This is a genomic window from Actinoplanes sp. NPDC051343, from assembly GCF_044455125.1.
In the GTDB taxonomy this organism is placed as follows: domain Bacteria; phylum Actinomycetota; class Actinomycetes; order Mycobacteriales; family Micromonosporaceae; genus Actinoplanes.
This window is the reverse complement of record NZ_JBITEL010000002.1, coordinates 122,753-178,795: the sequence shown is the minus strand read 5'-3', so window position 1 is coordinate 178,795 and position 56,043 is coordinate 122,753. Positions and strand designations below refer to the sequence as shown.

Here is a 56,043-nt window from a genome sequence, read left to right as displayed (position 1 = left end):
TTCGCTCAGGGGCGTCGAGCAGGCACCTGCTCCGGGCCGGGCCTACCTGGTAGAGATCGGGCAGCACGGTGGCGCATTCGTCGAAGCGGACCGGGCAGCGCGGCTGGAACCGGCAGCCGGCCGGGAGCCGGGCCAGGTCGGGCGGACTGCCCGGGATGCCGGTGAGCTCAACCCGTGGCCCGCGGATGGACGGGAACGCGTCGAGCAGGCCCTGGCTGTACGGGTGGGCGGGCGAGTCGAAGACCGCGCGGGTCGGGCCGGTCTCGATGACCTGACCGGCGTACATCACCAGGAGCTGGTCGGAGAAGTGGCTGACCAGCGACATGTCGTGGGTCACGAAGATGACCGCGAAGCCGAGCCGCTGCTGGAGCTCCTTGATCTGCACCATCAGCGAGCGCTGCGCGACCACGTCGAGGGCCGAGGTCGGCTCGTCCATGATGACCAGGTCGGGGGTGAACAGCAGCGCCATCGCGATCATCGCGCGCTGGCGCATGCCGCCGCTGAGCTGGTGCGGATAGCTCTTCAGGTGGATGTCGTCGATGCCGACCAGCTTGAGCACCTCGACCGAGCGGTCCCGGATCTCCTGGCGGCTGTACCGGCCGTGCGCCTTCATGGTGTCGGCGAACTGGGCGCCGATCGAGGCGACCGGGTTGAGCGCGTTCATCGCGCTCTGCATGACGACCGAGTAGTCCCGCCAGCGCAGGACGTTGAGCTCCTTCTCGGTCATCGTGACCAGGTTCTTGCCGGCGAACCGGACGGAGCCGCCGGCGATCTCGGCCGGTGGGCTGAGCAGCCGGGCGATCGCGAACAGCATCGTCGACTTGCCGCAGCCGGACTCGCCGACGACGCCGACGAACTCGCCCTCGTTGAGTTCGAAGCTGACGCCGTCGACCGCCTTGACCGGCTGATCGCCGGTGGCGTACTCGACCCGCAGATCATCAACGCTGAGCAGGGGCACGGCGCCTCCTCTTGACGGGCCGGAGAGCGGGGTTGCTGATCTCGTCGAACGCGTAGTTGAGCAGCGCGAACGAGACACCGAGAAGGGCGACGCAAAGACCGGGCGCGATCGACCAGAGCGGCATGCCGCTCTGCAGCGCCTGCTGGTTCTGCGACCAGTAGAGCATCGTGCCCCAGCTGATCGAGTTGGGATCACCGAGGCCGAGGAACTGCAGGCCGGCCGCGGTGAGTACGGAGTAGAGCGCCGCGCCGAGGAAGTTGGCCACGATGAGCGAGGTCATCGTCGGCAGCACCTCGAAGACGATGATGTAGGACCGGCGTTCGCCGCGGACCCGGGCCGACTCGAGGAAGTCGCGGTTGCGCAGCGACAGCGCCTGGGCCCGCAACTGGTTGGCCCCGTAGGACCAACCGGTCAGCACGAGCACCACCAGGATGACGGTCAGCGTTCCCTTCCCGGCGTAGGTGGCCAGGATGATGATCAGCGGGAACGTCGGCAGGATCAGGAAGATGTTGGTGAGCATCGACAGGATCTCGTCGGCCACCCCGCCCAGATAGGCGGCGGAGACCCCGACCAGCACCGACAGGACGGTCGCGCACAGGCCGGCCACGACCGCGATCACCAGCGACTGCCGGGTGCCGTAGACGAGCTGGGCCCAGATGTCCTGTCCGAGCGCGGTGGTGCCGAGCAGGTGACCGTCCTGGCCGGGCGGGATCGACGGCGCGAAGGCCAGCCGGTTGGGGTCGCGCACCGAGGTGAACAGCTGCGGCACGATCGCGAGGACCAGAAAGATCACGAAGATGATCAGCCCGGTCAGCGCCTTGGGGTTGCGCCGGAGGTTACGCAGCGCGCCGCCCTTTTTCCGCCGGGTCGGTGCCGGCTCGGCGGTCGCCGCCGTGGTCAGCAATGCGGTCATCGGTTGATCACCCCTTGGCCCGGGCGCGCGGGTCCAGCCAGGCCGTCGCCAGGTCGCAGATCAGCACCGAGACCAGTACGGCGACCGTGAACAGCATGAACAGCACCTGCATGAGCGGGTAGTCGGTGTTGGAGACGGCGTTGTAGAGCAGGTAGCCCAGGCCCGGATAGTTGAAGACGTATTCGACCAGGATCGCGCCGGAGATGACGAAGCCGAGCGACATGGCGAAGCCGGACAGGTTGGGCAGGAACGCGTTGCGGGCCGCGTACTGGTACATGATCTTCCGGTTCGGCAGGCCCTTGGCCCGGCCCATCCGGACGTAGTCCTCGGCCAGCGTGGTGATCATGTTGTTCCGCATGGTCAGCACCCAGCCGCCGACCGCCGTGACCACGATCGTCACACCCGGCAGGATCGCGTGCTGGAGCACGTTGAGGATGAACGTGCCGTTGAGGCCCGGCGTCAGGTCGCTGTCGTAGTTGAAGTCGGCCGGCAGGAACCCGTTGGTCCACACCGAGAAGACCAGGATCAGCAGCAGGCCGACCCAGAAGTACGGCAGGGCCGAGGTCACCACGAACACCGACGGCAGGATCGAGTCGATCGCACCGCCGCGCCGCCAGCCGGCCACGATCCCGACCAGGGAGCCGATGATGAAGGCGAGGATCGTCGCGACGCCGACCAGGCCGAGCGTCCACGGCAGAGCCTGGGTGACGATCTTGCCGACCGGCTCACCGAGGTTGGAGCCGATCGAGACGCCCCACTTGCCGGTGAACATGTGGCCCAGATAGACGAAGTACTGCTTGAAGATGTTCTCGTGCGGCTTGTAGCCGAACGCGGTGAGCATCGACTGCAGGGCGGCCGGCGACAGCCGGGTGCGGCTGCGCGCCTGCAGCGCCTGGATGGGGTCCCCCGGCATGAGCCGGGGGATGAAGAAGTTCACGGTGAGGGCCGCCCACAAGGTGAGCACGAAGAAGCCCAGGCGTCTGAGTACGAACCTCATGGGCGGATCCCCACTACTTCTGTGCCGCTTGCGAATACAGGTGGAGGATCACCTGTTCGGCGTCGATGGAGCGGTAGGCCGAGGGCTCCGCGTACGGGTTGCTCGGGGTGGGCCAGCCGAGGATGTCGGCGGTGTTGTACTGGAACCAGTCGACCGACTCGGTCGTCGGGATCATCGGGACGTCCTTGATCCAGTAGGCCGCGATCTGCTTGATGATCGAGGTCTGGGTCGCGTCGTCGGCCGTCGCGTACTGGTCGAGCAGCTTGTCGACGTCCGGGTTGTTGTAGCGCTCGTAGTTCGACGAGGCCTGCTTGCCCAGCGGCGCCGAGTTCTTCGAGTACATCAGCTGGCGCATCTCGTAGTACGGCGTCGGGCCGCTGTTCGGCTCGGCGTAGTACGCGAGGTCGTAGTTGCCGGTGAAGAGCCGGTTGTCGAACGTCTGCTGGGCCAGGTCGTCCACCGTCAGCTCGATGCCGATCGGGGCCAGCTGCTGCTTGATGACCGCGAGCGAGGCGTCCCAGTCGGTGTAGCCGGTGATCGAGATGACGCTCAGCTTGAGCGGGTTGCTGGTCGAGTAACCCGCGCCCTGCAGCAGCTGCTTCGCCTTGTCGGCGTTCGGCTTGTCGTAACCCGCCGCGGCGAGACCGGCCTGATCGAAGTACTTCTCGAAGGTCGGCGTCACGATGCCGCTCTGGTTGGCGGCCGGCTGCTGGCCGCCCTCACCGATCAGCGCGATCTGGTTGCGGTCGAGCGCGGCCGCGATCGCCTGCCGTACGGCCAGGTTGCTGGTCGCCTTGTGCGACGGGTCGAGGTTGGGGAACAGGCCGACGTTGAGCAGCGGCGGCGACCAGGTGTGGTTGTTCTTCGACTTGTTGAGGTAGAAGGTCTTGATGTTGGGGATGAACTGACTTCCCCACTGCGCCTTGCCCGAGGCCAGGTCGTTGTTGGCCGGGCCGTTGTCGAGGTAGGCCGGGTACTCCAGCTTCTGGATGCTCGGCTTGCCGGGCTGCCAGAAGGCCGGGTTGGCGGTGTACTCGATGTTGTTCGGGCCGCAGGTGCCCATCAGCATCGGACCGCTGCCGATCGGCTTGGCGTCGGCCCACGTGTCGGGGTGGGCGGCCGGGGCACCGGTCGACCAGATGTGCTTCGGCACGATGCCGATCTCGCCGGCCAGCGGGTAGAAGTAGGTCTTGGCGGCCCCGTTGAAGACGAAGGCCACCTTGTTGCCGGTCGCGGTGACGCTGGTCAGCCCGGCGCCGGTCCACAGCGAGTACAGGTCGGTGGCCGGCGTCTTCTTCATGATTTCGAACGTGTACGCGACGTCGTCGGCGGTCAGCGCCTGTCCGTCGCTCCACTTCACGCCGTCCCGGATGGTGAAGGTGACCGTCTTCTGGTCGGCACTCCACTCGTAGGAGCTCGCCAGCATCGGCGTCTCCTTGGCGTTGCCGACCACGTCGACGTGCACCAGCGGCTCGTAGATGAAGCCGAGGGACTGCAGGTTGTTGCTCGGGTTGAACGGGTTGAACTGGCACGGCCAGGTCTGGCCCTGCTCGTTGGAGATGGTGACCGTGCCACCCGGCTTGTGCGGGCCGTCGGTTCCGGCGGCCTTCGCGTCGTCGGCCGGGTTGGACGCGGCCGTGCTCGGCTTGGATCCGCTGCTGCACGCGGTGAGGACCGTGCTCAGCGCGATCAGGGCGATCAGGGCCTTGCTGCGCCTCATGCTCGCCGTCCCTTCTTCATCGCTATCGGGGGCTCGGGACTTCTTCGGAGGGTGAAGCGGCCGGGGTGCCGAAGAGCCGCTCGTGGCCGGCCTCGACACCCAGTGCCAGAGCGCCGATCAGCGGCGCCTCGTAGGGGAACGCGGCGGGGACGAGCTCCGGAGGGAACGGGACGGCCGCGTCGAGCGCCGCCCGCAGCCGGGGACCGATCACGTCCCAGGAGCGCACCATTCCACCGCCCACGGCGATCCGCTGGGGATCGACCGCGTTCGTGAGGTTGATCAGATGAAACGCCAGCTCGGCGAGGAACTCGTCGAGCAGCCTCCCGAGCGCGGGACGCTCGGTCGTCGAGGTGAAGACGGCGCGTACGCCGTCGAGCCCGGGCACGGCGGCCCGGGCGGCGGCGACCAGTGCGCCGCCGCTGACCACGTCCTCCAACATGACCCGGTCGCCCAGCGAGCGGCCGACGTCGGAGAGGTGGCGCAGGTTGTAGCCGATCTCGCCCGAGGCGCCGTTGCGGCCGGCCACCACGCGGCCGCCGACCACCAGGGCGACGGCGAGGCCGGTGCCGAGGTTGAGATAGATGGCGGGGTCGCACCCGGCGAGCGCTCCGCGCCCGGCCTCCACCTGGGCGGCGGCTTTGACGTCGGTCGCGGCCTTGACGGGTACGCCGTCGAAGGCCGCCCCGATCTCGCGCGCCAGTGCGAGGCCGGCCCACCCGGGGATGGCCGGGGCGAGCGCGACGCCGTGCGGACCGGGAATGCCGAAGGTGGACACTCCGATCGAGGCCAGCGGGCGCCCGGGGGCGATCCGCCGGAGCAGGACGCGGCCGGCCTCGACGGCGCCGGCCACGTTGGTGTGCGCGTCGCGCTCGGAGCCGACCGGGACGGACGCGGAGCCGAGCATCGCGCCGTCCGCCTCGCACACGGCCACGGCGGTCTTCGTGCCGCCGAAGTCGATGCCGAGAACGACCGGAGAACTCAACCCGTACTCCCTCTACCTCCGAACACCCTAGCCGTGGTTAGGATTGTTCAGAACCTAGACAATCTCGTGATTGATAGGAAGCTAGACTATCGATCTCGGCCGAGCAAGACTTCAGCTCGTCGAATCGCGTTAAAGATCGGTAACGGAGGAAATGGATGTTGCCAGGCGGCTCGGCGGCACGGCCGCAGCTCATCCGGGTAATGAACGAACAGCTGGTCCTGGCCCACATCCGCGCCGCCGGTGAGCTCTCCCGCGCCGACCTGGCCCGCGTCTCCGGCCTCGCGAAGAACACCGTGTCCCAGGCGCTGACCAACCTCGAGCGGGCCCGGCTGGTGCGCACCTCGGGCGTACGCAAAGGGGTGCCCGGACCGCAAGCGGTCCTCTACGAGGTCAACCCCGAAGCCGGTTTCGTCCTCGGCCTCGACGTGGGCAGCCACTTCCTCCGCGGCGCGCTCGCCGACCTGACCGGCACCGTGCGCGCCCGCACCACGCTGCAGGCGAAGGACCTCGACGGCTCGGCGACCGTGGCCCAGCTGGCCGACCTGGCCGGCATGCTGTGCGCCGAGGCCGGGGTCAAGCTGTCCGAGGTGGGCCAGACCGTGCTCGGCAGCCCCGGCATCTACGACCCCGATCGCGACGCGCTCAAGCTGACCGGCGGGCGCCCCGGCTGGGACGAGCCGACCGTGCTGCGCGAGCTGCGGGCCACGTTCGGCGACACGCTGGTGCTGGAGAACGACATCGACGCCGCCGCGCTGGCCGAGCAGGCCCACGGCCACGGCCGCGAGGTCGAAAGTTTCGCCTTCGTCTCGGTCGGCACCGGCATCGGCATGGGCCTGGTCATCGGCGGCCGCCTCCACCGCGGCGCCCACGGCGCGGCCGGCGAGATCGGCTTCCTCCCGGCTCCGGCCGCCTCCCGCCCTGCCTCCGCCTCCGTCTCCGCCGCCGTAACCGCCTTCCCCGCCGCCTTCCCCGCCGCCTTCCCCGCCGCCACCTCCCCCGCCGGCGCTGACGCCGAAGCGGGCGCTGACGCCGGTGCCGACGCGGAAGCTGAGGACGCCCGCCGCCGCGGGCGCCTCGAAGTGGCAGCGGCCGCGCCGGGCGTGGTCGAGGCGGCTCGCCGGGCCGGCCTCACCGACGCGGTCTCGGCCCGCACGGTCTTCGCCGCGGCGGCCGCGGGCGATCCGCTGGCCGCCGCCGTGGTCTCGGCCGAGGCGGTGCTGGTCGCCGACGCCATCTGCGCGATCGTCGCGGTGGCCGACCCCGACCTGGTCGTGCTGGGCGGCGGCATCGGGCAGGCCGCCGGGTTCCTCGACCGGGTGTCCGACCACGTCCGGGCGCACGCGCCGGTCCTGCCCACGCTGCGGGTGAGCGCCCTCGGCGACGACGCCGTGGTCGACGGCTGCCTGGCCGCCGCGGGCGAGCGGCTCTGGCAGCGCCTCACCGACGAGATGGCCCCCGCCTGACGGCTACGGAAGGGGCAGCGGGCCGCGGCTCTTGACGGTGCGGATCGCGAAGGTGCTCCGGGCGTCGACGACGTGCGGGATGGCGAGCAGCTGGTCGAGCAGGATGCGCTCGTACGCCGCCAGGCTCGGTGCGGCGATCTCGACCAGGAAGTCGGCCTCGCCGGAGATCAGGTAGCACGCCACGACCGCCGGAATGGCGGTCAGCATCTGCTCCATCCGGTCCTTGGTCTCGCTGGCGTGCCGGTTGACCCGCAACTGCACGAAGATCGTGAGCTGCAACCCGAGCTTCTCCCGGTCGAGCTCGGCCCGGTAGCCGGCGATCACGCCGTCCTGCTCCAGCGCCCGCAGCCGCCGCAGGCAGGCCGACGGGGACAGGTTCACCGCGTCCGCCAGGTCGATGTTCGGGATGCGGCCGTCGGTCTGCAGCCGGGTCAGGATCGCCCGGTCGGTGGGGTCGAAGGAGGGCATCGCAACATTATGCGGCCCGGAATCCAGGTCGCCGCACGACGTTGCATGGCCGGCTTTCATACCGGCAATCTTTGCCATCGCATGGCACGTCCGTTTGGCAATCATTGCGTCATGACCACCACCCGCGGCATCGCGCTCTACATCGGCGCACTCCTCGGCCCCGGCCTGCTCGTGCTTCCCGGCCTGGCCGCCGCGAAGGCCGGGCCGGCCTCGGTCCTGGCCTGGGCCGGCCTGCTGCTGCTCTCCGGACTGGTCGCCGTGGTGTTCGCGCGGTTCGGCACGTCGCTGCGCTCGGCCGGCGGCGTCGCCGAATACGTGGCGGCCGGCCTCGGCGAACGCGCCGGCCGGGCCGCCGGCTGGTGCTTCCTGGCCGGCATCATCGCCGGGGCGCCGATCGTCTGCACGATGGGCGCCGGCTACCTGACGACCAGCCACCCCCGGCAGGCCCTCGCCGGCGGCGCCATGCTCGCCCTGCTCATCACTCTCAGCCGGCGCGGGCTGCGCACCTCGACCGGCGTCCAGCTCGCCCTGGTCGCGGTCCTCCTGCTCGTGCTCGTGCCGGCGGTCGGCGGCGCACTGCCCAGCTCCCACGCGGCCAACTTCCGGCCGTTCGCACCGCACGGCTGGTCGTCGATCGGCAGCGCCGCGGTCGTGCTCATGCTGTCCTTCTTCGGCTGGGAAGCGGTGGCCCCACTGACCAGCCAGTTCGCCGACCCGCGCCGGCAACTGCCGCGGGTGATCGGCGCCGCGTTCGCCGTCACCACGGTGATCTACCTGGCGCTGGCCACGGTCACGGTCGCCGCGCTGGGCCCGGCCGCCGGCACCCAGGTGCCGATGACCGCGCTGCTCGCCCTCTCGATCGGCCCGGCCGGCCAGGTCGTCGCGGCGGTCGCGGCGGTGCTGCTCACGCTGGGCACGGTCAACGCCTACCTCACCGGCGGCGCGGCCCTCGCGCGTACGGTCAGCGGCCCGTCACCGGCGACGCCCCGCTGGTTCCCGATCAGCCTGATCGTCTCCGGCGTCGTGATCCTCGGCCTGATCGGCGTCGGCGTCGTGCCGGTCGCCACCGCGGTGACCATCCCGACGTCGTTCATCCTGGTGGTCTACGTCGGCTGCATGCTGTCGGCGGCCCGGACGATGCCGGGCCGCCTGCGGCTCGCAGCGGTGGTCGCGGCCGTCGCCAACCTGCTGCTTCTGGCGTACGCCGGGCGGACCGCTCTCCCCGCGATCCTGGTCGCCGCCTTCGCCGCCGTGATGCCCCGGGCGCGGACTCCGCGGGTCGACGCCCCTCCGGCGGGCGTACTCCCTTCGCGCGACGCGGCTCCCCGGGCCGGCCTTCCGGAGCACGCCGGCCGGCCGGGGACCGTGTGCCCGGGGACCGTGTGTCCGGGGACAGTGCGTCCGGGCTAGTGGCCGCCCGGCGGCGGGACGGTGCTGCCCGCCCCGACCGTGGTGGTGCCGATGTTCCAGCCCGACACCCGCACCGACGGGGCCGAGCCGTGGAGGTCGGCGGTGCGGTAGGTCGCGGTGAGCGTCACCGACTCGCCGGGCCACAGCGTCACCTCGTTGTCGCTCCAGCGGACCGGGAGCACCGGCGTGCCGTTCACGTCCACGATGTGCGCGTCGGTGAACAGGGCCGGTGCGGTGCCGCTGCCGATGTTGCGCAGGACGACGGTGGTCACCGTGTTCGCGCCCTGCTGCACCGAGTACGGCAGCGTCTGGACGGCGCTCGACGACATCGACTGCAGGCCGGTCAGGTCGGCGTAGGAGGTCGTCGGCACGTAGTACCAGTCGTTGTTCGACCAGTCCATGACGTCGGACCTGGTGGACAACCAGTAGACGTTCCGGTCGATCTCGTGGCCGGCGGCGTCGGTCAGGATCAGCCTCGCGAGATAGGTCGAGGGCAGACCGCGTACGGCCGGAAGCGTGAGCGGTGTCGCGTGCGCGCCGTCGCCGCCGACCGTGACCCCCGACTTGCTCGCGCTGTATTTCGGGACGCCTTCGACGTCGAAGAGGTCGACCTTCACGCCGAGGCCGGAAACCGGGTCGTGGTTGCGGTTGACGACCGAGATCTGCTTGTTGTCATAGGAGTACTGGACGTGCAGCGCCTTGTTGGCCTCGTGCGCGCCGAAATAGGAGCCGCCCTGGTCGAGGTAGCGGTCGAACAGCTGCCAGTGCAGCGAGGTCCACGGGCTGTTGTACATCCAGTAGATGACGCCGGTCGCGGACGGGAAGTTGCGGCCGTACGCCTCGTACTGGGCGCGGATGTTCTCGTACTGCGCGAGCTGCGCCTTCTTGTCGAAGTCGGTGAGCGAGGTCGCTTTGCCGTAGCGCGCGGTCAATGCGTCGCCGTACAGCTTCAGATTGCCGAAGGTGTCGGAGTTGGACCGGTGGTATTCGGCGGCCGACGGGTTCGTCCAGAGCGTGTTCAGCTCCGACGGCGTCATCATGCGGTTGAGCGTGTCGAGGGTGGGGATGTCCGGGCCGGCGCTGGTCTCCGAGTTGAAACCCCAGGCGCCGCCGCTGTCGCCGTGCGCGGTGTCGTACCAGTAAGCCGGCGGCACCCAGTCGTAGGGGCCGGTCATCTTCATCCCCGACCTGCCGAGCTGCGGCGAGGACGTGTCGGCGGCCGAGGTGACGATCGGGTCTGGCCAGTCGACCGAGTGCAGGGCTTCGAGATAGTTGGTCTCGGCCTTCGCGGTCGGCGACTCGTCACTGCCGATCAGGAACGAGATGACGCTCGGGTGGTTGCGGAGCCGGGCGCCCTCGGAGACCGCCGACGCCTTGGCGACCGCGTAGTCGGCGTCGGTCCACTTGCTGATGCTCTGCCACTTGTCGCAGCACTCCCAGCCCGGCAGGGTCAGGACGCCCATCTGGTCGGCGAGGTCGAAGAACTCGTTCGGCTCGATGTGGCCCTCGAGGCGGATCGTGTTGAGGCCGAGGTCGAGGGCGTACTGCAGGCGGTCGGCGGCGTACTGGGTATCCCAGCGCAGGAAGAGGTCGGGAGCCCAGCCACCGCCCTTGATGAGCAGTGGCCGCCCGTTGATCGTGTAGGTGCGGGCGCCGGCCGCGTTCAGGGCCGAGGCGACCGAGCGGATACCGAACCGCTCGTGTGCGGTGTCCGAGACCGCCTGATTGACGGTGGCGCTCAGGTCGAGATCGTTCAGGGTCGGCGCGCCCATGCCGGCCGGCCACCACAGCGCCGGGTGGTCGAGGCCGATCGCCGGGAAGGTGACAGTCCTGGTCTGGTTGGCGCCCAGCGTGACCGACGTGCTGATCGCCTTGCCGGCCGCGGTACCGCTGACCGTCGTCGTCACCGCGGCGCCGGTCGTGTTGCGGGCGTCGGCCTTGACGACCACGTCGGCGTGGCTGCGGTCGCTGTTCAGCGTGGTGACGACGTGCGCGTTGCTCAGCGCGACGCTGCCGGTGCGGTGGACCACGACGTCGCGGACGATGCCCATGTTCTGGTCCGGTGGCGTCTCGGCCCAGTCGATCCAGCCCATGGTCAGGTTCTTGTCCGGGTCGTTCGGCTGCACCTTGAAGGCGATGCTGTTGGTGCCCGGCTTGACCAGCGAGGTGACGTCGACGTTCTGCTCGGGATAGACGCCGGCGGTGGTGGCGACCTTGGTGCCGTTCACCCACACGTCGGAGGCCGAGAGGATGCCGCTGAAGTCGAGGCTCGTGTGGTTCCGATCGGCCGGGACCTGGATGTCGGCCCGGTACCACCACGGCACCTTGAACTGGGCTGCCGGCACCGACGCCATGTTCGTGGAATAGAACGGGTCGGCGTAGCGGCCGTTCGCGAGCAGGCCGGCGTACACGGTCGAGCGCGCCTTGACCGGCAGCCAGCCCGCGGTGTCGAAGCCCGGCTGGGAGACGGCCGCGTCGCTGCCGACCTGCGCCGACGTCTGCATCATCCAGCCGGGGATCGCGGTCGTCGCCACGGCGGCGGGTGGGATCTTCGGATGTTCGGGCCCGCCGGGTGCCGGGGCGCCCGCGATGAGTACGGAGGCGAGCCCCGCGAGGCCGATGAGTAGGCGCACTGTCCGCTCCCCAGGATCTGGCAGACTAATTAACAGTTGTCGAAGTCTATGCGCGCCGCCTCGCCGGGTCAATCGATCGCGTTCGATCGGCTGAGCGCGGCGCCGGCGACGATGGGGCCGGCCGCGACCAGCAGCAGCTGAGCGCCGGCCGGCAGATGCGCGGCGAACCCCATGAGGCCGGCACCGAGCGCCGCGGCCGCCACTTTCATTCCGGCGCCGATGGTGAAGACCTGGGTGCGGACCGACTCGGCCGACAACTGGTTGCGGGCGAGGAACAGGGCCGCCACGAACGGCCCGGTGGACACCCCGGCCAGCCCGAACAGGGCCGCGGTCAGGGGCAGCGAGTGCACGCCGGCCGCGACCACGAGGGGTATGCCGAACCCGACCATGGCCCACGCCGTCACCCTCGGCGCGCGGGACGCCGGCAGCGGCCGCCAGGCCCACAGCAGGGATCCGGCGAACGCACCGCCGGCGACCACGCTGAGCAGCAGGCCGGCCCGCTCGGGGGCACGCGCCGCGGCGGCGACCGCGAGACCGCCGGGGCCCAGCTGGCCGAAGGCGGTGGTGAGGGTCAGCGCTCGCAGGGCCGGATCTTTCGCGATGACGCGGGCGCCGTCGAACAGACCGGCAGCCCGCGCCGGCCCGGAGGCGGGCCGGCTTCCGGAAGCGGGCAGGCGGCGGGCGGCGGCCCCGGAAGAGCGCAGACGTCGGGTCGCGCCGCCGGTAGCGCGCAGGCGGTGGGCGGCCCCGGAAGAGGGCCGGCGTCGGGTCGCGCCGCCGGTAGCGCGCAGGCGGTGGGCGTCCCCGGAAGAGGGCAGGCGTCGGGTCGCGGCGGCGGAAGCGGGCAGGCGCAGGGTGGCGACGCCGAGGGCGCCCGTCCCGGCCGCGACGGCGAGCGTGAGGGTGGCGGCGCCCGGGCCGGCGGCCGCCGCGACCAGACCGACCACGGCGGGCCCGGCCATGGCGGCGACGTTGTAGAACAGCGAGTCCAATGCGAAGGCACGAGCCCCGGACAACCGGCTGGTCAGCCCCCCGGTCACCGCCGGCCCGCAGCACCCGGCCAGGGCGAGGGCAACGTAGGTCGTCCACAGCGGCGCGTGACCGAGCAGGGCGACCGGGGCCGCGAGGCCGGCGGCGAGGACGCCGATCGCGCCGGCGAGCACCGCCGCCGGCCGGCGGGCCCGGTCGACGAGGGCGCCGACCACGGGCGCGGCCACGACGTGCGGGATGAGCAGCGTCGCGACCAGCGTGCCCCCGACGGCAGCGCTCCCCGTCCGGTCCAGGGCCAGGATTATCAGCGCGACCCGGGCACCCTCGTCGGCCGTGCGCGCGAGCACGGCGGCGGCCAGGTAGTGGGCCAGCCCGACCGCCGGACCCTCCTCCGTCACCTGCTTGACCGGTGATGACATCGGCCGAGTCTTGCAGGACGCGTCGTCACCGGTCAAGATGGTGACGTGGAGTTCGAGTTCATCGCCGACCGGCCGGTGCTGGATTTTCTTCCCACGCTCACCGAGCGCGGGCACACCGACGGGGAACTGCTGGCGTCCCCCCGTGATCTGGCCGACTGGGCCGTTCAGGCGGGCATCGTGGACCGGCCGCCGAGCGTCGACGACGCCGGCCTGCAGCGCGCCCGAGAGCTCCGGGAAGCCATGTTCCGCCTGGTCCGGGCCCTGCTCGACGGCGGCGGCACGGACCCCGCCGACCGCCGGCTGGTCAACGCGGCGGCCGCCCGCCCGCTGCCCGCGCTGCGACTGGAACCGGACGGGGTCCATCGCACCGGCGACACCGACGCCGTCCTGGCCGTCCTGGCCCGCGACTGCCTCGAACTGCACGCCGGCGACGACCGCCACGCGCTGCGCTGGTGCGCCGACGAGAACTGCACCCGGCCGTTCATCGACCGGTCGCGAGGCATGCGGCGCCGCTGGTGCGGCATGCGCGGGTGCGGCGACCGGGCCAAGGCGGCCGCCTACCGCCGGCGGCAGCGGCAGGCGGCCCCGTGAACGTGCTGGTCGTCCGGGGCGGCTGGGCCGGGCACTCACCGGTCGAGACCACGTCACTCTTCCTCGACCTCTTCGCGGGACACCAGGTCCGCGTCTCGGACACGCTCGAGACGTACGCCGACCAGGCCGCGCTCGCCGCCGCGGACCTGATCGTGCAGTGCTGGACCGAGGGCCGCCTGACCGCCGGACAGGAGCACAACCTGGTGACCCGGGTCGCCGAGGGCGCCGGTTTCGCGGGCTGGCACGGCGGCGTCGTCGCGACGTGCTATGAGGCGTCCCGCTACCAGTACATGGTCGGCGGCCGCTTCCTCTGCCACCCGGGCGACTTCGTCGACTACCGGGTCTCCGTCACCGGCGACCATCCGGTCACGGCCGGCGTCCAGGATTTCGACGTGCACACCGAGCAGTACTTCTGCCACGTCGACCCGGGCCTCGACGTGCTGGCGACGACGACGTTCGAGGGCCTGCACGGCGCCCCGGAGACGGCCGGCGTGACGATGCCGGTCGTGTGGACGCGCACCTTCGGCGCGGGGCGGGTCTTCGTGAACACGCTCGGCCACTCCCCCGCCGACCTGCTGGTCCCCGAGACCCACACCATCATGACCCGCGGCCTGCGGTGGACGGCCGGCCTGCCCGTCCTGGACTGAGTCCCGCGGTGGCCGGTCCCGGTCCGCCGGCTCGCCGCGCGAGGACGCCGAGGAACCGCTGGCCGGCCGCTCCGGTGCGGTCATGGCGTCGAGATGAAGGTCGACGACGTCGCGCACGTCCACGACCTCCAGCCGGCCCACCCGGCCGGCGCGCAAGGTCGGCGACCGCGAATTCGAGGCGGTACCCCGCGCCGATCTCGGTGGCGACGGCCGCGTGGACGCTGTCTTCGCGGGACGCCGACCGCACGGTGGCGCGGACCCGATAACCACGCCGCAGCAGGTGCACGACCGTCCACCCGGCAAGAACCCGGTGTCCCCGCTGGAGAGGTCTCCGTATGTCAAGGAACGGCGGCATCCAGGAGCAGGTAGGCGTTCAGGGCGATGATCAGGGTGACCACGACGCCGGCGGTTGCCGTGGTGAGGCGGTGGTTGACGAAGACGCCCATGATGTCGCGGCGGCGGGTCACCAGCAGGAGCGGAACCAGGGCGAAGGGGATGCCGAACGACAGCACCACCTGCGAGACGACCAGGCTGGCGGTCGGGGGCAGGCCGAGGGCGAGCACGATCAGCGCCGGCGCCATGGTCACGGCGCGGCGCAGGAACAGCGGGATGCGGCGGCGGATGAAGCCCTGCATGACGACCTGGCCGGCGTACGTGCCGACGCTCGACGACGACAGGCCGGACGCCAGCAGGGCCATCGCGAAGGCCAGCGCCGCCCCGCCGCCGACCAGCCGGCCCAGGCCCTCGTGGGCGGCCGAGATCGGATCGCCGTCGAAAGACGCGGCGCCGTGGAAGAGGGCGGCCGCCACCACCAGCATCGACAGGTTGATCAGGCCGGCCGCGCCGAGGCCGATCACCACGTCGAGGCGCTGGAAGCGCAGCAGTTCCTTGCGTTCGGCGTCGTCGCGGCAGGCGATGCGGGACTTGGTCAGCGCCGAATGCAGGTAGACCACGTGCGGCATCACGGTCGCGCCGATGATGCCGCAGACCAGGATCAGGCTGTCGCTGCCCGCGAGACCGGGCATCAGACCGGAGACCACGGCGGGCGCGGACGGGCGTACGGAAACCAGGTCGTACAGGAAACCCAGCAGGACGATGCCGAGAAGCCCGACGATCGCCAGTTCGAAGCGGCGGTAGCCGCGCTGTTCGAGGCCGAGGATGCCGAAGGCGACGACGGCCGTGATCAGCCCGGCGGGGAAGAGCGGGACGTGGAACAGCAGGTTGAGGCCGACCGCCGCACCCAGGAACTCGGCCAGGTCGGTCGCCATCGCCATGATCTCGGCCTGCACCCACAGGCCCCGGGAGGCCGGGCGGGGCAGGAACAGCCGGCAGAGTTCGGGCAGGTCGTGGCCGGTCGCGACGCCGGCCTTGGCGGAGAGGTACTGCACGAGCATGGCGCTGAGGTTGGCGACGACGATGACCCAGAGCAGCGTGTAGCCGAACTTGGCGCCGGCCGTGAAGTTGGTGGCGAAGTTGCCGGGATCCACATAGGCGACCGCGGCGACGAACGCCGGGCCCAGCAGCGCGACCGAGCCTCGCAGGCGGCCGCGCGCCCGCAGCACCGTCAGGGTGTTGCGGGCGTCGACGGCCGTCATCTAGGCGACCGACGGGCCGAGGCCCAGCGACTGCGGCGTGCTCGAGTCGGGTGACGGCTGTTTGAGGCCCTCGTCGAGCGGGCCGAACTCGGTCATCAGGGACGCGCTGCCGCCCCACGGCGTCTGCTCCTCGGCCACCAGGGTGTTGGTGGTGAGCAGCAGGCCGGCGACCGACGCGCCGTTCTGCAGCGCCGAGCGGGCGACCCGCAGCGGGTCGACGATGCCCATGTCGATCATGTTGCCGAAGCGGCCCTCCAGAGCGTCGAAGCCTTCATCCGGTCCCAGGGCGGAGATCCGGGCGACCGTCTCGGCGCCGGAGTAGCCGGCGTTGGTGGCGATCAGGAACGCCGGCTCGGTCAGCGACCGCCGGACGATGTCGACGCCGGTGGCGTAGTCGTCCTTGAGGTCAAGGTCGTCGAGTGCGTCCGCGGCGTGCAGCAGCGCGGCACCGCCGCCGGCCACGACGCCCTCGGCCATCGCGGCCCGGGACGCCGACAGCGCGTCCTCGACCCGGTGCTGCAGTTCCTTGAGCTCGGCCGGGGTCGGCGCACCGACCTGGATCACCGCGACCTTGCCCGACAGCGAGCCGATCCGCTCGGTCAGCACGTCCTCGTCGACGCCGAACGAGGCCCGTTCCAGTTCCGCCCGGAGCTGGGTCAGCCGGAACGCGACATCGTCGGATGATCCACCACCGTCGATGATCGCGGTGTGGTCGGCGTCGACCCGCACCTGACCGGCCCGGCCGAGCTGGTCGATGGTCATCCTCTCCAGGGTGAAGCCGGAGTGCCGGCTGTGCACCGCACCGCCGCAGATCGCGGCGATGTCCTCCAGCTTGTGCAGGCGACGGTCGCCGAACCCGGGTGCGCGCACCGCCACGCACTGGAAGATGCCGTTGACGTGGTTGTGGGTGAGCATCGACAGCGCGGTGCCCTCGACGTTCTCAGCGATGACGATCAGCGGCCGGGGCTCCCGCATGATCTTGTCGAGCAGCGGCATGAGCTGCTGGACCTTGGTGATCTTCTCGGCCGTCATGAGGATGTACGGATCGTCGACGATCGCGATGAGCCGGCCCGGGTCGGTGACCATGTAGGGCGACACGTAGCCGTTGTCGAACTCGAAGCCCTCGACGAAGTCGACGCTCATGCCGTGCCGCGGCGACTCCTCGACCGTCACGATCCCGCCGTCGCCGACGGTGTGCAGCGCCTTCGCGATGACCCCGCCGACCATGTCGTCGTCGTTGGCCGAGATCGCGGCCACCCGGGCCAGGTCCTGCTCGCTGTCGATCGCGCGGGCCACCGTCCGGAGGCGCTCGACGAGGCGGTCGACGGCCAGATCAACACCTCTTTTGACCAGTACGGGGTTGGCCCCCGACCCGATCGCCGACATGCCCTCCCGCACGATCGCCTGAGCCAGCACGGTCGCCGTCGTGGTGCCGTCGCCGACGATGTCGTTCGTCTTGATCGCCGCTTCCTTGACCAGCTGGGCGCCCATGTTCTCGAACTGGTCCTTGAGGTGGATCTCCCGTGCGATGGTCACGCCGTCGTTGGTGACCACCGGCGAACCGGTGATCTTCTCCAGGATGACGTTGCGCCCCTTCGGTCCGAGCGTCGCCTTGACCGCCTCGGCCAGCTTGTCGACACCGTTGAGCAACAGGGTGCGCGCGTCCGCGCCGAATCGAAGTTCCTTGGCCATCAGGGGGTCTCCTTCTATTCCGCGGGGGCTTCTTCGCCCTGGCCGTCGGTGTCGTAGCGGTGCCGCAGCATGCCGCGGCAGATGCCGGTGTTCGCGTCGAGGCTGGTGCGGGTCAGGCGGGCCCGGCGCAGATGAAGCGGCACCTGGTCGGGCTCGACCGCGCTTCCGGTCAACGGGTCGATGAGCAGGGGCGAGGCGTCGTCGGCGGGAAGGCCGAGCTCCGCGCGGCGGCGGCGCAGGCGGTCAAGATCCTTCGAGGGCGGCACTTCACCGAGGGTCAAGGTGCCTGGCATCGAAAGCGGCCGGCACACCACATCGGTGCCGGCCAGAACGGCTTTGCGCAGAAAATCGGCCCGGAGGCTGTCCAGCTCGTCGACCGCTTCCCCTTCGAACGAGTTCATGAACCCGGCCCGGGCCGCCACCCCTTCGTTGATCGCGTCCGAGGCGAAGTGGTCGTCCAGCACCACCTCCGCCCGGCGGACCTCGTCGAGGGCGGCCACCGCGTCGTAGGCGTCGGCCACCATCAGGTACGCGAAGTTGGGCGCGCAGAAGTAGGTCGGCAGGCGGAGATGAACGACAGCCGTGCCGTCGCTGTCGATAACCGCGGACGCCACGAAACCGAGCACCGTCACCGGCTCGTCCAGCTCGGGGTCGCGCACCCCGGCCAGAGCGGCCAGGATGCGCGACCCCACCTGAGTGGCGGTCATGCCGGCGAGACCGCCGGCGACTCGGAACTGACACCGACGGAGTCGTCCCGAGCCGCCGGTGTCCCCTCGCCCGCGTCGAGCTGATATTCCGCGGGCACGTCGATGCCGTACAGGCGAGCGGCGTTCAGCCCGAGGATCTTCTTCTTGGTCGCCGTGGTAACCCGCGGGAAGTCGTCGAACTCTTCACCCGGGTAGTCCCAGTCGACGAAGCCCTCGATCTGCCACTTCGGCTCCCAGATGCCGTAGTCGCTGCCGAAGGTCATCTTGTCCTCGCCGACCCAGAACAGCAGCTCGCCCATCACCTTGGCGAAGAACCGCGGCCGGGCGTGCATGAGCCCGCCGATCACCACCGACAGGCCGGCGTAGACGTTGGGCTCCTGCGTCGCCATGAAGCAGAAATCCTCGATGCGGGGCAGGCCGACGTGCTCGACGATGAAGTTGAGCTCGGGGAAGTCGGTCGCCGCGTGGTCGACGTCGGACACGTCGAAGGCGTCCTTGTCCAGGGGCCAGATCGTCGGCCCCTTGTGTACGTGGACGTTCTTGATGCCGAGTTCCTGGGCCTTCTCCAGGTAGCGGTAGGCGGCCGGGTCCTTGAGCGTCCAGCCGCGGGAGCCGTCTTTCCACTCCGCGGTGTAGAGCTTCACGCCGATGCTGCCGTACCGGGCGACGTTCTCCTCAAGCTTCTTGAGTCCGTCGTCGCCGTCCCGCGGGTCGAAGCGGGTGTTGGCGATGAACTTGCCCGGGTGTTTGGCGCCCAGCGCGGCGTTCTTCTCGGTGGTGTTGAAGCCCTCCTTGTACCACTCGGTCAGGTACGTCGGCTGGAAGATCGCGACGTCCACGTATCCGTCCTGGAAAACGTCCTTCATCAGGTCGTCCTCGGTGTAGGACATGAACTTCTCGATCGGCCAGTGCGTCTCCTTGGGACCGAGCCCCTGGTAGGCGTGGAAGCATTCGATCCAGCCCTTGGCGTAGTGCTCGGCGCCCGGCACCCAGTTGTCCGGGCCGGCGTTCCAGTAGTGCATGTGGCTGTCGACGATGAAGTACTTCTCGCCGTCCTTCTCGTACATACGGTTACCTCGATTCCGCGGTCAGGTCGAAGCCGATGTATTCCGCCGCGTCCTCGGGGTTGGCGAACATGATCGTCCGGTCGTCCTCGTGGATCATCCGGCCGTAGTGGGTCGACATGCTCTCCTCGAACTGGGCGGCGTCGAAGTAGCCGGGCTCCTCGCCGAGCGCCTCCGAGACCTCGTCGTAGACCACGTCCATCCGGTTGAGCGCGTCGACCCGGATCATCGAGGGCAGCGGCGTCACCGTGACGTTCGGCTTGTCCCGCATCACCTCGGCCACCACCACGCCGACCTGGTTGTTCATCAGCGTGAAGCCGCACATGTTGGAGGCTGTGTTATCCGACTTGAACGGGCTCTCGGCCGTCTTGAAACGCTGCTCGGTCACCGTTCCAGCTCCTTCGGGATGTCCAGGCCGAGGTCGGTCACGATGCCGGCGAAGCGGCTCTTGACGCTGTCCAGCGCGTCCTCGAAGCGCAGCGGCTTGGCGTCCGGCTGCGACCAGAGCGGCTGCATGGCGCGGGCGGCCGCGATCGACAGGCCGGTCCAGTCGGCCAGCCACCCGTTGAGCGCCCGCTTGTTGTGTTCGGCGAACTCGCGGTCGTTCGTGAGCAGCTCGTAGATCGCCTTGGTGTAGCGCAGATCCCGCTCCGAGAAGTCGAACTCCTCCGCACCGACGATCGTCGGGGTGACGAAGTCGCCGTTGCGGGGCGCCGCCTGCATCACCAGCCGGCTGCGGAACAGCTCGCCGACGAGCGGCTGGAAAACCACGTTGGCGGCGAAGACCGCCTCACCCCAGTCGCTGGTCGCGGTGAGGCGCTCCGCGGTTTCCCGTACGCCCTGCCAGGCCGGGTCCTCGTTCCACGTCGCCAGATGCACGGTCCCGTCGAAGTCCGGGATCTCCTCGCTCAGTGTCAGCTGATACAGCGCGAGGTCCTGGGCCGCGCGGATCAGGTGCATGCTGTTCACCGCGATGGCCGTGTTGTGCATGTTGGTCGGCCCGCGGCGGTTGGCGTTGGCGAACAGGTAGAGGCCGAGGCCGTGGTCGACGTGCATCCACGCGCCGACGTGCTGCGACACGAACCGGACCCAGTTCGGGTTCCACTGCTCGAACGCCTTGGCCTGCTTGGCCGCGTCGACGTTCGCGTTGACCTGGCGTACGACGTTGGCGTTGTAGCGGTAGAGCGAGAGTTCCCACTCCTCGTTGGGGTCGCGGAACTCATGCCAGCCGTGGGCCGGCCACTCGTAGCCCTGGCCGCCGGTGCCCGGCCCGCGGGTCGGCACCGGCCGGTCGCTCCCCCAGGCCTTCAGCACAGTCCAGTCGAGCGGGTAGCCGCCCTTGCCGTCGGAGAACCCGTACAGCCAGCCCTGGGCGAGGTAGTGCCGCGGGTCGGGCTGCACCTCGACCGTGACGTCCTCGTAGTGGGTCTGCTTGCGCTTCTGCGGGACGAAGTAGTTGAACCGGCGCGCGTTCGAGTCCGGGAACTCTTTGGCGCCGGCCTCGGCGTCGGTGAAGACGGGCTTGGGAACGCTACGTTCCGTCGCGGTCGTCATCAGTCCTCCCCACCTGTGGTTGTGAACTTGTCGTAGTAGATGTGTTTCTCCGGCACCCCGAGCTGGGCCAGCAGCGGCATGGCCGCCTCGACCATCGGCGGCGGGCCGCAGAGGTACGCGTGAGCACGCTTCAGATCGGTCTCATAGCGCTTGACGACCTCGGTGACGAAGCCGACCTCGCCGTCCCAGCTCTCGTCCTCGCCCGGTTCGCCCTCGTTCGGCTCACTCAGCGCGGGTATGAACCTGAAATCCGGCAACTTCTCCTCGAGGGCCCTGATCTCGTCGACGAAGCAGAGGTCCTTGGCGGTCCGGGCGCCGTAGTAGAAGGCGCCGCGCCGGTTGATCCCGCGCTCGGCCATCGAGCGCAGCAGCGCCAGGATCGGGGCCAGGCCGGCCCCGCCACCGACGAAGACGATGTCCTCGTCGGTCGCCTCGCGCAGCGTGAAGACACCGAACGGACCGGTCAGCTCGAGCCGGTCCCCGACCTTCAGCTGCTCGTCGAGGAAGGACGAGAACACGCCGCCCGGATAGACCTTGATGATGAACTCGAGCCGGCCGTTCTCCTTGCTGGACGTGTTGGCCATCGAGAACGACCGGGTGATCTCGGTGCCCGGCACCTTGATGTCGACGTACTGGCCCGGGAAGAAGGTCAGCTCGACCGGCTCGATGAGCCGCAGCACCAGGTGCCGCAGGTCATGCGTCACGTGGTCGATCCCCACGACCTCCGCCACCGCGTTCTGGATCGGCAACCCCGAGCGCAGGATCTCCTCGTCGTAGTTCAGCAGCTCGATGGTCACGTCCTCGTACACGTGGGCCCGGCACAGGAGCGTGAAGCCCTCGTCCTTCTCGAAGTCGGGCAGCGCGAAGGTGGAGTAGCGGTCGAGCTCGATGTCCTCACCGTCGAGGACGAACGACTTGCAGGCCGCGCACTGGCCCTCCTTGCATCCGTGCATGAGCATCAGCCCCTGCTCGGACGCGGAACGCAGCACGGTCTGCTCCTCGTCGACCTCGATCTCGATGCCGACCGGTTCGAACCGGACGCGGTGCTTCTCTCCCATTTCTCTCTTTCTTTCCGGGTTCTCCGCGCCGCAGGCGCCGGCCAATGACGCAGTCAGTCCCGCGCCGGCCGTCCGGCCGGGCCACCCTTGATGTACTGGGCGTGGAACTTCATGCGTTCCTCGGTGCTCATCTCGTTGAGCAGCACGTTCGGGCTCTGCAGGTTGGGCATCCGGCGCAGGTGGTCCAGCGTCCACATCTTCGACGGGTCCAGGTTGAGGTGCGGCTGCGCGACCAGGGTCTTGCCGTCGTCGCGGACGAAACCCATGTCCTTGACCACGTCGGCCCAGTTCCAGCCGTGGTAGAGGGTCTCCCACTCGCGGGCGCCGATCAGCTGGCCCATGTTGGGGGTGCTACGGCCCTGGTAGGTCGGCCGGAACGCCTCGACGTCGGTCCACCGGCAGGCCTCGTGGCAGTACGTGCGCCACTGCCCGTCGACCTCGGCCATCACCATGTCCTCGCGGACCAGGCACGGCACCATGCAGGTCCAGCAGCGGTGCGGGTACTGGTAGTCGACGTCCTCGGCGACGATCGGGTGGTGGCCGTTCGGCGTCGACAGCCGGTTATAGGCCTCCCACCACTTGCCGTAGCGGTCGTACCAGCCCGGGTACTTGTACTCGAACCACTCGAAGTCCTTGTCGGTCATCGGGTCGATCCGCCAGTAGTTGGCCAGCCAGCCGGTGGCGAAGAACTGGGCCACCTCGTGCACGTAACCCTTGTTCCAGATCTGGTTCCACGACTCCTCGATGAGGTCGTGCGGGATGACCAGGCCGTACTTCTCCAGCGGCACCAGGTAACTGCGGTAGTAGTCGTCGTAGATCCAGCGGCGCCACATCTCGGCGTACGATTCGCGGTCCTTGCGGCGGTCCTTGGTGCCGTACTCGATGAACGTGCCGATCGCCGCGTCGACCACCCGGTGGTTGTTCCACCAGGCGTAGCGCAGGTCGCGCTCGAGCAGCTGGTGGTTGCCCTCGTCGGCGAGCGCCATCAGCAGCGTGGCGTAGCCGTTGGAGATGTGCCGCGACTCGTCGGACTGCACCGAGTGGAAGACGGTCGGCAGCAGATAGTCGCCGTTCGCGGCGGCCTCGGCCGGCATCGCGACGAACAGCGTGTTGGTGAACGCGGTCTCGGCCACGATCGTCAGGTAGATGCTGGCCGCGGTGATGGCGTCGCCGGTGATGAAGCCCTCGGCGAACTGCCGGCCGATCGTCCCGCAGTAGTCGTTCTGGAAGTTGCGGAGGCTCGAGTTGAAGCCGGCCGGGTCGATGTAGTTGTTCATGTACAGGCGCTTGAGGTTCTGCTGGATCGTCGAGTGGCGAACCTCGTCGATCATCTGGATCGCCTGGCCGTTGTGCAGTTCCGGGTTGGGGACGTTGCGGAACAGCAGCGGCATCGCCCGGGCGGCCGAGATCTCCGGCAGCGGGATGATCGAGAGGAACAGCTTCTGCCATTCCAGCCAGCGCTCCTGGACCTGGCGGAACATGTTGCCGCGGATCGCGCCGTCCGACGCGCCGTAGACCCGGTTGTCCTTCTCCTCCTGCATCGGGAAGTACGACCGCAGGACCTGCTTGAGCGGGTCCTTCTTCTGTGCCTTACGGAACGTGTAGTCGGTTCCGTAGTGCGAGACGGGCTGGTGGTACATCGGTTCCCAGGACAGTTCCTGGATCTTCTGATGTGCCTTGGCCACGCTCTGCCGACTCATGAGTCAACTCCTCGTCTCAGGTGGCGTCCTTCAGCGTGATCAGACCCCTTATCCCCCGTGGCCGGGGTCTCACAATGAGTCACGGCTCCTGCTCGAAGAACGCCGCGCGGATCTCGGCGAGGTGGTTCTTGACGTTCTCCCGCACCTGCCGGTCGCCTTCCGGAGCCGGCTCGATGCCGAACGCGCGCAGCAACTCGGCCGCCGGGGCGCCCGGATCGGCGCCGCCCAGCGTGGGGTGCAGCCCCTGCTCCGCCAGATGGTGGAAAACGAGGTTGACCACGGTCCACGGGTTGAAGGTTTCGGGAACCGGCTCCATCGCCCGAGTCCATCGCGGAAGCGACAATCTGGGGTCTCAACATGAGACGAGAGTCACCGAGTCGACGCGTACGGTGTAACCAGTCTGAAACCCGAGCGTGCCCGGCGAGGGGGTGTCCCATGCCGCCGAAACGATCCCCCGACAACGCACTCGCCAAGACCCGAGAACAGTTCCTCACCGCCTCGGACGTCGACCCCCACCAGGTCCGCGACGCCATCCTGGCCTCGTGGTGGCGGTCCCGGCGATGGAACGTGGCCGCCGACCGGATCGACCTGTCCTACCAGCGCGACCCCGACCTCGACACCCCGCTCACCCGCAGCGCTCTGCCGGTCTTGCGCCATCTGCGCGAGCACCTCGACGGGCAGCCGATCAGCATCATCCTGACCGACCAGGCCGGCCTGGTGCTCACCCGTCTGGATGCCGGCCGGGACCTCGACTCCCACCTCGACCGGGTGAACCTGGCGCCCGGCTTCAGCTACGCCGAGGAGCACGTCGGCACCAACGGCATCGGCACCGCGCTCGAAGGCGGCCGGCCGATGCAGGTGTTCGGCCACGAGCACTACGCCGAGCACCTGGAGGATCTGGCCTGTGCCGGGGTGCCGATCCACCACCCGATCTCCGGCAAGACCGTCGGCGCGATCGACCTGACCTGCTGGCGCCGCGACGCCGACCCGCTGCTGATGACGCTGGCCCGCTCGACCGCCGGGCAGATCCAGCAGGCGATGCTGGCCGACAGCGGCATCCGGGAACTGGAACTCCTGCAGGAATACCTGCGCACCTGCCGCCGTACGGCCGGGATCGTCTTCGCCCTCAACAACGACGTCGTGATGATGAACGACACCGCCCGGCACGCCCTCGACCCGGCCGAGCAGGCGTTGCTGCTGACCAGGGCGGCCGAGGTGCTCGCCGGCCGCAACCCGACGGCGTCGCTGGTGGTGGAGCTGCCGAGCGGAGCCAAGGCCCGCATGTACTGCCGGCCGGTGCGCGGCGAGGGACGCCTGACCGGCGGCATCGTGCAGGTCAAGATGGCGGAGAAGCCGGGCGCCGCCGCTCTCTCCACGTCGCCGTCGCCCCGGGCCTTCCTGCCTGGGCTGGTCGGCTCGGGCGGCCTGTGGCTGCGCGGATGCCACCAGGTGCGGTCCGTCTACAGTGCCGGCGAGTGGCTGACCCTGGAGGGCGAGGCCGGGGTCGGGAAGCTGGCCGTGATCCGGGCGATCCACCAGCACGACAGCCCGGGCGCCCACTTCGCGGTCGTCGACGCGGCCACGAACGGACGCGGCTGGCTCGCCGACGTACGCCGGGAGATCGACGGCGGCGAGGGCGCGGTGGTCATCCAGCACGCCGACCGGATCGGGCACGCGCCACTGCGCGCCCTGGCCCGGCTGCTGGAGCAGGCCCGCGCCGGCCGGACAGCGCCCTGGGTGGCCATGACGATGAGCCAGCGCCACGACGCGGGCGACCTGGCCGACGTGCTGCGCTTCTTCCCGAGCACGGTCGAGCTGCCGCCGCTGCGCTACCACCTCGAGGACGTGCAGGCGCTGGTGCCGTTCTTCCTGGCCCGGCTGGTGCCGGACGGCCGGCTGACGTGCTCGCCGGAGGCGATGCAGATGCTCTGCCGGTCGAGCTGGCCGGGCAACATCGAGCAGCTGTGGCAGGTGCTCCGCAACATCGTCCAGCGGCGCCGCAGCGGCTCGATCCAGCCCGACGACCTGCCGCCCGAGTGCCGCACGGTCAGCCGGCGACTGCTGAGCCCGCTGGAGGCGATGGAGCGCGATGCGATCGTCCGCAGCCTCCTCGACTGGAACGGCAACAAGATCAAGGCCGCGGCCGCCCTCGGCATGTCCCGGGCCACCATCTACCGCAAGATCCATGAGTACGGCATCGTCGCACCGACCAAATAGGCGACCCGTTGATCAGTATGGTGCGGGCATGGCGAAAAAGGTCCAGGCTCGAGTTTTCGGGGAAGTCGCCGACGTCTATGACCGCGTGCGCAAGCCCTACCCGCCGGAGCTGTTCGACGACGTCCTCGGCTACAGCGGCGCGGTCCGGCGAGCGCTCGAGATCGGCGCGGGAACGGGCCGGGCGACGGCCGCCTTCGCGAGCCGGGGCGTCGAGGTCACGGCGATCGAGCCGGACGCCGGGATGGCGGCTCTCCTGGCCCGCAACGCCCCCGGCGCGCGGATCGAACACCGCACCTTCGAGGAGTTCCGGCCTGCGGAACGATTCGGGCTGGTGTTCAGCGCCGAGGCCTGGCACTGGACCGCGCCGGAAACACGCTGGCCGCTGACGGCGGAGGCACTCGCGGACGGCGGCACCTTGGCGCTGTTCTGGAACAACGAGCGGATCGCCGACGCGCAGTTGCAGAAGGCCTTCGTGAACGTCTTCGCCGAGCTGGCGCCCACGGTCACGATCCGGACTCTGTCGGTGCCGCCGGAACTGGCCTGGTCCCAATGGCCGGGTGACGAGTTGGCCGGCGCGAAGCAGTTCGGCGATCTCGCCAGCCGGCACTACCTCAACCGCCTCGCCGTGCCGGCGGCGGACTTCATCGGGCTCACGCAGACCCGCTCGCAGTTCCGGATGCTGCCGCCCGACGTACAGCAGCGGTTGCTGGAGCGGCTGACGGAGCTGTTCGACGACGAGGTGCTGATGGCAGTCGAGACCACGCTGCTGCTGGCAACGCGCAGATAACTCACAGTTGCTGAGCATCGTGTGCCAGTCTGGTGCCGTGCGCAGCGGCGAGGTGTGGTGGGCGCGGCTGGACGGGCGGACGCCGGTGGTCCTTCTCGGCGATGACCGGGCCATCCGGGTGGTCGAGCCGGCTACCGACGACCAGAGGCGCGGCTTCCTGCTCCTCACCGGGGCCGAGGCCGCGGACGACGAGACGCGCGAACGCATGCTGGCGGCGGCCGGTCCGTCCATCATCGCCACCGGCGCCGAGGTCGGGATCGCCGGGCTGGGGGTCGTCCGGGTTGCCTTCCCCCGGGGCGGCAAGATCTTCTGCACCTGGGAGACGGCGCTGACCGGCGACGACCTGATCGAGCGCATCGCCGTGCTGCCGGCCGATACCCGGCGCCAGTTGGAGATCGTGCTGCGGCTGGCCGGCCCTCAGCCGGGGTGAGACCCACGGCGCCGGCGCTGGGACCACACGGCTCGGCGGCCGCGTGGAGGTGCGGCCGCCGAGCTGGTGCCTGATCGGGGGATCTCGGTCAGGCGGAGGGGGTGTCGGTGGGATCCGTCGTCGGGGCGGACGCCGTCTCGGCGACCGTGACCTGCTGGGTTCCGTCGGTCGTGTCGGTGATCTGGTAGCGGGCGGTGAAGGTCGCCGCCGTGGCGCCGGTCGGGCAGCCGAAGCCGCCGGTCACCTTGATCGGCAGCGAGACGCCGGCCGAGAAGTCCAGCTGCGGCGCGGCGGTTGCGGTGCCGGCGACCCAGGGGCCGGTGATCGCGGCCGGGCCGTCGGGCGCGACCGTGATCGTGCACGTGGCCAGGCCGGAGATCGTGGTGACGACGCCCGCCTGCGGGATCGTCATCGTGCCGGTCGAACCGGCCGCGTCGTACTGCAGGCCGATCGTCCACGAGCCGTTGGTCGAGTTGGTGGCCGTGGTCGCGGTGGTGAACAGGACGTTGGTCGGGCAGGCGCCGCCGTTGTTGGCGAACGTCGGCGGGGTCACCGGGGAGATGACCGGGCCGGCCGCGCTCGAGTTGTCGGGGGCGGCCGGGATGGTGCCGGTGTTGGCCGACTGGTTGCACGTCACCGTCGTCGAGCCGACGACGAAGCCGGCCGTGGTCCCCGGCACCAGGCTCGCCGAGTACGAGTCGCCGGCCGGGGTGACGGTGGTGCCGGTTGCCGCCAGGGCCGGCCCGGCGGTCAGTGCGACCAGACCGACGCCGGCCACCAGGGCGGCCGCGGCGCCGAGCGGCGCGGCACGCAGGACGCGGTTACGGCTCATGCCGTGTCTCCTTCTCGCAGGGGGATGTCAGAAGTTCCCGCAGGGGATGTCAGAAGTTCCCGCTGGGGGATGTCAGGGGTTCCCGCTGGGGGATGTCAGAAGCACTCGTCCTGGCCCCAGTGCAGCTGCATGGACAGGTGCTTGAGGTTGAACTCGCTGGCCATCGTCGACCAGGCGGTCTGCTGCAGGTTGGTGATCGTGACCGAGGTGGCCTGCTGGCCGAAGAAGCCCTGGCGGCGCTGGGCCAGCTCGGCCGGGTCGTTGGTCGGGCCCTTGTCCAGAGTGCTGGCGTCGCGGCCGATCTCGATCGAGTGGAAGTCGGCGTCGCCGTCGAGGCGGGTCATGTCGACGACCATGTCGGTGGCGGTGACCGGCTTGCCGGCGTCGCCCGCGGTGATCACCAGGGTGACCTTGCCGAAGACGCCGAGGTCGGTGACGACGGACTGGCACAGGTTGGTGATCTCGGCGGTTTTCATGGCCGAGACGGCGACCGGCTCCGGCTTCTGCTGGGGCGGGTTGCTGCCCGGGTCGATGGCGGCGTCGACACTGCCGTACTGCACGAAGCCGGTGGCCACGAGCTTGTCGGCGCGCACCTTGAAGTTCTGGCCGGAGACGTTGAAGCCGACCGCGAGCGCTCCGTTGGCGACCAGGCCGACCATGCCCGCGGTGATGCCGCCGGACAGGAGCATGAGGAGGCCGAACCGGCGCCAACGGGTACGGCCGAAACTGGGCTCATCCATTTTCGCGTCTCCCTGAAGGCGAATTCGCTAGGAAAAGAAGGATGAGCCCGAAGTTAGTCCGGCGCTATTTTGATCGTCAAGCGTCAATGTTACTGGAGAGTACATCTTTGTCGGCGAGGCACAAAGGACCGCGCTCCCCTTGTTTGTCGCCGACGATTCAAAAGAGAGTTGGCGACGCCCGTGACTCTCGATAAGCGCGGCGACCACCGAGCGTGTCAGGGCCTCCCGCGCTCGGTCAGCGGCTCGGTCAGCGGCAGGCGGTCGAGCAGATCCAGCACGATGTCGATCGCGGCCGGGACGGCGGCCGACATGGCCGGGCTCAGACCGATGCCCTCACGCGTCGACTCGACCGGACAACCCACGACGACGGTCGGCGGCAGCTTTCCGCCCATGGCGGTCAGACTTCCCAGTACGGCCAGGGGCTGCATGCCGTGCGCGTCGAAGTCACCGGGTTCCAGGTCGCCGGGCCGGATCTCCCGCACGATGACCTGGCCGGGCGGGCCGCTGGTCGCGGGCAGGGCGTCCACCAGGATCAGGGTGTCCCAGCCGTCGAGCAGGTCATAGGCCAGATGCATACCGCGGATGCCGTAGTCGAGGACGCGTACGCCCGGCGGCGGGGAACCGCCCGCCGCGAGTCGCCGCACCACCTCGGGCCCGAAGCCGTCGTCGCCGAGGAAGAGGTTGCCGATCCCCGCGACCAGGACGCGCCCGGTCACATCGAGCGGATCTCGAGGGAGCGGCGGGCGCCGGGTAAGGATCTGTCGGCCACGGCACCGGCGGCGGGCATCGTGGGCACTCCCAGAAACCTCATGTGCGGTCTTCCTCCTCCGATAGCGGTTCGATTGTCATGACGCGTCACCGAGCAGTTTGTCGATGGTCTCGTCCCAGCTCGTGACACCGTGCCGGGCCCGGAATTCGGCCAGCGCGACCAGGGTGTCGGAGCTGAGCCGGAGCCAGCCGGTGTCCGGGAAATAGGACTCGATCATCTGGCGCCAGACGAACACCGGCAGGTCGAAATGGGCCTCGCACGCCCACGGCACCGGTTCGACCGCGAAGCCGGATTCGGCCCGGGTGAAAATGGTGCCGGAGAACAGGAACGTGAGCGGGATGTCGCCGGCGTCCAGCGCATGCAGATAGCGGGTGCCGATGACGTCGAGGTCATAGGTGCAGGGCAGGGCGAGGGCAAACTCGGCGTGCCCGGAAAAGCCGGGGACCGTGGCGTTGCAATGCATCCAGGTGAACGGCTTGAGGGTGTCACTCCACCGGGCCCGCTCGCCGAAGAGGCCGAGCAGCGCGGCCGCCGAGACCTCGTCGTACCGGCGCCGCTGCGGTTCGATGCGCACCTGACAGCGCAGGGCGATCGCGTGCACCTGGACGCCGGTGCTCTCCTCGATCCGCAGCCGGGCGGTCAGTTGCGGGGCCACGGCATAGGGTTCCGAGATGATGTCGCGGACGGCGAAACGGTAGTCGCTCACAGCGCGACCGGATCGCCGTCGCAGCCGACTTCCCCGGTGTCCGCGGAAGGCATGTGACCCGCTCTCCGGGGCAACAGGACCCCCGTCAGAAGATGCGGCCTTACGTGTGATGTGCGTAACAGAGTAGCCCTACAGCGCGTAACGGTGTCAATCCACCGCGTGGGGACTTCATGTCCGAAGGCACGCCCGCCGAGCATTGTCGGCGCGGTCCGCGATCGGGCCGACGGACGCCGCGTGCGGCGGTTGAGTGTCCGAATCAGAGCGGGGGCTCTCTGCCGCGCCTGCGGTCTTGACGTACGCCTCGGCAACCCGATTCTGTTGTGTCCCTACGGCAGCGCCGACGTAGCCGATGGTCTCCATGGAGGTGGCGGAACGATGTACGCGCCGGGTGCGTGCGACGAGGTCGCCTCCGCCGTCCGGGCGCGGCTGGAGGCGCTGGGCGTGCGGGCGGTCAACCTCATGAGCTCCCCCGGGTCGGGCAAGACCACGCTGCTCGAACGGACGATCCAGGACCTGGGCGGCCGGCGGTCGATCGCGGTCGTCGAGGCCGACCAGGAGACCGCGCTGGACGCCGACCGGATCCGGCGCACCGGCGTCGACGTCGTGCAGGTCAACACCGGTGCCGCCGGCCATCTCGACGCGCCGACGCTGGACCGGGCGCTCGACGTTCTCGACCCGGCGCCGAAGTCGCTGCTGTTCGTGGAGAACGTCGGGAACCTGGTCGGCCCGGCCCGGTTCGATCTCGGCGAGGCCGGCCAGGTGGTGCTCATCTCGGTGACCGAGGGGACGGACAAGCCCCTGAAGTACCCGTACATCTTCGCGGCGGCCGACCTGGTCGTGATCAACAAGCTCGACCTGCTGCCCTACGTGGACTTCGACATCGACGCGTGCCGCCTGCACGTGGCGTCGGTCAACCCGGCCGCCACGGTGGTCACGGTGTCGGCGACCCGCGGCGACAACCTCACCGACTGGTACGGCTGGCTGTTCAGTTGAGCCGCGACCGCCCCGGCTACACCGTGAGGAGGGCGAAGAAGCCGCCGACCACCGGGCGGGACTGGAAGCCGCTCTGGCGATCGGTCACCGTGTCGTACCAGTCGGTCATCGGGACGCGCTGGCCGGTCGTGTCGGCGAAGGTGTAGAGGCCGTTGATCAGCAGGTCGCGGATCTCGTGGTGGTCCTTCAGCCACGCCGCTGTCCACATCTCCCAGTCGGCCTTCGTGTAGCCGTGGCGGATGTCCAGGGGTACGCCGTCGGTGGCGGCGCGGGACACGTACCAGGCGGCCTCGGTGCGGGCCACTGACGCCGGCACCAGGCCCAGGCCGAGTACGGCGTCGGCGTAGCCGTTGTACTTCAGGCTCCACGTGCCGTCCTGGTCGTACGCCAGCTTCAGGTGCCTGCCCGAGGAGTCGGTGGCCTTCGCCTGCCACTGGCCGATGTAGGAGCGAGCCGTCGCCAGGTAGGCGGCCGCGTCCGACGCCTGGCCGGCCATGGTGGCGATGTGGCTCATCGCGCCGATGCCGATGATGCCCTTCAGCGCCAGGTTGACGCTGTGGGCGATGAAGCCGGTGAAGTCGTCGGTCTGGTTCTGCAGGTCGGGGTCGAGGGCGTTGGCCACCAGGTAGTCGGCCCACTGCTTGAAGATCTTGTAGTGCTGGGTGGCGAAGGAGGAGTGCGGGGCCCGCTGCAGGTACGCGGCGGCCATGATGAGCATGTTGGCCGACTCCTCGACCGGCATGTCCTCCTCGCCGGTGCCGTTGAGGTGGCCGTCCGCGTTCGGGTACTGCGAGCCGAGGTCGTGCGGGGCGAAGACCTTCGGATAGGCGTGGTTCTCGACGTAGTCGAGGATCGGGGCGAGCAGCAGGCCCAGATATTGCGGGTCGGCGTAGAGGAAGACGGGCATGGCCGGGTAGGTCACGTCGATCGTCTGCATGTTGCCGTCGCTGGAGATCTCCTTGAGGAAGGCCCACGGCTCGCCGTTGCGGCTGACCAGCTCCGTCCCCGCGTACGCCTGCCGGAAAGCCAGGGCGCACAGCGCCGCGTAGGCCTTGCCGCCCGCCTTGGTCGCGTCTTTGTCGATGCGGGCGTCCAGCCGGGCCGACCGGGTGACCGAGGCGGCGAAGTCGCCGAGGAAGGCGGCGACCATCTCCGGCCACGACGGCCAGTAGCTCTTCCACAGCGGCGGCAGAGGCGTGCCGAGGTAGCTGGCCGCCGGTTCGCGGATCTGCCCGAGGCTGATCACGAACGGCCCGGAGGGGTGGCTGCCGACCGCACCCAGGTTCTGGTTGAGCGCGAACACCGGCCACCGGTCGTTGATCGCCCGGGGCTTGGCGGCGTCGGCGGCGTCGGCCAGCGCGCTCTGGGTGGCGAACTGCCTGCGCACGTCGACGTCCGCGCCGATCTGCCAGGTCAGTCCCGGCTTGGCCGGTGCGGAGATCGCGACCGTGCCCCACTCGGCGGTGTCCGCGCTCTCCCGGAGCACCTGCGGCTGCGTCTGGTGGTACGACAGGTTGACCACGCCCGAGGTGGTCTCCTGGTCCCAGGTGATCTGCCGGCCGGAGTCCCCGGAGGCCCACTCGCCGGAGATGTCGAAGTAGACGCTGACCTGGTGGGCCCGGCCGTCGACCGCCCGCGCGCTCACCGATATGTAGCTGAGCGGCTGCGACTGGTGTTTCAGGTCGCCGGGCGTGATCGGCGACAGGAACGTCACGGTCAGCTCGACCCCGGCCTGGGTGAGCACGAACTCCGACTTCGTGGCGGTCACGGTCAGCGAGAGCTGCCGCAGGGTCGGGAACGGGAAGGCGGTGGGCGACGCCGGCGATCCGAGGAACAGGTACGGCGTGCCGTCGATGGTGGCGAGGCCGGTCATCGCGGTGATGCGTCCGGTCCAGAAGCTGGGCCAGGTGCCGGGCAGGTTGTCGGCGGCGAGCCAGGTGCTGAGGTACGGCGAGCGGACGACCAGGGGCACGGCCGGCGGCCGCACGGCCGGGTCCACCGAGGACTCGCCGTGATGCGGTGCCGGGATCAGGGGCGTTGCGGCCGCGATGCCGCCCAGCTGGAACAGGTGCCTGCGCGATGCCATGGCGTGAATCTAGACCGAAGATGTTCGATCGGAGCAAGACCGCGTCTAAAGGTGTGCATCAATGTGCACTTTTATGCCTGCGCGCCGGCCTGACCCAGGAGCGTCTGATACCAGGCGGCGTTCGGGTTGTTGGTCGCCGGGAAGTTGGCGAGCGGGTCGGTGGCGAGCGACGCCGAGTCGAAGTCCCAGCCGCGGGCACTGACGCCGGCCTGCCGGGCCGACACGATGAACGACTTGTCGGAGGCGGTCGCGGCCCAGAACAGCGCGCCGATCCGGAGTTCGGCGCTGTCGCCGGCCTGATATTCGACGAACGCCAGCTGGGGGAACCGGATGCGGCCGGCCGGGGCCCGGTCGGTGGTCGCGGTCAGAGCATCGCCTCCGGCGACCTTGACCGTACGCCCGGACGAGGCGGCCGAGGTCGTCGGGAACCGGGGGTCGCTCGTGGACGCGTGGGTCGTCCAGGTGACGCCGGTGGTCCCGGCGGTGCCCGCCCAGTCCCAGTTCTGGGTGCCGGCCTGGCTCTTGTGGATCTCCCGCACGGCAGTACCGGCCGGGTCGGTGAAGGCGACCGTGGGCAGCGCCCCGGTGTCGTATCCGGCCGGGGCGGACCAGGAGATCTCGCCCGAGGCGTCGAGCCGGCCGGCGTGCGACCAGAGGCTGTTGCCGCTCGGCGCCTGATGCACCTCGACCAGCGTGCCGCTGTCGTTGAGAGCGACGGCCGCGTTCCTGCCGGTGTCGTACTTCCCGTGCCGCAGCCAGGTCAGCCGCCCGTCGGCGCCGTACTGCCCGGTCCAGTACCAGAGCGTGCCGGACCCGTTGTCGTGCACCTCGACGACCTGGCCCTTGCCGTTGATCGCGACGGCCGGGCCGGCGCCGGTGTCCTTGAGGTAGCCGCCGCGCGCCGCGGCACTGCCCGACAACAGCACGATGTCGCGGCCCCGCAGCGAGCCGACCGTGCCGAGCGCACCCTGGCGCACCAGACGAGACCCGAAGACGTCACCGATCTCCTCATTGAGGGCGGCGAAGTTCCCGGCCGCGTACGACGTTCGGGTGGTCAGGTCGTCCTTCAGATCGAGCATGACGGTGACCGGCGCGGCGGCTGGATGCGCGGCCGACCAGGCGCCGACGGTGGTCAGCCAGGCCCGCAGCTGGTTCCCGGCCGGGTTGCCGCCGGTGTGGTCGACCTGGTCGCCGGCCGAGCCGTGCCCGACCTGATAGTCGCCGGGGCTCGCGTAGGACCCGCTCCAGACGTCGAACTCGACGTAGCGGACGCCGGCGTCCAGCTGCTGCCCGATCGACCCGCGCGCCCCGCCGATGTTGCCCGAGTAGGAGTTGTGCGTGGCCCGGAAGACCGCCGACGCGAACGGCAGATCGTCGCCCGTCGCGGCCCGGGCGGCTTGCGGCGCCCAGGCCGGAGCGAGGGCCAGCACGGCCGCGACGGCCATCACTCGTGCGCGAAGGTGGCTCATGCCGCCGACCCTAGGCCACCCATCGCCCATGGTCGATGTATTGCCGCTGGCCGCCAGGTGAATGCTCGCCCGCCGCCGGGCGGACGGGCTCAGTAGCGGAACGCCCCGACCAGGTCGGCCAGCTCCTGGCCGGTGCGGTCCAGGGTGGAGGCGATCACGCCCGCCCGGTCGCTGTGCTCCTTGGTCAGGCGGGTCGCCTCGGCCACGCCGGTGATGTTCTGGGCGATCACGGTCGTGCTGGTCGCCGCCTCGCCGGCCGAGCGGCCCATCTCGTTGGTGGTCGCCGCCTGCTCCTCGACCGCCCCGGCGATCGTCGTCTGGTAGTCGTTGACCGTCGCGATGACGTCGGCGATCTGGTCGATCGCGACCATGGCACCCTCGGTGTCGGACTGGATCTCGGCGACCTGGCGCGCGATGGTCCCGGTCGCCTTCGCCGTCTCCTGCGCCAGGTCCTTGACCTCCCCGGCCACCACGGCGAACCCCTTCCCGGACTCGCCGGCCCGGGCCGCCTCGATGGTGGCGTTGAGAGCGAGCAGGTTGGTCTGCTCGGCGATGCTGGTGATCAGCTTGATCACGCTGCCGATCTCGGCCGACGAGTTGGTCAGTTTCCGCACGGTCACCCGGGCCTCCTCGGCGTTCGTGACGGCGGCCGACACCACCTGGGAGGCACTGGTCGCCGACGTGGCGATCTCGCGGATCGTCGCGCTCATCCCCTCGCCCGAGGCGGCGACGGTGTGCACGCTCTCCGACGCGGCCCCGGCCGCCCGCGAGACCGTGCCGGCCCGGTCGGCCGCCTGCTCGGCCGAGTCGCAGAGCCGGTCGCTCAGGTGCGACAGTTCGGCGGCCGCGGTCGACAGGTTCGAGGCGGTCCCGGCGATCGTGGCAACCGCCGTCCCGGTCGCGGCGAGCATCCGGTTGGTGGCGTCGGCCATCCGCCGGAACTCGACCGCGCCGGTGCCCGGCACCCGTCCGGTGAGGTCGCCGGCGGCGGCCGCCTCCATGACGTCGACCGTCCGGGCCAGCGGCCGGGTGATGAGACGGCTGAGCCCGGCCGCGATCGCCGCCCCGCAGAGCACCACCGCGGCGAGCAGCACCAGCAGCATCCGGTGGGCCCGGGTCGCCGTGGCCGAGGCGGCACGCTGGGCGGCGCCGACGTCGGCGCTCGCGCGCGCATCGGCGTTCGTGATCGACTGCTCGTAGGCCTTGCGGAGGGTGCGGTTGGGTCCGGCGGAGAGCGCGAGCGCGGCGGCCCGGTCGGTGGGATAGGCCTGGAACTCCTGGTCGAGCGCCTGGTCGAACCGGTCCAGCCCGGACCGGATGGCGTCGACCGCGGACCGCTGCGCCGCGCTGGTCGCGTGGGCGTAGGCCCGGTCCAGGCCGGCCTTCTCGGCGGTACGGCGGCCCTGCGCCTCCTTGACGTACTCCGGCGATCCGGTCAGCAGGTACCCGCGCTCGTCGTTGGCGGCCGACTTGGCGGCCAGGGCGGCGTCCGACAGGCCGGTCAGGTAGGGCACCGCCTGCCCGGAGACCTTGTCCTGCGCCGCGCGCAGCTGGCTCACCGCGATCACGGCGTACACCGTGACCGCCGCGGTGATGAGCACCAGGCACCCGAAGGAGGCCGCGAGCTGCGTACGCACCGAGGTGCCTGTGTTGGTCGTCACACCCCACCGATCGGCGCCCGCTGATCACGACTGAGCGAAAGATCGGAGAAGGCGGCAGGATGGCCGGATGGAGCGGCCGACGGTGTGGGACACGACCCTGCGAGAATCCGAGCGTGCGGCGTTGCGGCCCGGCCTTCCCGGCCGGCTCGACCACGCTCCCGACGTGCTCGTGGTCGGCGGCGGGATCGTCGGCCTGGCCGTCGCCACCGCCTGCCGGCAGGCCGGGCTGGGCCGGGTGGTGGTGCTCGAGAAGGAGGACCGGTTGTGCTCCGGGGCCTCGGGTGGCAACGCCGGAGGCATCGCCCCGGACATGCATCTGCTGACCGACGGGCCCGAGTTCGTGGCGTTCGGCCGGGCCAGCCGCGAGATCTACCGGCGGTGGGACGCCGAGTGGGACGGGGCGCTCGGGCTGTGGCCGACCCGGTGGCTCAACCTGTTCCCGGCCGGGGCCGACCCGCTGGTCACCCGGCAGGCACCCGATGTCGCGACGCGCACGGCCCAGCCGCAGCAGTTCACGAGGCTCGACGCGGCGGCCGTGCGGGAGCTGGAACCGGACGTCCGGATGCCCGAGGGCGGGACGGCGCTGCTGGTCGACGGCCAGATGTCGGTGCATCCGCTGCGGTTGGCGGCGGTGCTCGCGACGCGCGGAGGCGCCCAGGTGGCCACCGGCGTACGGCTGGAAAGCGTGACCGTCCGCGGCGACCGCATCGCCGGGGTGACCACCACGGCCGGGGATTTCACCGCGGGCGCGGTGGTGTTCGCGACCGGGCTGGTGCCGCCGCCCTGGCACGAGGGCGTGGAACAGCGCTGGGTCAAGGGGCACATGGTGGCGGTGGCGCCGGGACCGTGGCGGCTCGGGAGTGTGCTCGCGGGTCCGCTCGGCGGCGGGACACCTCTCGCCGACGGGACCGTCGTCTGCGGCGGGACGTTCGACGAGGGCGACCGGTCGCCCGAGGTGCGGCCCGAGATCTCGGATCGGCTGGCGAAAGACCTGGCCACCGTCGTTCCCGCGGCCGAGGGCGCCGCCGTCGCGGCGCGGTGGTGCTGCTTCCGCCCGTACGTCGAGGGCCGGCAACCGGTCGTCGACCGGTTGCCGGGCACGGCCAACGGGTGGTTCGCGGGCGGCCACTTCACCACCGGCGTGATGATGGCCGCCGGCACCGGCGCGGCCGCCGCCGAGTGGATCACGACCGGCCACGCGCCGCACCTGGTCGAGACGTTTGCGCTTTAGCGCAGGCGGGCCTTCTGGACCTTGCCCATCGCGTTGCGGGGCAGGCTGTCGACCAGGTGGATCCGGCGCGGGCGCTTGTGGGCGGCCAGCCGGGCGGCCACGAAGGCGATCAGGTCGGCGGGCGCGACCGGGTCGGCGACGACGAACGCCGTGATCTGCTCGCCCAGGTCGGCGTGCGGCACGCCGATCACGGCCGCTTCCCGTACGGCCGGGTGCAGCAGCAGCGCGTCCTCGACCTCGCCCGCGCCGACCCGGTAGCCGCCCGTCTTGATCAGGTCGGTGGAGGCGCGGCCGACGATGCGGTGCCAGCCGTCCGGGCCGATCGTGGCGACGTCGCCGGTCGGGTACCACCCGTCGGCCAGCGGGGCCGGGTCGACGGCACCGCCGCGCAGGTAGCCGGAGAGCAGCGTCGGGCCGTTCACCTGCAGATGGCCGATCGTCGTGCCGTCGGCCGGGAGAACCGCGCCGGCCTCGTCGACCAGGCGCGTGCCGACGCCGGCCACCGGGAGACCGACGTGGCCGGCCCGGCGTTCGCCGTCGGCGCGGGCGCTGACCGTGATCAGGGTCTCGGTCATGCCGTACCTCTCGACCGGAGCCTGTCCGGTGAGCTGTCGCAGATCGTCGAAGACCGGGGACGGCAGTGGTGCACTTCCGGAGACGAGCAGGCGGGCCCGGGCGAGCGCCCGGGCCGAAGCGGGCGCGGCCGCCACCCGGGACCAGACCGTGGGTACTCCGAAGTACATGGTGCCGGCGCTCCCGGCGTACGCATCGGGGGTCGGCCGCCCGGTGTGCGTGAGTCTCGATCCGAGCCGGAGGGGTCCGAGGACCCCGAGGACCAGGCCGTGCACGTGATAGAGCGGCAGCCCGTGGACCAGATGGTCGTCGGGGGTCCATTGCCAGGCGTCGGCGAGCGCGTCGAGGTCGGCGGCGATCGCCGCCCGCGAGATCACCACGCCCTTCGGCGGGCCGGTCGTGCCGCTCGTGTAGAGCACGAGGGCGGCCTTGTCCGCGCTCACCTCGGCCGGGATGTCGCCGGCCCGCCCGGGCCGGGTGACGGTCATCAGGCTCGCACCCGAGTCGCGCAGGATATGGTCCCGCTCGATGTCGCCCGCGTCCGGCGGGATCGGAACGATCGGCACGCCGGCCAGCAGCGCGGCCGTGACCGCGACGACGGTCTCGGTCGTCGGCGTCGCCCGGACCGCGACGATCGGAGCGCCGGAAAGGCCGGCCGCCACCGCCGCCGACCATCCGAGGAGTTCGTGCCGGGAGAGCGTGCCCTCGGCCGTGGTGAGCACGGCCGGGACGTCTTCGGACTGCAGCAGGGCGTCGAGAAGAGGCACCCCGGCAGTTTAGGAACCTTCAGTAACGGAAGCGCGCGACCAGCCCCTGCAGCTGGGCCGCGGTGGTGGCCAGCTCGTCGGCCGCGTGCCGGGTGTCGCCGACCGTGTCGGTGGTCCGGCGGGTCGCCTCGGAGACCGTGCCGATCGTGGCGGCGATGTTGCCCGCGCCGGCGGCCGCGTCCGACAGCGTGCGGTTCATCTCCTGCGTGGTGGCCGTCTGCTCCTCGACCGCCGAGGCGATCGTCAGCTGGATGCCGTTGATCCGCTCGATGATCGACGAGATCTCCCCGATCGCGGACACCGCGCCGTCGGTGTCGGCCTGGATCGCCTGCACCCGCCGCGAGATGTCCTCGGTGGCCTTCGCCGTCTCCTGGGCCAGGTCCTTGACCTCGCCCGCGACGACCGCGAAACCCTTGCCGGAGTCGCCGGCCCGGGCCGCCTCGATGGTCGCGTTCAGGGCCAGCAGGTTGGTCTGCTCGGCGATGCTGGTGATCACCTTGACCACTGTCGCGATCTCGGACGACGACTCGCCGAGCCGGGCCACGATCGCGTTGGTCTGCGCGGCGACCTGGACCGCCTGGGCGGCCACCTCGGACGCCTCGGTCGTCGAGACGCTGATGTCGCGGATCGACGAGCCCATCTCCTCCGAGCCGGCCGAGACGACCTGCAGGTTGTTGGAGACCACGTCGGCCGCCGAGGCGACCGACCCGGCCTGGGCCGACGCCTGGTTGGCGGCCTCGTCGACCGAACTCGACACCGCGGTCAACTGCCCGGCCGCGCTGTGCAGGGTGGTCGCGTTGCCGGCCAGCTGGACGACGTCCTCGCGCAGGCGGGCGATCGCCCGGTCCAGCGAGGCGGCCATCACGCCGACCTCGTCCCTGGTGGTCACGCCGGAGGTCCGGGTCAGGTCGCCCTCGGCCAGTCCGTCGGCCAGGTGGGAGACGTCCTGAACCGCGCGGCGGACCCGGCCGGCCACCCGGAAGCCGATCAGGAGACTGCCGAGCACGCCGACCGCGAGCAGGGCGCCGATCCACCAGCTGGCCGTACGGGCCTTCGAGCCGGCCGTGGCGAGGCTCGCGTCGGACAGCGTGGTGGCCCGCTTCTGCAGGGCGATCTCGTCCGCGCCGAGCGCGCCGTAGAGCGCGTTGTACTTTTTCAGGATGTCCGCGAACTGGGCGGCCGTGGCGGCCTGCGTGCCGGCCACCGACGGCGCGTTCATGAACGCCAGGAACGCCTGCCAGTCGTTCTGCGCCTTGGCCACCTCGGCCAGGGCGGCCTGATCCGAGCCGAGGCTGGCCTGCAAGGTGTTGAGGGCGCCCGCGATCGCGGCCTCCTCGGCCTTCATGCCTTGGAGCACCGTGTCCTTGATGCTGGGGTAGAGCTTCAGCGCCGAGACGCTGCCGCCGTACCCCTCGATGTTCTTGCTGAACGCGCTGGAGGCCTCCTCGACCGCGATCGTGCGGCGCTGGGCGGCGGCGGAGTCCGAGTTCTGCCGGTGAACAGTAGTCAGCGCGAGCCCGCCGACTGCCAGACCACTGACCACGGCGGTCAGCACCGCCGTTCCGATCTTCGTCCGCAGGGAGCGGTCGTCGAACACCCCACTCAGTCCCATATGAGCCTCTTCCGGTCGCAGTCTTCGCGTCCCTGTTATCGGCACAACGGTTCTGAGCTGAGGATCCGGCCGACGGCCTAAGCGTGCCGCACTGCATCCTTTCGGAGCGGCTGAATCGGAAACTATCTCTCCAAGCTGTCCGAGGTGAGGAAAACTTCGGCCGCCATGGCCAGCAAGGTCGTCGCCAGAACCTTGTGGACCTGCGCCCGCGTCAGCACACCCCGCTGCAGCCACTCCCGGGCGGTCGAGGTGCAGAACCAGACGTACGACCGGGCCATCGCGTGCAGCGCCTCGGTGCGCCGCCCGGCCACCCCGATGCCCTCGAGCACCCCGTCGGCCGCGGCGTCGATCGCCTCGCCGATCACCCGGTCGACGTCGGGGTCGCCGGCCATCCCTCCGGCGCCGATCGCGGCCAGCCAGGACGTCGAGTGCCGCGACACCACGTCGAGGAACCAGGTCACCAGGGCGTCGATCCGGGTCGGCAGGTCACCCTCGGGCAGGCCGGCGACGGCACCGGAGGGCACGGTCAGCATCACCCGGACCACGGCCAGGTAGAGGTCCTTCTTGGTGCCGAAGTAGTGGTTGATCAGGCCCCGCGCGACCCCGGCACCGCGGGCCACATCGGTCGTCGAGACGTCGGCGTAGCCGCGCTCGCCGAACAGCCGGACCGCCACCGAGAGGATCTGCTGGCGGCGCGCGTCGGGCTCGAGACGACGCCGCTGACCTGCCTCGACACTCACGACGGAAACCTTACGACACGACGTTGTTGACAGTGTGCCAATAACGCGCGAGGGTGAGGGCCATGGTCACGCCCGGACTCGACGGGTACCGCCCGTCGTGGCAGCGGCCCGAGCACGACGATCTCGCCGAGCTGGCCCGCGCCTTCTTCACCAAAGAGGTCATCCCCCACGCCCAGCGGCTCGAACAGCAGGGCCACCCCGACCGTTCGCACTACCGGCGGGCGGGCGAGCTCGGCCTGCTCGGGCTGTCGGTCCCGGCGGCGTACGGTGGCGGGGACGGCGACTTCACCCACGAGGCGACCCTGCTGCACGAGCAGGCCCACACCGGCGAGGGCAGTCTCGGCCTGGCCGTGCACAGCGGCATCGTCACCGGCTACCTGGTCGCCTACGGCACCGAGGAGCAGAAGCGGCGCTGGCTGCCCGGGCTCTGCGACGGGTCGCTGGTCGGGGCGATCGGCATGACCGAGCCGGGCGGCGGCTCCGACCTGCAGGCGATCCGCACCCGGGCCGTCCGCGACGGTGACGTCTACATAGTCAACGGCTCCAAGACGTTCATCACCAACGGGGCCGTCGCCGACCTGGTCGTTCTGGCCGTCAAGACGGACACCTCGCGCGGCGCCGACGGGATCAGCCTGCTGCTGGCCTCCGAGTTCACCCGCGGAAGAACGCTGGACAAGATCGGGCTGCACGCCAACGACACCGCCGAACTCTTCTTCGACGACGTCCGGGTGCCCGCCGCCGACCTGCTGGGTCAGGAAGGCGCCGGCTTCTTCCAGATGATGCGGCAGCTGCCTCAGGAACGACTCGTCATCGGAGTAGCCGCCGTCGCGGCCATGCAACGAGCCGTCGAGCTCGCCACCGCGTACGCGAAAGAGCGCACCGCCTTCGGCAAGCCGTTGATCGCCCACCAGAACACCCGCATGGTCCTGGCCGAGTGCGCAACGCGCACCCGGGTCTCCCGGGTCTTCCTCGACGACTGCATCGAACGGCACCGGCGCGGCGAACTCGACGTGGCGACCGCCGCGATGGCCAAGAGCTGGCTCACCGAGGGCCAGTGCGAGGTTGTCGACCGCTGCCTGCAGATCTTCGGCGGCTACGGCTACACCACCGAATACCCGATCGCCAAGATGTACGCCGACGCGCGCGTCCAGAAGATCTACGGCGGCACCAACGAGATCATGAAGGAGCTGATCGCGCGTGCCCTCTGAGGCGTACGTCTTCGACGCGGTACGGACCCCGCGCGGCCGCGGCAAATCGTCCGGCGCCCTGCACGGGGTCAAGCCGATCACCCTGACCACCGGCCTGATCTCCTCGCTGCTCGACCGCAACCCCGGGCTCGACCCGCGCCGCATCGACGACCTCGTGATGGGCATCGTCACCCCCGTCGGCGAGCAGGGCGGCGTACTCCCCCGCTCGGCGGCCCTGCTCGCCGGCCTGCCCGACACGGTGGCCGGGGTGCAGCTCGACCGGTTCTGCGGCTCCGGCCTCGAGGCGGTCAACCAGGCGGCCGCCCGCATCCGGGGCGGCTGGGAACACCTGATCCTGGCCGGCGGCGTCGAGTCGATGTCGCGCAACCCGATGGGCTCCGACGGTGGAGCCTGGTTCCTGGATCCGGAGACCGCGCTGGCCACCGGATTCGTGCCGCAGGGCATCAGCGCCGACCTGATCGCGACAATCGAGGGGTTCACGCGGGAGGACGTCGACGGGTGGGCGCTGCGGTCGCAGGACCTCGCCGCCAAGGCCTGGGCCGGCGGCCACTTCGCACGCTCGGTGGTGCCGGTCCGCGACGCCAACGGTCTCGACATCCTGACCGTCGACGAGCACATGCGGCCCGACACGTCGCTGGCCGGTCTCGCCGGGCTCAAGCCGTCGTTCGCCGACGCCGGTTTTGACGCCGTCGCCTTGCAGCAGTTCCCGTGGGTCGAGAAGCTCGACCACGTGCACCACGCCGGGAATTCGTCCGGCATCGTGGACGGTGCGGCGCTGACACTGATCGGTTCCGAACAGATCGGACACGAACTGGGCCTCACGCCGCGCGCCAAAATCGTCGGCGCGGCGGTGACCGGCACCGACTCGACGCTGATGCTGGTCGGCCCGGCGCCGGCCACCCGCAAGGCGCTGGCCGTCGCCGGGCTCACCCTGGACGACATCGACCTCTTCGAGATCAACGAGGCGTTCGCGGCGGTCGCGCTCCGCTACATCCGCGAACTCGCCATCGACCCGTCCCGGGTCAACGTCAACGGCGGCGCGATCGCCCTCGGCCACCCGCTCGGCGCGACCGGCGCGATGCTGCTCGGCACCGCCCTCGACGAACTGGAACGCCGCGACCTCCGCCGCGCCGTGGTCACCCTGTGCATCGGCGGCGGCATGGGCGTCGCCACGGTCCTGGAAAGGCTCTCATGATCTCGTACGAGCGGGGCGCCGACGGCATCGTCGTGCTGACAATCGACGATCCGGTGCAACATGCCAACACGATGAACGACCGCTACGTGAACGCGATGACCGCCACGATGGACCGGCTCGAGGCGGAACGCGACAATGTCACCGGCGTCATCGTCACCAGTGCCAAGAGCACCTTCTTCGCGGGCGGCGACCTCCCGCTCATGAGCCGGGCGACCCGCGAGGACGCTCCGCGCCTCGCCGCCCTGTTGACCACGATCAAGCGGGACCTGCGGCGGCTCGAGACGTACGGGCGTCCGGTGGTCGCCGCGATCAACGGCGCCGCCCTCGGCGGCGGGCTGGAGATCGCGCTTGCGTGCCACTACCGGATCGCGCTCGACACGCCCGACACCCGGATCGGCTTCCCCGAGGTCACGCTGGGCCTGCTGCCCGGCGCGGGCGGCGTGACCCGAACGGTCCGCATGCTAGGCCTCGCCCCGGCCTTGACCACTTGGCTGCTGACCGGCCGCCGCCTACGCCCAGCCGACGCAGTGGCCGCCGGCCTGATCGACGAACTGGTCCCACCCACCGAAGCGACCCACCCCGCCCCACAACCAACCGCCGCCCAGCCAACGGCCGCGCATGCAACCGCAGCACAACTAATCGCCGCGCAACCAACCGCCGCCCAACCAACCGCCGCCCAACCAACCGCCGCCCTACCAACCGCCGCCCAACCAACCGCCGCCCTACCAACCGCCGCGCACGTAACCGCCGCGCATGTAACCAGCAGCCAGCTGCCCAGCACGCCGCCGCGTACCACGCCACCGTCAACGTTGACGGAATCAACATTGACGGAATCAACACGTCAACACGAGCCTGCCGCACCGCCCTCAGGCGACCAACCGACGAGCACACCGCCATCAACATTGAGGCCATCAACATTGACGGGATCGACATTGACGGGATCGACCCGGGCCGAATCAACACGTCAATACGAGCCCGCGTCCCCGCGCTCCGACGCCCAGCCGCACAGCACAACGGCGTCAACATTGACGCCGTCAACATTGACGCGGTCAACATTGACGCGGTCAACATTGACGCGGTCAACATTGAGCGGATCGACATCGGCGGAATCAACACGTCAAGGCGCTGCTGCTACGGGGCCCTTCGGTGAGCGGCGGCCTGTCGCGGCGGCGCTGTCGGGCACGGGGGCTGACGAACTGCGTGAACGAGCGGGGCGGATTGATACCGGGCTGATGGGGCGGGCGCGGGCCTGGATCGTGGCCAATCCGGATGCCGCCCAGCCGTGGGATCGGGACGGCTATCGGATGCCTGGGGGCACGCCGGCCTCGCCCAAGCTGGCCGCGCAGCTGCCGGCGTTCGCGGCGACGCTGCGTAAGCAGCTCAAGGGCTGCCGCCTTCCGGCGCCCGAGGCCATCCTCGCCACCGCGGTCGAGGGGGCGCAGGTCGACTTCGAGACTGCCCAGACGATCGAGACGCGGCACCTCATCACGCTGCTCACCGGGCAGATCGCCAAGAACATGATCGGGGCGCTGTTCTCCGACCTGCGGGCGGTCAACGGCGGCCTGGCCCGGCCGCAGGTGCCGGTGCGGGCGGCAGTCAAGGTGGCTGTGCTCGGCGCGGGCATGATGGGGGCCGGGATCGCGTACGCCTGTGCCCGCGCCGGCCTCGACGTCGTCGTCAAGGATGTGTCCCTCGATGCGGCGCGGCGGGCGGTCGCCTCGGGTGAGCCGTCCGTGCTCGCCCGGATCACCCCGACCGCCTCGCTGGACGACCTGGCCGGTGCGGACGTCGTGATCGAAGCCGTCTTCGAGGATGCGGACCTCAAGAAGTCCGTCTTCGCCGACGTGCTGCCGGTCGTCGCGCCGGACGCGCTGCTCGCCTCCAACACGTCGACCCTGCCGATCACCGACCTGGCCTCGGGCGTGGACCGGCCGGCCGACTTCATCGGCATGCACTTCTTCTCCCCGGTCGGGAAGATGCCGCTGCTCGAGATCGTGGCCGGCGCGCGGACCGGTGACGAGGCGATCGCCCGCGCTTTTGACCTGGGACGCCGCATCGGTAAGACGCCGATCGTGGTCAACGACGGGCGCGGCTTCTTCACCAGCCGGGTCATCGGCAAATTCGTCGACGAGGCGCTGCTGATGCTGGCCGCGGGCGTGCCCGCCCCGATGGTCGAGCAGGCGGCGTTGCAGGCCGGCTATCCGACCGGGCCTCTGGCCCTGGCCGACGAGGTCAGCATCGCGCTGTTGCAGCGCATTCACCGTGCTTCCGGCGTGCAGGGCCCGTCGAAGGATCTCGTCGACTTCATGGTCGACGAGCACGGTCGGCCGGGCCGGGCGGTTGGGCGCGGCTTCTACGCGTACGCGGAAAGCCGGCGCACCGGTCTCTGGACCGGCCTCGCCGAGCTCGCCACCCGCCCGGGTCGCGAAGTGCCGTTCGAGGATCTGCAGGAGCGGTTCCTGTTCAGCGAGGCGATCGACGCGCGGAAGTGCCTGGCCGAGGGTGTGCTGCGGACCGCCGAGGACGGGAACGTCGGCTCGATTCTGGGGATCGGGTTCCCGGCCTGGACCGGTGGGGTGCTGCGCTACGCGACGCAGCATCGGGACTTCGCCGGGCGGGCGCGCCAGTTGGCCGATCGCTACGGCGACCGGTTCGCGGTCGCATGACCGCGCTCGCCGGGATCCGCGTCGTCGAGCTGGCCGGGCTGGTGCCGGGGCCGTTCGGCTGCATGATGCTGGCCGACCTCGGGGCCGACGTGGTGCAGGTGTCGCGGCCGGAGTCCCGGGTGGTGCCGGTGGGCCCGCTCGACCGGGGACGCCGGACGGTGACGCTCGACCTCAAGACGCCCTCGGGGGTGTCGTCGCTGCTGTCGCTGGTGTCGCGCGCCGACGTGCTGGTGGAGGGGTTCCGGCCGGGGGTGGCCGAGCGGCTCGGATTCGGGCCTTCCGTGTGCTCCGCTATGAATTCCCGGTTGGTCTATGCACGGATGACCGGGTGGGGGCAGGACGGGCCGCTCGCCTCGCGGGCCGGGCACGACATCGACTACATCGCGGTATCCGGGGCCCTGGATCCGTTGGGGCACGCCGGCTCGCCGCCGCCCGCCCCCCTGAACTATCTCGGGGATCTGGCCGGCGGCGGCATGCTGTTGGCGGTCGGGGTGCTGGCAGCGCTCGTCTCGCGGGAGCACACCGGTCGCGGCCAGGTGGTGGACGCGGCGATGGTGGACGGGGCGGGTCTGCTGACCGCTTTCCTCCACGGTGCGATGGCGTCCGGCATCTGGACCGGGCCGAGAGGTTCCAATCTGCTGGACGGCGGTGCCCCCTTCTACGACACGTACTCCACTGCGGACGGTCAGTACGTCGCGGTCGGCGCGATCGAGCCGCAGTTCTACGCCGCCCTGCTGCGGGGGCTCGGCCTGGACTCCGACCCGTCGCTGCCCGGCCAGCACGACGTAGCCGGATGGCCGGTGCTGCGTTCCCGGTTCGCCACCGCCTTCGCCACCCGGACCCGCGACGAGTGGGCCGAGGTGTTCGACGCCGTCGACGCCTGCGTGGCGCCCGTACTCTCGCCGTCGGAGGCTCCGGACCACCCGCATATGAAGTCGCGTTCGTCCTTCGTCACCGTCGACGGGGTCACGCAGCCGGCCCCGGCGCCCCGCTTCTCCCGGACCCCGGCCGCGCCACCGAGCCCCCCGGTCGCCACCACCGTCGACGCGGTCCTCGACTCCTGGCCTCGTCCTCAGATCGAGATCTGATCCACCTTGTCGTTCCAGTTGCCGCCATAGGTGTAAGAGATCTGGCGGAAGTCGCTGTAGCTCGCGCCGGCCCGCAGGAACAGGTGCGGGTCGGGGAGTCCTCCGGACCGGTAGTCGGTGCATTCGGCACCACCCTGCGGCCGCATCAGCGCAGCGCTGCTGGCCTGATCGCGGAAGCCCCACTGGGCCAGCTTCTTGGTCCCCGCCGAGGACCACTGCAGCCGCCGCCCCTTGTAGTTGATGCTCTGCCAGAGGCAGACCCAGCCGGACGGGCAGTCGTACAGCGCCATCGGCTGCAACCCGCCTCCGGTGGCCTGGTCGGCCTGTGCCGTGGAGTCATAGCAGCGCACGTCCCCGGGGGCGAACTCGGCGCACGCCTGAGCCCCGTTCCACCCGTTGGCAAGGTCGATCTGACTGCCCCGGTAGGAGGCTGAAACGCCGGGGGCGGCACCGGTGGCCGCCGAGGCTGATCCTGGGGTGCCGAACACACCCACCGCCAGGGCGATGCCGGTGGCCGTCAGGGCCAGTGTGCGCTTGCTCGTAGTCATCGTTGTCCCTCTCCCGTTCAGGCTGTTCGAGCCATGTCAGCCACCAGGTCTAGCCGGGATGCGTTGTCCGGTGTCGGCGAGCAGGCGCCGGACAACAAGCTCCGGACAACGGAGCGGATCGTCGTGGTGACCCCGGGGATGCCGGGGGCATCGGGCGAGAGGTGGTCCGGCAGTTCGGCGCGGCCGGATCGTCGATGTGTCGGGCGAGGGCGGGTCGCTCGCATCGGTGGGCGGCATGACCGCGGCCTGTTCGGTGTCCAAGGCGGCTCTCAACGCGCTGGTCGTGATGCCGGGTCCTCCCGGTCGTGCGCGCCGGTCAACCGGGCCAGGACCGCACGCCGACGAACGCACGACCGGAGCTTGACGGCGGAGGAGAACGCTCTCCGGCAGCACGATCGCGGGCGCGGCCGGCCTCGTCCGGGCGTGACGGAGCTGGTGCTGGAGTACGTCGCCCGCCGATATCGCCGGGTCGCGCTGGACAGCACCTCGAACCGGCCGGCGAGCCACCGGCCGGGCGGGCACCGGCGGGCGGGCGGCGGGCGGCGGGCGGGTCAGCGGAGCAGGTCGGGGATGTGCTCGAAGAGCTGGGTCGTGTAGGTCATCATCTGGTGCAGCATCCAGTTGCCCGCGAAGAGCAGGACCGCGCCGATCGCGGCCGCCTTCGGGACGAAGGAGAGCGTTGCCTCCTGGATCTGGGTCACCGACTGGAACAGGGAGATCGCGAACCCCACCACCAACGCGGTCAACAGGACCGGCGCCGCCATCTTGGCCGCGATCGTCATTGCCTGCAGGGCCAGCTGGACGATCATCGCATCGGTCATGTCCCTCTGTTCGGCGCGGGCCGGGGGCCGTGGAGAGCTAACCGGTTGCTATTCGGTTGGTTCTGCGCGGGAAACCTCAGGTCAGGACGCCGTCCAGCAGCAGTGCGATCAAGCGGCCGGCCAGCGCGCGATGGTTTTCGGCGTCGGCGATGAGGGTGATGCCGCCCAGCGAGAGCAGCAGGTCGTTGGGGTCGACGGACGGCCGGATCGTCCCGGCGGCCACACCGGCATCGAGAAGCACACGTATCGCGGACCGCAGCTGGTCGCGGGTCTGCTGCTTTTCGTCGTCCGAGGTGAGGGCGGGGCGGAGCAGTTCCCGTTTGGTGCCCATGAAATCGACGAACTGTTCCATCCACGCGCGCAGGGCGGCCGCGCCGCCCGGGTCGGCGGCCAGGGCCGGGGCGGCGGCGCACAGGCGGGCGACCTCCTGCTGGTAGACGGCCTCGATCAGGGTCTCCCGGGTCGGGAAGCGGCGGTAAACCGTGCCGATGCCGACGCCCGCCTCGCGGGCGATCGCCTTGAGGGACGCGCTGGTGCCCTCGCGCGCGAACGCCCGCGCCGCCACCTCGAGGAGCCGCTCGTGGTTTTCCTGGGCGTCCGCCCGCATGGCACACCTCACATACCAACCGGACCGCGGTCCGCTTATGCTGGAGTCATCAATCGGACCGGGGTCCGCATAGCGAAACCTAGCAGGAGGCCTACACCATGACCCCTATTCCGTTCGGCGCCGCCAGCACCGCGGCCGAGGTCCTCGCCGGCGTCGACCTGACCGGCAAGCGGGCGATCGTCACCGGCGGCGGGTCGGGCATCGGCGCCGAGACCGCGCGGGCGCTGGCCGCAGCCGGCGCCGAGGTCACCGCCACCACCCGCCAAGAGCTTGATCTTGCGGTTCCGGCGTCGGTCGATCGTTTCGTTCGGGGCTGGAGCGGCCCGCTGCACATCCTGGTCAACAACGCGGGCGTCATGGCGACGCCCGAGACGCGTACGCCCGAAGGACGGGAACTGCAGTTCGCCACTAATCATCTCGGCCACCTGCAGCTCTCCCTCGGGCTGCACGAGGCCCTGGCTGCGGCTGGGGGTGCGCGCGTGGTCGTGGTCAGTTCCGTGGGGCACATCAACGGCGAGGTGCTGTTCGACGACGTCGACTTCGTGCGCCACCCGTACGACCCCTGGGCCGCGTACAGCCAGTCCAAGACGGCCGACATCCTGTTCGCGGTCGAGGCGGCCAGGCTCTGGGCCGCCGACCGCATCGCGGTGAACGCGCTCAACCCGGGCCGCATCTGGGGCACCGGCCTGAGCCGTCACCTTCCGACGCCGCCCGACTCCTTCGACCCGGCCGGCGCCACCGGCGTCTCGGTCAAGACGGTCGAGCAGGGTGCGGCCACGTCGGTCCTGCTGGCGGCGTCCCCGCTGGTCGACGGGGTGACCGGGAGGTACTTCGAGGACTGCCAGATCGCGGCCGGGCACACTCCGGGATTCCGGCGCGGTGTCGCCGCGTACGCGATGGACCCGGAGAAAGCCGCCCGGCTGTGGAATCTCTCCCTTGATCTGCTGAATCACCTTCGCCGGGAGGGGTAACCCGTCGGACATGACCAGGGAAACCGAGCGCGACGCGAAGTCCGAGAACGCCGGAGCCAGCACCGATCAGCAGATCACCGGGGTGGAGGAGACCGGCGACTTCATCGTCGACCAGCCGCCGACCTCCACCACCCCGGCGCACGGCAGCAGCAACAAGGGAATCAACGACCTCAAGGGGAACCGGGTCACAGACTCCGAGCGGTGATGTCGCCGTAGGCGGTCGTCGCGCGGATCTCCAGCGCGGCGTCGCCGGTGTTGCGCAGCGCGTTGTCGACCCGGCCGTGGGTGGTGCCGGCGTCGAGCGACGCGGAGACCCCGGCCGCGGCGCCGACCGACAGGTCGCCGGCCTGCGTGGTCAGGACCAGTTTGCCGCGGACGGCCTCGGCGATGCGTACGTCGCCCTTGCCGGTGCTGATCTCGCCCGGACCGGTGAGCCGGCCGATCTCGACGTCACCGGCCTGGACGGTGATCCGGGCGCTCGACGCCTCGTCGATCTTGACGGCGGCCTGCGCACTCTCGTACGCCACGTCGCCGAGGCGCCCGACGGCCCGGAAGTCGGTGCCGGCCCCCTTGACCTCGACCCGCGAGCCGGCGGGCAGCTGAACGGTCACCTCGATCGAACCGGACGGGCCGAACAGCTGGTTCTTGCTCTCGACCGCGACCCGCAGGACGCCGCCGGCGTATTCGACGTCGACCTGCTCGGCCGCTTTCACGTCGCGGGACCGCGAGGCGTCGGCGGGCCGGATGTCGACCGTGGTGTCGGACCGGTCGGCGGCGATCAACTGGATGCGCCCCGCGGGGATGTCGAGGACGGCGGTGACGGGTGCGGTGGTGGCGAACTTCTGCATGGGTTCTCTCCCTGCCAGGCGGTGTTTCCGACACGAGAAACGCTACGTTGCGTTCGCGTATTCGGCAATCGCGTCGTTGCGTTGAAAGCCTATCTTCGCAGGTAATGCCCGCCTAAATCGTTGCAACTGGCTGGCGAGCAACGCAACGGTTCATTGCAATGACCTGAAGTGAACGCTATGGCGACCGGGGCTTCGCGGGAGCATCGGCGCGACCACTTACGCAGGTCGCCCGGGCGGGCCGGGCGTTTCGGGCGCGCCAGCGCCCTGCTCGGCCCGGGCGGGCCCTCGGCGTGAGCTGCGGTCCGCCACCCACCACCCCGCTACGACACCGGGAAATTGATCTTGAATTAGGGTGGGGATTCTGATTGGGGGGCGGTCTCGATGGGAAGTGGTGCGGGCATGCGGATCTGGCCCGGAAACCCCTACCCCCTCGGCGCGACCTACGACGGCGGCGGGACGAACTTCGCGCTGTTCTCGGAGGCGGCCGACCGGGTGGAGTTGTGCCTGTTCGACGCGGATGGCACGGAGACGAGGATCGATCTGCCGGAGCGCGAGGCGTTCGTCTGGCACGGCTACCTGCCCCGCATAGTCCCCGGGCAGCGCTACGGCTACCGGGTGCACGGCCCCTACGACCCCGGTCAGGGCCTGCGGTGCAATCCCAGCAAGCTGCTCCTCGACCCCTACGCGAAGGCGATCGAGGGGGAGAACGCCTGGAGCGAGGCCCTGTTCGCCTACCGGTTCGGCGACCCGCTGTCGCGCAACGACGCGGATTCGGCGCCGTTCGCGCAGAAGAGCGTGGTCATCAACCCGTTCTTCGACTGGGGTAACGACCGTCCTCTCCGCATTCCGATGCACCAGACCGTCATCTACGAATGCCACGTCAAGGGCATGACGATGCAGAACCCGAACATTCCGGAGGATGTGCGCGGAACCTATTCCGGGCTCGCCCACCCTGCGATGATCAAGCATTTCAAGAACCTCGGCGTCACCGCGGTCGAACTCATGCCGGTGCACCAGTTCGTGCAGGACAGCACGCTGCTCGACCGGGGCCTGCGCAACTACTGGGGTTACAACACGATCGGGTTCTTCGCCCCGCACAACGAGTACGCCTCGTTCGGCGGGCACGGCGGTCAGGTGCAGGAATTCAAGTCGATGGTGAAGGCGCTGCACCAGGCCGGCATCGAGGTCATTCTCGACGTCGTCTACAACCACACCGCCGAAGGCAATCACCTCGGCCCGACCCTGTCGTTCCGCGGCATCGACAATCCGGCCTACTACCGTCTGGTCGACGAGGACAAGCAGTACTACTACGACACGACCGGCACCGGTAACAGCCTGAACGTGCGGCACCACGAATCACTGCGGCTCATCATGGACTCGCTGCGCTACTGGGTGACCGAAATGCACGTCGACGGATTCCGGTTCGACCTCGCGGCCGCGCTCGCCCGCGAATTCCATGAGGTCAACCGGCTGGCCGCCTTCTTCGACCTGGTCAACCAGGACCCGGTCGTGTCGCAGGTCAAGCTCATCGCCGAACCGTGGGACGTCGGCGACGGCGGCTACCAGGTCGGCGGTTTCCCGCCGTTGTGGACCGAATGGAACGGCAAATACCGCGACTCGGTCCGCGATTTCTGGCGCGGCGAACCGGCCAGCCTCGGCGATTTCGCCTCCCGCTTCACCGGAAGCAGCGACCTGTACGAGGTGGACGGCCGCCGTCCGCTGGCCAGCATCAACTTCGTGACCGCCCACGACGGTTTCACCCTGACCGACCTCGTCTCCTACAACGGCAAGCACAACGAGGCGAACGGCGAGGACAACCGCGACGGCGAAAGCCACAACCGGTCGTGGAACTGCGGCATCGAAGGGCCCAGCGACGACGCCGCGATCGTCGCGCTGCGCGAACGCCAGAAACGCAATTTCCTGGCCACCCTGCTCCTCAGCCAGGGCGTGCCGATGCTCGCGCACGGCGACGAACTCGGCCGCACCCAGCAGGGCAACAACAACGTCTACTGCCAGGACAACGAGCTGAGCTGGGTCGACTGGGAGGACGCCCGCCACCAGGACGTGCTCACCACGTTCACCCGCCACCTGACCCGCCTGCGCGCCGAGCACCCCATTTTCCGGCGCCGCCGCTTCTTCACCGGCGAACCGGTCGGCGACAGCAAGGTGCCCGACATCGCCTGGCTGCGACGCGACGGCGAGGCAATGACCGAGGCCGATTGGAACACCCGCAGCGGAATGACGATGACGGTCTTCCTCAACGGCCACGGGCTGCCCGAGCGGGACGCCCTCGGCGAGGAGATCAACGACGACTCGTTCCTGCTGCTTTTCAACCCGGTCGGCGAGGAGCTGCGTTTCTCGCTGCCGGGCCGCGATTTCGGGCGTACGTGGGAGATCGTCGTCAACACAGCCGACCCCCTGCTGGCCACCCGCCGGAAGACCACCAAAGCGGGCGGCCAGGTCGACGTGCCCGGGCACACCCTGATGGTGCTGCGCTGCCGCTACTGACCGAGCCGTCGGGGCGGGTCGCCGAGGATGTTCGCCAGGCGGCCCGCAAGCTCCCGATCGACGAGCCCGAGTTCCGCGACCAGCGCGGCCGTGGCCGCGCCGAGCGCCCGGGTCAGTTCGGCTTCATCCAGCGAGCGGACCAGGGTGGCCGTCAGGGGCGCCGTCACATCGGCGGGGAGCAGGTGGGCGGCGGCCCGGCCGAGCCGGAGACCCGCCAGGGCGAGAACGTGCCCGCGCAGAGAGCCGATCCACTGCTCGGCCTGCCACCAGCGGCTCCGCCGGATGCACACGCGGGCATGCAGGGCGTGATGCCAGGCCAGCCCGGTCAGATCTCTGCGGCTCGGCGTGGGGGCGTCCACCCGGGGCGCGGGATGCCCGAACACGGTCCGCCAGCTCGGGCCGCGCGGGCGGAACTCCGCGGCCGGCATGAACGCGATGTCGACTTCGAGTGCGTCCGGCAGGAGGAAAACCCGATAGATCGCCGAGCCGTACGGCAGGTCCCAGTGGTGAACCGCGGCGAACTCGCGGTAGATCAGTTCGGTCCATCGGTGCATGGTCGTCTCGAGCGGGCCATCGACACCGAACGCAAGATCGATGTCCGACCACTGGTCGCCGCCGCCGAGCGCCTGGGACCCCGTGACGGCGGCGCCCACGATCGTCGAGTCGTTGATGGCCCCACCCAGAAGGTGGTCACGCACCGCGTCACGCACCTCGACCGAGTACATAGTGCAAACCTAGTGCAGCCGTCATGGGCGATGATGTGGGACCGGCGCGAGCGGAGGAGCAAGGTGATGGGCGACGCGGTGCGGCTCAGAGCAACCGGGATCGGCGACCTCGACGTGCTTTTCGAGCACCAGGCGGACCCGGTGGCGGCCGAGATGGCGGCGTTCCCCTCCCGGGACCGGGCTCAGTTCGACGCCCACTGGGCCAAGCTCCTGGTCGACGACACCGTCATCCTGCGGACCGTCCTCGTCGACGGGATCGTCGCGGGCGGGGTCAACAGCTGGGAGGACGACGGCCGGCGGCTGGTCGGCTACTGGATCGGGCGGGAGCACTGGGGGCGCGGCATCGCGACGCGGGCGCTTCAGCAGTTCGTGAGCGAAGTGGGCGTCCGGCCGCTGCACGCCTACGTCGCCGTCCACAACGCCGGCTCGATCGGGGTTCTGCGGAAGTGCGGCTTCCGGCTCGACCGCACCGAGCCGGACGAGCTCACGTTCGTGCTCAGCGAATAGGACGGAAGAACCTCCAGATCACCGCGGCCAGGTCCGACGGCCAGGCGTGGCCCGCGCCCGGATAGAGCAGCAGGTCGACCGGCGCTCCGGAGGCGGCAGATCGACGCCGGGCCGGCCACCGACGGCTCCGGCAGGCCGCCGGCCAGGTGACTATCAGGGTTTTGTGAGATGACGATGAGTTTCCCGGGCGCTGCTCAGGACTCCCGGCCCTCGGCCACGAAGTGGGCGAGGGTGTCGCGCAGAGTGACAAGCTGAGCCGGGTCCATCGAGGCGAACAGGGTCGCCGAGGTCTGCTTCGCGGTCCGCTCGGCGGCGGCCAGGCACTGCTGCCCGTTCGCGGTCAGCGCGATGATGCGGGCGCGGCGGTCTTCCGGGACGCTCTGGCGTTCGACCAGGCCGCGCTGCTCGAGGTCGTCGACCGTGCGCAGCATCGCCGACTTGTCGGCGTCCAGTTCGGTGATCAGCCTCGCCTGGGTGGACGGGCCGAGGCGTCCGAGCGCCGAGAGGACGCCGAAGAGCCGGCCGTCGATGCCGAGCGGCACCAGCGCGTCGCGGAAGGTGCGGGAGGCGCGCTGGTGGGCCAGGCGCAGGAGCAGTCCGACCTGGGGGCCGATCTCGGCGGCGTCGCTCACGGTGCACAGCTTACGTTCCAGCTACGTGCGACCGAGAAATGCCATTACCAAGAATTTCTCAGGTGAGAACTTCTTGATAGCCTACAGCGCATGAGTCATTGGCCGTTCCGGGTGAGCATGACGGTTGCCGCGGCGCTCCTCTTCGATCAGGCGATCTTCGCGGGCCGGATGTTGTCAGGGTCGTTTCCGGCCCTGCGCACCCACCGGGAGAACGCGACCTTCGCCGGCATCGCGGTGCTGGTCGCCGCGGTCTGCGCGATCCCGATCCGCTGGCCGGGCGGTGGGCCACTGTGGCCGGCGATGGCCGGGCTGGGCTTGTTCGCCCTGGTCGGGCTGCAGATTCTGCTGGGATTCGCGCGGGTGCTCGTGGTGCACGTCCCGCTCGGCGTGTCGATCATCTCGCTCGGGGTGCTGCTGACGATCTGGGCGTGGCGCTATCGGCCGGCGGGGCCGGCGGGGCCGGCGGGGCCGGCGGGGCCGGCGGGGCCGGCGGGGCCGGCGGGGCCGGCGGGGCCGGCGGGGCCGGCGGGGCCGGCGGGGCCGGC

51 protein-coding genes (1 of these 51 running past the window's edge) are annotated in these 56,043 nt (G+C 70.3%); 18 read left to right on the top strand and 33 right to left on the bottom strand.

The features are described 5' to 3' along the window. The 5 genes in view from ACIA5C_RS07570 to ACIA5C_RS07550 are tightly spaced (at most 22 nt apart) and all read right to left on the bottom strand, a layout consistent with a single transcriptional unit that may run on beyond the window. A protein-coding gene (locus ACIA5C_RS07570; RefSeq protein WP_396052330.1) for an ABC transporter ATP-binding protein crosses the window boundary here: on the bottom strand, positions 1–958 show its 5' portion. 17 nt of this gene lie to the left of the window's left edge; 958 of the gene's 975 nt are visible here — the first part of the coding sequence; its start codon is at positions 956–958; its stop codon lies beyond the left edge, outside the window. Continuing rightward, on the bottom strand, positions 939–1,871 hold the full coding sequence (locus ACIA5C_RS07565; RefSeq protein ID WP_396052328.1) for an ABC transporter permease: 933 nt from the start codon (positions 1,869–1,871) through the stop codon (positions 939–941). The genes ACIA5C_RS07570 and ACIA5C_RS07565 overlap by 20 nt, the downstream gene beginning before the upstream one ends. Before the next feature lie 7 nt (positions 1,872–1,878). After that, positions 1,879–2,868, bottom strand: coding sequence for an ABC transporter permease (locus ACIA5C_RS07560; protein ID WP_396052327.1), 990 nt, complete (start codon positions 2,866–2,868; stop codon positions 1,879–1,881). Positions 2,869–2,881: 13 nt separating this feature from the next. Continuing rightward, complete coding sequence (locus tag ACIA5C_RS07555; protein WP_396052325.1) at positions 2,882–4,588, bottom strand: ABC transporter substrate-binding protein; 1,707 nt, start codon at positions 4,586–4,588, stop codon at positions 2,882–2,884. A 22-nt stretch (positions 4,589–4,610) separates the two neighbouring features. Continuing rightward, positions 4,611–5,570 carry an ROK family protein gene (locus ACIA5C_RS07550; protein WP_396052323.1) on the bottom strand — a complete coding sequence of 320 codons (960 nt, stop codon included), beginning with the start codon at positions 5,568–5,570 and terminating at the stop codon, positions 4,611–4,613. A gap of 200 nt (positions 5,571–5,770) precedes the next feature. On the opposite strand from ACIA5C_RS07550, the gene ACIA5C_RS07545 reads away from it, so the two are divergent. Continuing rightward, positions 5,771–7,033, top strand: coding sequence for an ROK family protein (locus ACIA5C_RS07545; protein WP_396052321.1), 1,263 nt, complete (start codon positions 5,771–5,773; stop codon positions 7,031–7,033). 3 nt (positions 7,034–7,036) lie between these two features. On the opposite strand, the gene ACIA5C_RS07540 is transcribed toward ACIA5C_RS07545, so the two are convergent. Further along, the gene (locus ACIA5C_RS07540; protein WP_396052320.1) at positions 7,037–7,501 is read right to left on the bottom strand and encodes an Lrp/AsnC family transcriptional regulator; all 465 of its coding nucleotides are present in this window, start codon (positions 7,499–7,501) and stop codon (positions 7,037–7,039) included. 111 nt (positions 7,502–7,612) lie between these two features. Here ACIA5C_RS07540 and ACIA5C_RS07535 point away from each other — a divergent pair, with 111 nt between their 5' ends. Then, positions 7,613–8,911, top strand: coding sequence for an APC family permease (locus ACIA5C_RS07535; protein WP_396052318.1), 1,299 nt, complete (start codon positions 7,613–7,615; stop codon positions 8,909–8,911). Here ACIA5C_RS07535 and ACIA5C_RS07530 read toward each other — a convergent pair. Then, complete coding sequence (locus ACIA5C_RS07530; protein ID WP_396052316.1) at positions 8,908–11,544, bottom strand: glycosyl hydrolase 2 galactose-binding domain-containing protein; 2,637 nt, start codon at positions 11,542–11,544, stop codon at positions 8,908–8,910. The genes ACIA5C_RS07535 and ACIA5C_RS07530 overlap by 4 nt on opposite strands. Positions 11,545–11,612: 68 nt before the next feature. Beyond that, positions 11,613–12,953, bottom strand: a complete 1,341-nt coding sequence (locus tag ACIA5C_RS07525; RefSeq protein WP_396052315.1) for an MFS transporter — start codon at positions 12,951–12,953, stop codon at positions 11,613–11,615. A 45-nt stretch (positions 12,954–12,998) separates the two neighbouring features. On the opposite strand from ACIA5C_RS07525, the gene ACIA5C_RS07520 reads away from it, so the two are divergent. Further along, positions 12,999–13,544 carry a CGNR zinc finger domain-containing protein gene (locus tag ACIA5C_RS07520; protein WP_396052313.1) on the top strand — a complete coding sequence of 182 codons (546 nt, stop codon included), beginning with the start codon at positions 12,999–13,001 and terminating at the stop codon, positions 13,542–13,544. Continuing rightward, positions 13,541–14,191, top strand: coding sequence for a ThuA domain-containing protein (locus ACIA5C_RS07515; RefSeq protein WP_396052311.1), 651 nt, complete (start codon positions 13,541–13,543; stop codon positions 14,189–14,191). The genes ACIA5C_RS07520 and ACIA5C_RS07515 overlap by 4 nt, the downstream gene beginning before the upstream one ends. A gap of 338 nt (positions 14,192–14,529) precedes the next feature. On the opposite strand, the gene ACIA5C_RS07510 is transcribed toward ACIA5C_RS07515, so the two are convergent. The 9 genes from ACIA5C_RS07510 to ACIA5C_RS07470 form a co-directional block, all read right to left on the bottom strand. Further along, a complete protein-coding gene (locus tag ACIA5C_RS07510; RefSeq protein WP_396052309.1) occupies positions 14,530–15,786 on the bottom strand; it encodes an Nramp family divalent metal transporter in 1,257 nt (418 codons plus the stop codon). After that, on the bottom strand, positions 15,787–17,478 hold the full coding sequence (groL, locus tag ACIA5C_RS07505) for a chaperonin GroEL (RefSeq protein WP_396052307.1): 1,692 nt from the start codon (positions 17,476–17,478) through the stop codon (positions 15,787–15,789). A 14-nt stretch (positions 17,479–17,492) separates the two neighbouring features. Continuing rightward, the gene (locus ACIA5C_RS07500) at positions 17,493–18,185 is read right to left on the bottom strand and encodes an iron-sulfur cluster assembly protein (protein WP_396052305.1); all 693 of its coding nucleotides are present in this window, start codon (positions 18,183–18,185) and stop codon (positions 17,493–17,495) included. Beyond that, positions 18,182–19,252: an amidohydrolase family protein gene (locus ACIA5C_RS07495; protein WP_396052303.1), complete on the bottom strand. Its 1,071-nt coding sequence runs from the start codon at positions 19,250–19,252 to the stop codon at positions 18,182–18,184. The genes ACIA5C_RS07500 and ACIA5C_RS07495 overlap by 4 nt, the downstream gene beginning before the upstream one ends. 4 nt (positions 19,253–19,256) lie before the next feature. Then, entirely contained in the window at positions 19,257–19,637 is a 381-nt protein-coding gene (gene mimD / locus ACIA5C_RS07490; protein WP_396052302.1) for a propane 2-monooxygenase effector subunit MimD, read from the bottom strand. Beyond that, on the bottom strand, positions 19,634–20,803 hold the full coding sequence (locus ACIA5C_RS07485) for a toluene hydroxylase (protein ID WP_396052301.1): 1,170 nt from the start codon (positions 20,801–20,803) through the stop codon (positions 19,634–19,636). The genes mimD and ACIA5C_RS07485 overlap by 4 nt, the downstream gene beginning before the upstream one ends. After that, complete coding sequence (locus ACIA5C_RS07480; protein ID WP_396052300.1) at positions 20,803–21,861, bottom strand: FAD-binding oxidoreductase; 1,059 nt, start codon at positions 21,859–21,861, stop codon at positions 20,803–20,805. Before ACIA5C_RS07480 ends, ACIA5C_RS07485 begins: the two co-directional genes overlap by 1 nt. A 53-nt stretch (positions 21,862–21,914) precedes the next feature. Then, positions 21,915–23,561: a methane monooxygenase gene (locus ACIA5C_RS07475; protein ID WP_396052299.1), complete on the bottom strand. Its 1,647-nt coding sequence runs from the start codon at positions 23,559–23,561 to the stop codon at positions 21,915–21,917. A 79-nt stretch (positions 23,562–23,640) separates the two neighbouring features. Further along, positions 23,641–23,877 carry a hypothetical protein gene (locus ACIA5C_RS07470; RefSeq protein WP_396052298.1) on the bottom strand — a complete coding sequence of 79 codons (237 nt, stop codon included), beginning with the start codon at positions 23,875–23,877 and terminating at the stop codon, positions 23,641–23,643. Between the two features lie 119 nt (positions 23,878–23,996). Between ACIA5C_RS07470 and ACIA5C_RS07465 the strand changes: the two genes are divergently transcribed. From ACIA5C_RS07465 to ACIA5C_RS07455, 3 genes are read left to right on the top strand one after another with little or no spacing between them, the layout of a single operon-like run. Continuing rightward, positions 23,997–25,778: a sigma-54-dependent Fis family transcriptional regulator gene (locus ACIA5C_RS07465; protein WP_396052297.1), complete on the top strand. Its 1,782-nt coding sequence runs from the start codon at positions 23,997–23,999 to the stop codon at positions 25,776–25,778. Between the two features lie 28 nt (positions 25,779–25,806). Further along, the gene (locus ACIA5C_RS07460; RefSeq protein ID WP_396052295.1) at positions 25,807–26,565 is read left to right on the top strand and encodes a class I SAM-dependent methyltransferase; all 759 of its coding nucleotides are present in this window, start codon (positions 25,807–25,809) and stop codon (positions 26,563–26,565) included. A gap of 37 nt (positions 26,566–26,602) precedes the next feature. After that, the gene (locus ACIA5C_RS07455) at positions 26,603–26,995 is read left to right on the top strand and encodes a hypothetical protein (protein WP_396052294.1); all 393 of its coding nucleotides are present in this window, start codon (positions 26,603–26,605) and stop codon (positions 26,993–26,995) included. An 88-nt stretch (positions 26,996–27,083) separates the two neighbouring features. Here ACIA5C_RS07455 and ACIA5C_RS07450 read toward each other — a convergent pair whose 3' ends face one another. The 4 genes from ACIA5C_RS07450 to ACIA5C_RS07435 all read right to left on the bottom strand — a co-directional run bounded on the left by ACIA5C_RS07450 (position 27,084) and on the right by ACIA5C_RS07435 (position 30,042). Next, a complete protein-coding gene (locus tag ACIA5C_RS07450) occupies positions 27,084–27,827 on the bottom strand; it encodes a hypothetical protein (RefSeq protein ID WP_396052292.1) in 744 nt (247 codons plus the stop codon). 95 nt (positions 27,828–27,922) lie between these two features. After that, positions 27,923–28,567 (bottom strand): DUF6230 family protein, encoded by a 645-nt coding sequence (locus ACIA5C_RS07445; protein ID WP_396052291.1) that lies wholly within the window; start codon positions 28,565–28,567, stop codon positions 27,923–27,925. 215 nt (positions 28,568–28,782) lie between these two features. Then, positions 28,783–29,283 (bottom strand): hydrogenase maturation protease, encoded by a 501-nt coding sequence (locus ACIA5C_RS07440; RefSeq protein WP_396052289.1) that lies wholly within the window; start codon positions 29,281–29,283, stop codon positions 28,783–28,785. A 129-nt stretch (positions 29,284–29,412) separates the two neighbouring features. Continuing rightward, positions 29,413–30,042: a DUF6084 family protein gene (locus tag ACIA5C_RS07435; RefSeq protein WP_396052287.1), complete on the bottom strand. Its 630-nt coding sequence runs from the start codon at positions 30,040–30,042 to the stop codon at positions 29,413–29,415. A gap of 375 nt (positions 30,043–30,417) precedes the next feature. On the opposite strand from ACIA5C_RS07435, the gene hypB reads away from it, so the two are divergent. Beyond that, positions 30,418–31,035 (top strand): hydrogenase nickel incorporation protein HypB, encoded by a 618-nt coding sequence (gene hypB / locus ACIA5C_RS07430; protein ID WP_396052286.1) that lies wholly within the window; start codon positions 30,418–30,420, stop codon positions 31,033–31,035. A 16-nt stretch (positions 31,036–31,051) separates the two neighbouring features. Here hypB and ACIA5C_RS07425 read toward each other — a convergent pair whose 3' ends face one another. From ACIA5C_RS07425 to ACIA5C_RS07415, 3 genes are all read right to left on the bottom strand, one after another. Beyond that, a complete protein-coding gene (locus tag ACIA5C_RS07425) occupies positions 31,052–33,121 on the bottom strand; it encodes a glutaminase domain-containing protein (RefSeq protein ID WP_396052285.1) in 2,070 nt (689 codons plus the stop codon). Positions 33,122–33,192: 71 nt separating this feature from the next. Then, on the bottom strand, positions 33,193–34,590 hold the full coding sequence (locus ACIA5C_RS07420; protein WP_396052283.1) for a hypothetical protein: 1,398 nt from the start codon (positions 34,588–34,590) through the stop codon (positions 33,193–33,195). 89 nt (positions 34,591–34,679) lie between these two features. Continuing rightward, positions 34,680–36,251, bottom strand: a complete 1,572-nt coding sequence (locus tag ACIA5C_RS07415; protein ID WP_396052281.1) for a methyl-accepting chemotaxis protein — start codon at positions 36,249–36,251, stop codon at positions 34,680–34,682. Between the two features lie 67 nt (positions 36,252–36,318). Here ACIA5C_RS07415 and ACIA5C_RS07410 point away from each other — a divergent pair, with 67 nt between their 5' ends. Next, on the top strand, positions 36,319–37,482 hold the full coding sequence (locus ACIA5C_RS07410) for an NAD(P)/FAD-dependent oxidoreductase (protein ID WP_396052280.1): 1,164 nt from the start codon (positions 36,319–36,321) through the stop codon (positions 37,480–37,482). On the opposite strand, the gene ACIA5C_RS07405 is transcribed toward ACIA5C_RS07410, so the two are convergent. From ACIA5C_RS07405 to ACIA5C_RS07395, 3 genes are all read right to left on the bottom strand, one after another. Continuing rightward, a complete protein-coding gene (locus ACIA5C_RS07405) occupies positions 37,479–38,822 on the bottom strand; it encodes an AMP-binding protein (RefSeq protein WP_396052279.1) in 1,344 nt (447 codons plus the stop codon). The two genes, ACIA5C_RS07410 and ACIA5C_RS07405, sit on opposite strands and share 4 nt — an antisense overlap. A 19-nt stretch (positions 38,823–38,841) precedes the next feature. Continuing rightward, positions 38,842–40,434, bottom strand: coding sequence for a methyl-accepting chemotaxis protein (locus ACIA5C_RS07400; protein ID WP_396052277.1), 1,593 nt, complete (start codon positions 40,432–40,434; stop codon positions 38,842–38,844). 122 nt (positions 40,435–40,556) lie between these two features. After that, positions 40,557–41,174 carry a TetR/AcrR family transcriptional regulator gene (locus ACIA5C_RS07395; RefSeq protein WP_396052275.1) on the bottom strand — a complete coding sequence of 206 codons (618 nt, stop codon included), beginning with the start codon at positions 41,172–41,174 and terminating at the stop codon, positions 40,557–40,559. Positions 41,175–41,236: 62 nt separating this feature from the next. Here ACIA5C_RS07395 and ACIA5C_RS07390 point away from each other — a divergent pair, with 62 nt between their 5' ends. The 4 genes from ACIA5C_RS07390 to ACIA5C_RS07375 are packed head-to-tail and all read left to right on the top strand — an operon-like array spanning position 41,237 to position 47,331. Then, positions 41,237–42,382 carry an acyl-CoA dehydrogenase family protein gene (locus tag ACIA5C_RS07390; protein WP_396052273.1) on the top strand — a complete coding sequence of 382 codons (1,146 nt, stop codon included), beginning with the start codon at positions 41,237–41,239 and terminating at the stop codon, positions 42,380–42,382. Next, on the top strand, positions 42,372–43,577 hold the full coding sequence (locus tag ACIA5C_RS07385) for an acetyl-CoA C-acetyltransferase (RefSeq protein ID WP_396052272.1): 1,206 nt from the start codon (positions 42,372–42,374) through the stop codon (positions 43,575–43,577). The genes ACIA5C_RS07390 and ACIA5C_RS07385 overlap by 11 nt, the downstream gene beginning before the upstream one ends. Beyond that, on the top strand, positions 43,574–46,243 hold the full coding sequence (locus ACIA5C_RS07380; RefSeq protein ID WP_396052271.1) for a 3-hydroxyacyl-CoA dehydrogenase NAD-binding domain-containing protein: 2,670 nt from the start codon (positions 43,574–43,576) through the stop codon (positions 46,241–46,243). Before ACIA5C_RS07385 ends, ACIA5C_RS07380 begins: the two co-directional genes overlap by 4 nt. Further along, positions 46,240–47,331 (top strand): CaiB/BaiF CoA transferase family protein, encoded by a 1,092-nt coding sequence (locus ACIA5C_RS07375; RefSeq protein ID WP_396052270.1) that lies wholly within the window; start codon positions 46,240–46,242, stop codon positions 47,329–47,331. Before ACIA5C_RS07380 ends, ACIA5C_RS07375 begins: the two co-directional genes overlap by 4 nt. Here the strand turns inward: ACIA5C_RS07375 and ACIA5C_RS07370 are convergent. The 3 genes from ACIA5C_RS07370 to ACIA5C_RS07360 all read right to left on the bottom strand — a co-directional run bounded on the left by ACIA5C_RS07370 (position 47,316) and on the right by ACIA5C_RS07360 (position 49,307). Next, complete coding sequence (locus ACIA5C_RS07370; RefSeq protein ID WP_396052268.1) at positions 47,316–47,879, bottom strand: peptidase inhibitor family I36 protein; 564 nt, start codon at positions 47,877–47,879, stop codon at positions 47,316–47,318. The genes ACIA5C_RS07375 and ACIA5C_RS07370 overlap by 16 nt on opposite strands. A 551-nt stretch (positions 47,880–48,430) precedes the next feature. Then, positions 48,431–48,700: a flagellar biosynthesis protein FliQ gene (gene fliQ, locus ACIA5C_RS07365; protein ID WP_364096986.1), complete on the bottom strand. Its 270-nt coding sequence runs from the start codon at positions 48,698–48,700 to the stop codon at positions 48,431–48,433. Positions 48,701–48,776: 76 nt separating this feature from the next. Further along, the gene (locus ACIA5C_RS07360) at positions 48,777–49,307 is read right to left on the bottom strand and encodes a TetR/AcrR family transcriptional regulator (RefSeq protein ID WP_396052266.1); all 531 of its coding nucleotides are present in this window, start codon (positions 49,305–49,307) and stop codon (positions 48,777–48,779) included. 98 nt (positions 49,308–49,405) lie between these two features. Between ACIA5C_RS07360 and ACIA5C_RS07355 the strand changes: the two genes are divergently transcribed. Together ACIA5C_RS07355 and ACIA5C_RS07350 are read left to right on the top strand one after the other, a co-directional pair. After that, positions 49,406–50,278: an SDR family NAD(P)-dependent oxidoreductase gene (locus ACIA5C_RS07355; RefSeq protein ID WP_396052265.1), complete on the top strand. Its 873-nt coding sequence runs from the start codon at positions 49,406–49,408 to the stop codon at positions 50,276–50,278. Positions 50,279–50,288: 10 nt separating this feature from the next. Beyond that, the gene (locus ACIA5C_RS07350; protein ID WP_396052263.1) at positions 50,289–50,483 is read left to right on the top strand and encodes a hypothetical protein; all 195 of its coding nucleotides are present in this window, start codon (positions 50,289–50,291) and stop codon (positions 50,481–50,483) included. On the opposite strand, the gene ACIA5C_RS07345 is transcribed toward ACIA5C_RS07350, so the two are convergent. Next, positions 50,464–51,126: a DUF4097 family beta strand repeat-containing protein gene (locus ACIA5C_RS07345; RefSeq protein WP_396052262.1), complete on the bottom strand. Its 663-nt coding sequence runs from the start codon at positions 51,124–51,126 to the stop codon at positions 50,464–50,466. The genes ACIA5C_RS07350 and ACIA5C_RS07345 overlap by 20 nt on opposite strands. Positions 51,127–51,525: 399 nt before the next feature. Here ACIA5C_RS07345 and glgX point away from each other — a divergent pair, with 399 nt between their 5' ends. Next, positions 51,526–53,634: a glycogen debranching protein GlgX gene (glgX, locus tag ACIA5C_RS07340; RefSeq protein ID WP_396052260.1), complete on the top strand. Its 2,109-nt coding sequence runs from the start codon at positions 51,526–51,528 to the stop codon at positions 53,632–53,634. Here glgX and ACIA5C_RS07335 read toward each other — a convergent pair. After that, the gene (locus tag ACIA5C_RS07335) at positions 53,628–54,359 is read right to left on the bottom strand and encodes a hypothetical protein (RefSeq protein ID WP_396052259.1); all 732 of its coding nucleotides are present in this window, start codon (positions 54,357–54,359) and stop codon (positions 53,628–53,630) included. The genes glgX and ACIA5C_RS07335 overlap by 7 nt on opposite strands. 66 nt (positions 54,360–54,425) lie before the next feature. On the opposite strand from ACIA5C_RS07335, the gene ACIA5C_RS07330 reads away from it, so the two are divergent. Beyond that, positions 54,426–54,866, top strand: a complete 441-nt coding sequence (locus ACIA5C_RS07330; RefSeq protein WP_396052257.1) for a GNAT family N-acetyltransferase — start codon at positions 54,426–54,428, stop codon at positions 54,864–54,866. A gap of 194 nt (positions 54,867–55,060) precedes the next feature. On the opposite strand, the gene ACIA5C_RS07325 is transcribed toward ACIA5C_RS07330, so the two are convergent. Next, a complete protein-coding gene (locus tag ACIA5C_RS07325) occupies positions 55,061–55,498 on the bottom strand; it encodes a MarR family winged helix-turn-helix transcriptional regulator (protein ID WP_396052255.1) in 438 nt (145 codons plus the stop codon). Positions 55,499–55,588: 90 nt separating this feature from the next. On the opposite strand from ACIA5C_RS07325, the gene ACIA5C_RS07320 reads away from it, so the two are divergent. After that, positions 55,589–56,043, top strand: a 455-nt coding sequence (locus ACIA5C_RS07320; protein WP_396052253.1) for a hypothetical protein, incomplete at its 3' end; no start/stop codon positions are given.

What these genes read in the sequence shown, in the direction of transcription:
- ACIA5C_RS07565 (WP_396052328.1), bottom strand. Translation starts at nt 1,871, where the DNA reads ATGACCGCATTGCTGACCACGGCGGCGACCGCCGAGCCGGCACCGACC.
- ACIA5C_RS07560 (WP_396052327.1), bottom strand. Translation starts at nt 2,868, where the DNA reads ATGAGGTTCGTACTCAGACGCCTGGGCTTCTTCGTGCTCACCTTGTGG.
- ACIA5C_RS07555 (WP_396052325.1), bottom strand. Translation starts at nt 4,588, where the DNA reads ATGAGGCGCAGCAAGGCCCTGATCGCCCTGATCGCGCTGAGCACGGTC.
- ACIA5C_RS07545 (WP_396052321.1), top strand. Translation starts at nt 5,771, where the DNA reads ATGAACGAACAGCTGGTCCTGGCCCACATCCGCGCCGCCGGTGAGCTC.
- ACIA5C_RS07540 (WP_396052320.1), bottom strand. Translation starts at nt 7,501, where the DNA reads ATGCCCTCCTTCGACCCCACCGACCGGGCGATCCTGACCCGGCTGCAG.
- ACIA5C_RS07535 (WP_396052318.1), top strand. Translation starts at nt 7,613, where the DNA reads ATGACCACCACCCGCGGCATCGCGCTCTACATCGGCGCACTCCTCGGC.
- ACIA5C_RS07525 (WP_396052315.1), bottom strand. Translation starts at nt 12,953, where the DNA reads ATGTCATCACCGGTCAAGCAGGTGACGGAGGAGGGTCCGGCGGTCGGG.
- ACIA5C_RS07510 (WP_396052309.1), bottom strand. Translation starts at nt 15,786, where the DNA reads ATGACGGCCGTCGACGCCCGCAACACCCTGACGGTGCTGCGGGCGCGC.
- groL (WP_396052307.1), bottom strand. Translation starts at nt 17,478, where the DNA reads ATGGCCAAGGAACTTCGATTCGGCGCGGACGCGCGCACCCTGTTGCTC.
- ACIA5C_RS07500 (WP_396052305.1), bottom strand. Translation starts at nt 18,185, where the DNA reads ATGACCGCCACTCAGGTGGGGTCGCGCATCCTGGCCGCTCTGGCCGGG.
- ACIA5C_RS07495 (WP_396052303.1), bottom strand. Translation starts at nt 19,252, where the DNA reads ATGTACGAGAAGGACGGCGAGAAGTACTTCATCGTCGACAGCCACATG.
- ACIA5C_RS07485 (WP_396052301.1), bottom strand. Translation starts at nt 20,803, where the DNA reads ATGACGACCGCGACGGAACGTAGCGTTCCCAAGCCCGTCTTCACCGAC.
- ACIA5C_RS07480 (WP_396052300.1), bottom strand. Translation starts at nt 21,861, where the DNA reads ATGGGAGAGAAGCACCGCGTCCGGTTCGAACCGGTCGGCATCGAGATC.
- ACIA5C_RS07475 (WP_396052299.1), bottom strand. Translation starts at nt 23,561, where the DNA reads ATGAGTCGGCAGAGCGTGGCCAAGGCACATCAGAAGATCCAGGAACTG.
- ACIA5C_RS07470 (WP_396052298.1), bottom strand. Translation starts at nt 23,877, where the DNA reads ATGGAGCCGGTTCCCGAAACCTTCAACCCGTGGACCGTGGTCAACCTC.
- ACIA5C_RS07465 (WP_396052297.1), top strand. Translation starts at nt 23,997, where the DNA reads ATGCCGCCGAAACGATCCCCCGACAACGCACTCGCCAAGACCCGAGAA.
- ACIA5C_RS07460 (WP_396052295.1), top strand. Translation starts at nt 25,807, where the DNA reads ATGGCGAAAAAGGTCCAGGCTCGAGTTTTCGGGGAAGTCGCCGACGTC.
- ACIA5C_RS07450 (WP_396052292.1), bottom strand. Translation starts at nt 27,827, where the DNA reads ATGAGCCGTAACCGCGTCCTGCGTGCCGCGCCGCTCGGCGCCGCGGCC.
- ACIA5C_RS07445 (WP_396052291.1), bottom strand. Translation starts at nt 28,567, where the DNA reads ATGGATGAGCCCAGTTTCGGCCGTACCCGTTGGCGCCGGTTCGGCCTC.
- hypB (WP_396052286.1), top strand. Translation starts at nt 30,418, where the DNA reads ATGTACGCGCCGGGTGCGTGCGACGAGGTCGCCTCCGCCGTCCGGGCG.
- ACIA5C_RS07425 (WP_396052285.1), bottom strand. Translation starts at nt 33,121, where the DNA reads ATGGCATCGCGCAGGCACCTGTTCCAGCTGGGCGGCATCGCGGCCGCA.
- ACIA5C_RS07420 (WP_396052283.1), bottom strand. Translation starts at nt 34,590, where the DNA reads ATGAGCCACCTTCGCGCACGAGTGATGGCCGTCGCGGCCGTGCTGGCC.
- ACIA5C_RS07410 (WP_396052280.1), top strand. Translation starts at nt 36,319, where the DNA reads ATGGAGCGGCCGACGGTGTGGGACACGACCCTGCGAGAATCCGAGCGT.
- ACIA5C_RS07400 (WP_396052277.1), bottom strand. Translation starts at nt 40,434, where the DNA reads ATGGGACTGAGTGGGGTGTTCGACGACCGCTCCCTGCGGACGAAGATC.
- ACIA5C_RS07390 (WP_396052273.1), top strand. Translation starts at nt 41,237, where the DNA reads ATGGTCACGCCCGGACTCGACGGGTACCGCCCGTCGTGGCAGCGGCCC.
- ACIA5C_RS07380 (WP_396052271.1), top strand. Translation starts at nt 43,574, where the DNA reads ATGATCTCGTACGAGCGGGGCGCCGACGGCATCGTCGTGCTGACAATC.
- ACIA5C_RS07375 (WP_396052270.1), top strand. Translation starts at nt 46,240, where the DNA reads ATGACCGCGCTCGCCGGGATCCGCGTCGTCGAGCTGGCCGGGCTGGTG.
- ACIA5C_RS07370 (WP_396052268.1), bottom strand. Translation starts at nt 47,879, where the DNA reads ATGACTACGAGCAAGCGCACACTGGCCCTGACGGCCACCGGCATCGCC.
- fliQ (WP_364096986.1), bottom strand. Translation starts at nt 48,700, where the DNA reads ATGACCGATGCGATGATCGTCCAGCTGGCCCTGCAGGCAATGACGATC.
- ACIA5C_RS07360 (WP_396052266.1), bottom strand. Translation starts at nt 49,307, where the DNA reads ATGCGGGCGGACGCCCAGGAAAACCACGAGCGGCTCCTCGAGGTGGCG.
- ACIA5C_RS07355 (WP_396052265.1), top strand. Translation starts at nt 49,406, where the DNA reads ATGACCCCTATTCCGTTCGGCGCCGCCAGCACCGCGGCCGAGGTCCTC.
- ACIA5C_RS07350 (WP_396052263.1), top strand. Translation starts at nt 50,289, where the DNA reads ATGACCAGGGAAACCGAGCGCGACGCGAAGTCCGAGAACGCCGGAGCC.
- ACIA5C_RS07345 (WP_396052262.1), bottom strand. Translation starts at nt 51,126, where the DNA reads ATGCAGAAGTTCGCCACCACCGCACCCGTCACCGCCGTCCTCGACATC.
- glgX (WP_396052260.1), top strand. Translation starts at nt 51,526, where the DNA reads ATGCGGATCTGGCCCGGAAACCCCTACCCCCTCGGCGCGACCTACGAC.
- ACIA5C_RS07335 (WP_396052259.1), bottom strand. Translation starts at nt 54,359, where the DNA reads ATGTACTCGGTCGAGGTGCGTGACGCGGTGCGTGACCACCTTCTGGGT.
- ACIA5C_RS07330 (WP_396052257.1), top strand. Translation starts at nt 54,426, where the DNA reads ATGGGCGACGCGGTGCGGCTCAGAGCAACCGGGATCGGCGACCTCGAC.